This window comes from Donghicola sp., assembly GCF_025210255.1.
Lineage (GTDB): Bacteria > Pseudomonadota > Alphaproteobacteria > Rhodobacterales > Rhodobacteraceae > Donghicola > Donghicola eburneus.
The window spans coordinates 55,330-112,397 of the sequence record NZ_JAOARZ010000011.1; the positions used below are offsets into that span (position 1 = coordinate 55,330).

Genomic DNA, 57,068 nt, shown 5'->3' on the forward strand with positions numbered 1-57,068 from the left:
GTCCGCGTGCTCGCCGCCGTTGATGATGTTCATCATAGGAACGGGCAGGGTGCGCGCCGAGGTGCCGCCTACATAGCGGAACAGGGGCTGGCCGGTGTATTCGGCAGCCGCCTTGGCAACAGCGAGCGATACGCCGAGGATGGCGTTTGCGCCCAGACGGCCCTTGTTGTCGGTGCCGTCGAGTTCGATCATCGCTGCGTCGATGGCTTCTTGCTCGGTCGCGTCGAAACCAACGATGTTTTCTGCGATCTCGCCGTTTACAGCAGCAACGGCTTCCAGAACGCCCTTGCCCATGTAACGCGACTTGTCGCCGTCACGCTTTTCGACAGCCTCGTAGGCGCCGGTCGATGCGCCCGAGGGAACAGCCGCGCGGCCCATGGTGCCGTCTTCGAGGATGACGTCGACTTCGACGGTGGGGTTGCCACGGCTGTCGAGGATCTCGCGCGCGTGGATATCGATGATGGTGCTCATAAAAAGTCCCTCGGTGGATTTGGTTGGTTGCGTTCTAGCGGGTGCTGGACGCTGTGGAAAGACGTGTAAGCCTCTGTTTGCGCTCACGGAAAAGGGTATAAATGCCGGATGCGATAATAATGGCAGCGCCTAGGTATGTTAGCGCATCAGGTCGTTCGTCAAAGAAGGTCAGGCCGATGATCATTGCGAAAATCAGGCGTGTATAGCGGAAGGGCATGATCACCCCCATCTCGCCGAGTCGCATGGCAGCGGTCAGCGCGTAGTAGCCCATCAGGGCAAAAACGATGGCGGCTGAGACGGTCTTAACCTCGGCTCCGGTCATGGGAGTGACGGACTGGCCGGTTGCGACCATCAGCACAAATCCCGAGATGCCGATCGCCAAGAAGGCATAGGCCGACACTGCGAGTGTGGACAGACGTTTGGGGATCACGCGGGTGGCGACATCGCGGCCCGCCAGAGTGATCACGGTCAGCACGGCAAACAAGGACGCCGGTTCAAACGCCTCAGAGCCCGGACGAATGATCAGCATCACCCCGACGAAGCCGACAAAGATCGCTGTCCAGCGGCGCCAGCCTACGGGCTCTTTCAGGAAGACAGCCGCGCCCAAGGTCGTTGCCAGAGGAGCAGCCTGATAGATCGCGGTCGAGGTGCTGAGTGCACTGAGCGAAATCGCGGTGACAAATGACAGAGTGCCGATGATTTCGCAGATATTGCGGATCACCACGGTCTTGTGCAGGGCATCGGGATGGATCAGGCGGTGACCCATGGCGCGAGCGTAAATCGCAAAGAACACTGCGCCAACGATACCAAGAATACCAATGATCTGACCGGTGGGCAGGGTTTGGGAGGCCGTTTTGATAAACAGATCCTCGATCGCGAAGCTGGCCATCGCGAACACAAGCAACACAATACCGCGCAGATTATCCAAAGCGGCTCTCCCCCTCATTCGGGGGAAGACCTACGAAAATGTTAGCGCAAACGCAAGAAATAACACGAGACGTGTTCGATATATCAGGATTTCTTAATTGGAACACCATAGAGCTCGAGCTTGTGCCCCTTGAGCCGGTAGCCCAACCGCTTGGCGATCCGTTCCTGCAGCTCTTCGATTTCGGGATCGACGAACTCGATCACCTGTCCTGTGGTCATGTCGATCAGATGATCATGGTGCTCGCGCTCGGCGTCTTCGTAGCGGGCGCGGCCGTCGCCGAAATCCACGCGCTCCAGAATGCCGGACTCTTCGAACAGTTTGACCGTGCGGTAGACGGTCGCGAGAGAAATCTTGGGATCGCGCTCGTTCGCCATGGCGTACAGCTCTTCGACGTCGGGGTGGTCGATGGCGCTCTGCAGAACCTCTGCGATCAGGCGGCGCTGGCCAGTCATCCGAAGGCCCTTGGCTTCGCAGCGCGCGATGATGCTGTCAGTCGTCATAGAGATCCCAGTTGGTTACTGCTCTTTCGGGCGGGCCGAATAGCGCCGTAGGCCGCAGAGTGCCATAGGAAAGTCGCCAAGGAAAAGGTCAGATCTTTCCTTCGGAGGATAGAAGCACCGAAATCCAGCGCGTGGCTGGAAAGCCCGCAAGGATCAGCGTCACGATCGAGGTCATGGGAACCGCCAGAAATGCGCCCGGAATGCCCCATAGGCTACCCCAGACAACCAGCGAGACCAGAACGACAAACGGGCTCAGGTTCACAAGACGGCCCAAGAGGCGCGGCTCGACGATATTGCCCATCAGCATTTGTGCCAGCGTTAGGGTGATCGCGGTGGTCACGGTGGTCGCCATATCGCCAAATTGCACGACGCTCAGCAGCGTTGGGAACAGCACACCCATCAGACTGCCCACGTAAGGAATATAGTTCAGCAGCCCGATCACAACGGCCCAGAACATCGCAAAGTCCACGCCGATCAGCGCCATGATCACCCAAGAGATGAAGCCCAAACAAAGGTTGATCGCCGTCTTGGCCGCCAGATACTGGCCGATCTGCGCGTTGATCTGGTGAAAGATGTTGATGATCGCGTCAGACTGTTCGCGGGTTTCAAAGGCACGCGTGACCTTGGCACTCAGGCCCGCGCTTTCCAGCATCAGAAAGGCCGCCAGCAGCAGAACAAGGAACATGTTGGTACCAAAGCTGGCCAGCACGCCAAGCATTCGGCTGGTGATCTGGCCTAGGTTAATGTCCGTGCCCATCATGTTCCGCAGCGCCGTCCAAGACGGCTGCTCTTGCAAGTTCAGGCGCTCTGACACGTCGTTGATAAAGACATTCAGGCGCATCTCATATTCCGGCACCCGTTGGGCCAGCGCCTGCGCGTTTTCTGTCGTGATCGACGTCAGCAGGGTCAGGACCATCGCAAAGGCGAGGAGGGTAAAAATATGCCGCAGCCATGTGGGACTGCGGGTCAGACCGGGCACACGTCCGATGCCGCGCGCGCTTTCGAGCAGGATATAGCAGAGGATGATCGCAAACAGGATGGGAACCAAAATCTGTTTGCCGATGACCAAAAGGTACCCCGCCATCAAAGCCAGAGCCACACTATAGACCAATGTCACAAAGGGCCGGTCGGCCTGTCCCATATCATACTCTCTTGCAGAACGCGCGCGCCGTGATTGGCCCTGTCCTCATGGATGTATGACCCGCCCCCCAGAACGCAATGGAAAACCCGCGTCTGGGGGGAAGTATTTCGGGATGCGGCCGCCTTAGGTCCCGCAGAATGTGCGATGCACCACTTCGTCGTCCGTCGGCGGATGGGTCAGATCCTCGGCCCCGTCTTGCGGGGTAAAGGGCGTCGCCAGCACTTTCATCAACCGCTTGAAGGGCGCCAAATCGCCCTCGACCGCAGCCTCGATCATCTGTTCGATCCGGTGGTTGCGCGGGATGTAGACCGGATTGACCGAGGCCATCAGCGACTGCGGGTCCTCTTCGGAGGCGGTCCGCTTCTGCCACTCCGCATGCCACTCGTCGAACGCCTCTCGGTTGGTGAATTGGTCTCGTGCGGTCCCCTCGGCCAAAGCGCGGAAGGTGTTGGTAAAGTCCGCGCCATCATGGGCCATCAGATCGAGAAGCTTGTCGATCATGGCTTTGTCCTCGGGACGGGCGTCCGCGATGCCGACTTTGCGGCCCAGCAGGCGCAGCCATTCAGCATCTAGCGCTTCTGGCATGGCGTGAATGCGCTGGGTGTAATCCTCGACCACCGCGTCCTGCTCGGCCTCTGGTGCAAGCGCGACCAGTGCACTGGCCAATTGCGCAAGGTTCCAGATCACGATGTGCATCTGGTTCGAGAAGGCGTAGCGCCCCTGTTGGTCGATCGAGGAAAAGACCTTGTGCGGGTGGTAGTCGTCCATGAACGCGCAGGGACCGTAATCGATCGTCTCGCCCGAGATGGTGCTGTTGTCCGTGTTCATGACCCCATGAATAAAGCCCAAGGCCATCCATTGGGGGATCAACTTGACCTGCGCGTCGATCACCGATTGAAGCAGACCTGTCGGTCCTTTGGCCTGCGGATAATGGCGCTGGATCGCGTAATCGGTCAGGGTGCGCAGGGCGTCGATGTCATTGCGCACGGCGAAATACTGGAACGTCCCGATCCGCAAATGGCTGCGTGCCACGCGCGTTAGCACCGCGCCGGGCAGCATGGCCTGCCGCATCACGCTGTCGCCGGTCGCCACAGCCGCCAAGGCCCGCGTTGTGGGCACGCCCAAAGCGTGCATTGCCTCGGACACCACGTATTCGCGCAGAACCGGACCCAGCCATGCCTTGCCATCGCCGTTGCGACTAAAAGGCGTGCGGCCCGACCCTTTGAGTTGGATGTCATAGCGGGTGCCATTCGGGGCCAAAACCTCGCCGAGGAGCAGCGCGCGACCATCCCCGAGCTGCGGGGAAAATCCGCCGAACTGGTGTCCTGCATAGGCCTGCGCCAGCGGCTCGGCCCCGTCCGGCAGCGCGACACCTGAAAACGCAGCGGCCAGCGCATCGGGGTCTTCGTCAAAGCCGATCCCCAACTCCCGCGCGAGCCCCGCGTTGAACGCCAAAAGCTCTGGCGCGGTCGCGGGCGCGGCCCCTTGGCGGGCAAAGAAGCGGTCCGGCAGACGGGCGTAGCTGTTATCGAATGGAATGTGCAAGCTCATGACGGTGTCCTTTCGCTAGGACAGAACCTATGCACCGGACACCGATTTTGCCAGAGCAGCCCTGCAAAAGGGCTCTACAGCTTTCGTACCATCATCGACACGCTGGGGCGCGGCTGGAACAGCGCGCGGGCATAAACGCTCTGGCCGGTGCTATTGCTGGGATCAATCTCGATCCCCAAGGCACGCACACCGCCCGCACGGAGGGGGGCAACCAGCGCCGTCAGCGCCTCTGGCGCGATCCCGCGGCCACGTACGCCAGGGCGCACATAGATTTCACGGACCGAGGCCATGATGCCCCCGTAATCCAGCGACCACGTCAGGGTCATCACCAGAAACCCGATGGGCGCGCGGGTCGGCCCGATGATATAGACCGCCCCGAGCGGCGACCCTTCGAGCAAGGGCATGATGGCCGCCTCGCGGGCCACGGCATCGTGGGCAACCCCGATTTCGATGTCGAGCGCCTCCATCAAGGGGGCGAGACGGGGATAATCCTCGGAAACAGCAAGCGTGAGCTGCGCACTCATAGACGGGCCAACCTTTCTGTGAGCAGGTCGAAAAAGCCCTGCGCATCGATGTCGCCCATGAACATGGCATTCGGCGCGCGGTCTGTCACGCGCCACCAATCGGCAACGGTCATCCCGAGGGTCAGTTCGCTGCCGGTTTCGATCTCGACATTGATATGGCGTCCCGTAAACAGGTCGGGCCGGATCAAATAGGCCGTGACGCAAGGATCATGGAGCGGTGCGCCGGAGGATCCGTATTTCTCTTTGTCGAACCGTTCAAAGAAATCGGTCATCTGCGCGACGGCCACGCCCACCTTGGTGCCGAGCGCGCGGAAGGCGTCGTTGCGGTCTTTGGTGACCAGCGCTTTGTGGGTCACATCCAGCGGCATGACGGTGATCGGGCAGCCCGCACCAAAAACAATCTTGGCCGCTTCTGGGTCCACGTAGATGTTGAACTCGGCGGCCGGAGTGATGTTCCCCACCTCGAAATAGGCGCCGCCCATCAGGACGATTTCCTGCACCTTTTCAATGATGTCTGGCGCCTTGTTGAATGCCTGCGCTATGTTCGTCAGCGGTCCCAAGGGGCACAAGGTCACGGTGCCCGCAGGCTCTGCGCGCAGGGTGTCGATGATGAAATCCACCCCATGCCCCTCCGCCAGCGTTATGGTCGGATCGGGCAGGTCGGGGCCGTCCAAACCGGTTTTTCCGTGCACATGTTCAGCGGTGACCAGTGGGCGCTCCAGCGGGGCATCGCAGCCTGCATAGACCGGCACATCTGTCCGGCCCGCCAACTCACACACAATGCGCGCATTCTTTTCGGTCAAGTGCAGCGGCACATTGCCCGCCACAGCCGTGATCCCCAAAACCTCGATCTCTTCGGGGCTGGCCAGCGCCAGCAGGATCGCCACGGCATCATCCTGTCCGGGATCGGTATCAATGATGATTTTGCGCACAGACATAACACTTCCTTTGTTCTTACAGGGAATTCAGTGGCAGGAGCGACCGCTGCTTGCAAGCCCCGCTGGAAGCTGCAGCGCGCTTCCGCTTTCATCTTGGTGAAAATACCCCCCGCGGAGCGTCCCTTCGCCCGTCCAAAGGCGCTGGCGCTCTATTCGCGGCGCAAGGTCAGTCGCGCGACCAGCCCCTCGGCACCTTCTTCAAAGGTCAGCGATCCGTTGTGCTGGCGCGCCACGGTCTGCACGATGCTCAGCCCAAGGCCATTGCCCGCAGCGCGCCCCGCATTCGCGCCGCGGCGGAAAGGGGCGATCAATTCGCCTATCTCCAGCGCGGAAAGCCCTGATCCACCCGCATCCTCGACCAAGACCGAAACCTCGTCCGCGTGGCTTTCGATCCGAACCGTAGCGCGGCGCCCGTAGTTCAGGGCGTTTTCGACCAGATTGGTGATGGCCCGTTGCAATGCCAGCGGACGGGCGACGACCAGCACGCGCTGTGCCTCGCGCAGGCTGGTGCGGGGTTCGGGCAGGCCGGTGTCGCGGGGCGCGACCCCGAAGACGGAATGGCGCACCTCTGGCACCTCTGATTCCACCGGGGCCCAAGTCACACGGCGGCCCAAATCTTCGTAGTCGTCCACGATGGACTCCACCAGTGCGGTCAAGGAAATCTGTTGTGCCGCTTCGGCGTCTAACTCTGTGCGAGTGAACGACAAAACGCCTTCGACCATAGCGATCATCTGGTCGATGTCGCCCTCCATCTTCTGACGCAAGGTCGCGTCCCCGATCAAGGCAGTGCGCAATTTCAGACGCGCGGCAGGCGTGCCCAGATCGTGGCTGATGGCAGAGAGAACCTCGGCCCGTTTTTCCAGCGCCTCGCGCTCTTGGGCGATAGAAGCGTTCAGCGCGCCTGCGATTTCGTTCAGCTCTGACGGGCCTTCGGTGGGCAGCATGGCGGTCCCGCCTGCGCCATTGTTGGCAAAGATGCGCGCCAACCGGCCCAGACGGCCTGTGACTTCGGTGCTGCGGCTTAGCAATGTCACGATCAAAAGCAAAAACCCAAGGCCAAGGGGCAGGCGCAGGTCATTGGGCGCCGCCGCGCAGGACCAGATGTCTGGGGCGTTCACCCGTACCCAACTGCCGCCTTCGGCGCGGGCATAGAGGGTCGGGTCCCCGCACAGGCGCGCCATTTTACGGGTCATGGCACCAAGCTGTTGGGGCGGCAGGGAAAATGGCGGCAGATCGGTGAGCGTATAGCTCAGGTCAGGATCATGGACTTGGATCAACAAGCGCGCGCCGCCGAAATCCTCGTCCCACAGACTTTGCAGGATTGAGGCTTCGGTCACACGGCCCACACCGCGCGGCGGGGCTGTGACTTCGGTCAGGTAAACGCCAGCGGGCAGGGGCGCGCCATCGTTCAGCGCGCCATAGAGTTGCTGACCGGTGTAGTCTGCGCGGTCGAGATAGCGTTCCCACGCCTGCTGGCTGCCGTTCCACAGAGCGCCCGTGATCAGCCCTGCCAGAGTACCCGTCAAAATCCAGCTGACGGTCTTGGCCTGCAGGGACGGCAGCAGCTTCATTCCTGCGTGACCTCGCAGGCCAGCACGTAGCCGACGCCGCGTTCCGTGCGGATCAGCTTGGGGTCTTTGGGGTTGGCTTCCAGCTTGCCGCGTAGACGGCCCACCAGAACGTCGATAGCGCGGCCTTCGGCGGCGTCCATGACGCGCTGGGGATCGCGGTCGGGGTCCAAAGCCTCGGCGATTTCCTCGCGTTTCAACGGGATCATCGGGTTGGCGAGCAGGGCCTTGAGCAGGGCGCCCTCGCGGCGGGACAAGGACACCAGATAGCCACCGGGCGCGCGAACTTCGCCTGTGCGGGCGTCCAGAGACCAACCCTCGAACCGGTAGGTGCCAGCGGATCGGCGATAGGTGAGCGATGCCGCACGGTTCCCGCGCCGCAGGACCGCTTTGACGCGGGCGGCCAAGAGGTCTGGGTTGAAGGGCTTGGCCACGTAGTCATCGGCGCCTGCCGCGTAGCCCTGCATCCGCTGATTGTCCGAGGATAGCGCGGACACCATTATGATCGGCACGTCCTGTTCGGCGCGTAACTGAGTGCACAGTTCCAGACCGCTTTCATCCCCCAGCATGACGTCCAAGAGGATCAAGTCGATCCGGTAGCGTTCCATCGCCGCGCTGATTTCGGCACTCGTCGCGGCGGGGCACACGGCAAAGCCCTGTCCCTGAAAGTACTTGGTCAACATCTCTCGGAGTTCGGTGTCATCATCGACAACGAGCAAACGGGGTATCGTCATTTAAGGGCCTCTCCCTGCTTGGCTCGCGAAAATGGCGGGCGAATAGGGCCCTGTCTAGCGGAACCTGCAGGGCTGACGTAACGCTTTGTAACAAAATGGCGGTCTGTTGGGTAACAAACGGTAACAAAGGCTCTCGAAATGTCATGCAGCTACCGTGTGGCGGCCTTGCGCCTGATGCATAGGGGCGCAACAATTTGTGCACTTCACGCCCTACAATGATCTGGGGCGCCGATGGGAGGAAATCATGAAGTTTACAGTTTTTGCAGCCGCGACCGCGGCTCTTTGCGCACTCGCAACCACATCTGTCGCGGAGCCTCAGGCAGAAGTTCTGCACTGGTGGACCTCGGGCGGCGAAGCCAAGTCGGTTGCTGTTCTGCAGCAGGAATTCAAGGATAACGGCGGCACCTGGACCGACATGCCCGTTGCAGGCGGCGGCGGCGACGCGGCGATGACCGCGCTGCGTGCCCGTGTTCTGTCGGGCAACGCGCCCGCAGCGGTTCAGCTCAAGGGCCCCGCGATTCAGGAATGGTACGAAGAGGGCGTTCTGTCGGACATCTCGGCCGTTGCAGAGGAAAACGGTTGGGCTGACGTGCTGCCCGCAGCGATCGCAGAGCACATGAAGTGCGAAGGCACTTGGTGCGCCGCGCCCGTAAACGTCCACCGTGTTGACTGGATCTGGGCAAACGCTCAGGTGCTGGCGGACAATGGCATCGAAATGCCCACCACTTGGGAAGAGTTCAACGCAGCCGCAGACAAACTGCAGGCCGCTGGCATTACCCCGCTGGCACATGGTGGTCAGGCATGGCAAGACGCCACTGTCTTTGAAACCGTTGTTCTGGGTCTGGGTGGCCCCGAGTTCTTCCACAAAGCTCTGGTCGAGCTGGACCCGGAAGCACTGGGTTCGGACACCATGAAGGCCGTCTTTGACCAGATGCGCAAAATGCGCGGCTACGTCGATGCGAACTTCTCGGGCCGTGACTGGAACCTGGCAACCGCGATGGTCATGAACGGCGAAGCGGCGTTCCAGATCATGGGTGACTGGGCCAAAGGCGAATTCCTGGCAGCGGGCAAAACCCCCGGCGAGGACTTCCTCTGCGCGTCGACCCCCGGTGAAGGCTACCTCTACAACGTAGACAGCTTTGCGATGTTCGACGTGGACGGCGCGGACAAAGAAGAAGGTCAGGCGCTGCTGGCGAAACTGATCGTTGGTCCGTCCTTCCAGAAAGTCTTCAACCTGAACAAGGGCTCGATCCCTGTGCGCACCGACGTCTCGCTGGACGAGTTCGACATGTGCGCCCACACCTCGAGCGAAGAAATGGCTGCATCGAGCGAAAGCGGCTCGCTGCTTCCCAGCTACGCGCACGGCATGGCTCTGCGCGGCGCGCAATCGGGTGCGATCACCGACGTTGTGACCGCCCACTTCAACTCTGACATGTCGTCTGATGACGCAGTCGAAATGCTGGTCAACGCAGTCGCGGCTGTCCAGTAACCCCTGAACTACGGCCCTTCGCGCGCGCCAAAGCGCGGAGGGCCTTTTCGTCAGGAGCAATCCAAAATGACCCTCTGGCTTGAACGCCATGTACCCAAGCTGGTACTGGCCCCGACTTTTATTGCCATTCTGCTCTTTGTTTATGGCTTCATTGCCTGGACAGGATGGATCTCGCTGACCAAATCCCGCCTGATGCCGAAATACGACATCGAAGGCTTCCAGCAGTATGACCGTCTGTTCGCCGCGCCCCGTTGGGATGTCGCGATGAACAACCTCTATATTTTCGGCGCGCTGTTTATCGTGATTTCGATGGTGCTGGGTCTGCTTCTGGCGATCCTGCTGGACCAGAAGATCCGCACCGAAGGCGTGTTGCGCACCATCTATCTGTACCCCATGGCGCTGTCGATGATCGTGACCGGCACCGCGTGGAAATGGATCCTGAACCCCGGTCTGGGTCTGGAAAAAGTTGTTCAGGGCTGGGGCTTTGAAAACTTTACCTTCGACTGGCTGGTGAACCCTGATTACGCCATCTACACTATCGTGATCGCCGCTGTTTGGCAGGCCTCTGGTTTCGTGATGGCGCTGTTTCTTGCAGGTCTGCGCTCGGTCGATACCGAGATCATCAAAGCGGCCCAAGTGGACGGCATCCCGACCACCCGTATCTATACCGCGATCATCATCCCTTCGATGGCGCCGATCTTCCTGTCCGCGTTCATTGTTCTGTCGCACCTCGCGATCAAAAGCTTTGACCTCGTGATTGCGATGACCAATGGTGGCCCCGGTTACGCGACCGACCTGCCGGCGACCTACATGTACGCCATGGCGTTCTCGCGCGGGGATCTGGGGCAGGCGGCAAGCTCTGCCATGATCATGATGCTCGTCGTGTTCACCATCGTTGTTCCCTACCTCTATTCTGAACTGAGAACCCGCAATGACTGATCTGTCTGCAACCCAAGGCGCATCCCGCCCGTGGGGCAAGATCGCCCTGCGCTGGGGCCTGTATGTCCTGCTGGGACTGTTCGCCCTGTACTACCTTGTCCCGCTTTTCGTGATGGTCACCACATCGCTGAAAAGCCTAGATGAAATCCGCTCGGGTAGCCTGATTGCCCTGCCGCGCGAAGTGACCTTTGACGCGTGGGCCAAAGCATGGTCCGGCGCCTGTACCGGCATCCAGTGCGAGGGCCTGAAGCCCTATATGTGGAACTCGATCCTGCTGGCCATTCCGGCGGTTCTGATCTCCACTGTGATCGGCGCGATGAACGGCTATGTGGTCGCGCAGTGGCGCTTCCGCGGGGCGAACATCATCTTTGCTCTGCTGCTGTTCGGATGCTTCATCCCGTTCCAGGTGGTTCTGCTGCCCATGGCGAAGATGCTGGGTATCCTTGGCCTTGCAGGCTCGATCCCCGGTCTGATCCTGGTGCACGTGGTCTATGGCCTTGGCTTCACCACGCTGTTCTTCCGCAACTACTATGTGACCATTCCTGCTGAACTGGTCAAAGCGGCCAAGATCGACGGCGCGGGCTTCTTCCGGATCTTCTTCTCGATCTTCCTGCCTTTGTCGCTGCCCATCATCGTGGTTTCGGTCATCTGGCAGTTCACCCAAATTTGGAACGACTTCCTCTTTGGTGTGTCGTTCAGCCAGGCGGGCACCCAGCCCATCACCGTGGCTCTCAACAACATCGTCAACTCCACCACCGGCGTTAAGGAATACAACGTGGATATGGCTGCTGCGATCATCGCCGCTCTGCCCACGCTGCTCGTCTATGTCGTCGCCGGCAAGTACTTCATCCGCGGCCTCACCGCCGGTTCGGTGAAAGGATAACCCCCATGGCTCCTATTCTCGACATTCAAAACCTGTACAAATCCTACGGCCAGACCGAGATCCTCAAGGACATCAACGTGTCCATCGAAAAGGGTGACTTTCTGGTGCTGGTCGGCCCCTCGGGCTGCGGCAAGTCCACGCTGCTGAACTGTATCGCCGGTCTGGAACCGATCACTGGCGGTCAGCTGAACATTGCCGGACAGGACATGACCAATGTCAGCCCCAAAGACCGCAATATCGCGATGGTGTTCCAGAGCTATGCTCTGTACCCGACCATGTCGGTCGCCAAGAATATCACCTTTGGTATGAAAGTCCGCGGCGTCGACAAATCGGTGCAGGACCAGAAGCTGGCCGAAGTGGCGAAACAACTGCAAATCGAAAAGCTGCTGAACCGCAAGCCCAGCCAGCTTTCGGGCGGCCAGCGTCAGCGTGTGGCGATGGGCCGTGCGCTGGTCCGTGACCCCGCGCTGTTCCTGTTCGACGAACCTCTGTCGAACCTTGATGCGAAGCTGCGTGTGGAAATGCGTACTGAAATTAAGCGTCTGCATCAGGATATTCATGCGTCGATGGTCTATGTGACCCACGACCAGATCGAGGCGATGACCCTTGCCACCAAGATCGTGGTCATGAAGGACGGCATCATCCAGCAGATCGGAACGCCTGCGGAAATCTACCGCCAGCCTGCGAACCTGTTCGTGGCGGACTTCATGGGCAGCCCTGCGATGAACCTGATCCCCGCCAAGGTTTCGACCGACGGCAATGCGCGCCGCATCGAGATCGCCCGTGACGGCGAGGCGCCTTTGGTGCTGACCGATCGACGCGGTGTGGACCTGCCCAAAGACGTGATCATCGGCCTGCGCCCCGAAGACATCACCGATCCGGGCAGCCGTCAGGGTGACAATCTGGAACTGGCCGACGTGCATGTGGACGTGGTCGAACCTGCCGGTGCGGACACTTATGTGGTCTCGCGTTTGGGCGGCAAAGAGGTCACCGCGCGTCTGCAGGCCGAGACCGAAGTGCGCCCCGGCGCCCGCGCGCAATTCGCGTTCGATCTGGGTAAGGCGACGTACTTTGATCCTGCCAGCGGTGCCCGTCTGGTGTGATCCATTCTGCGGCTTGCGTTCCTGTTGCGCTGTTGAGCCGTGGGTATTTTGACCAAGATGAAGGGGGTGGCATGCGCTGCCCCCTTTGGCGTTTTGGAAAATGTACCTTTCAGGTGCGGTTTTCTGGCGCGTCTGCTGAATGCGGGCAGGCGGTTTGCTTGAAGATGGGGGGCTTGCGCCCTAATGTCCGCTCGAAACTTGGAGAAGTAGGTCCATGAGCGGAAAGCGCAGTATTTTCGAAGAGGTAGACAGCAAAGAGGCGGTGCAGACCAGCGCCGTCGGGTCCATTGACCGGACCCGCCGCGGCGCGCGGGGCGCCGTTCGGATCTGGCTGATGCTTTTGTTTGTCATGGTGATGGCGATGATCGCGGTGGGCGGCTTGACCCGTCTGACCGATAGCGGGCTGTCGATCACCGAATGGAAGCCCGTCACCGGTGCCTTGCCGCCCTTGGATGCGGCCACATGGGAGTCCGAATTCGCCAAGTACAAGGAAATCCCTGAATACCAGTTGCAGAACAAGGGCATGACCCTGTCCGAATTCAAAGCGATCTACTGGTGGGAATGGGGGCACCGGCAGCTGGGGCGGACCATCGGTCTGGTCTGGGCTTTGGGCTTCCTCGGCTTTGCTGCGACGCGCAGTATTCCTCCCGGTTGGACGGGACGGTTGCTGTTCGTTGGCGCGTTGGGCGGTGTGCAGGGCGCCATCGGCTGGTGGATGGTGGCCAGTGGTTTGACCGGCGAGATGCTGGATGTTGCCAGCTACCGTTTGGCAACGCACCTTGGTCTGGCGTTCGTGATCCTTGGGTTTATTGCGTGGTATGTGTTTGAGCTGGGGCGCGAGCCGCGCGATCTTCTGCAGGCGCGCCGCGGCGGTGAGAAGAAGCTGTTCGGGATGTCGACCGGTCTGCTGCACTTTGCTTTTCTGCAGATTTTGCTGGGGGCGTTGGTGGCTGGCATTGACGCGGGCCGGAACTACCCTGATTGGCCGATGATGGCCGGATCGTGGACCCCGCCGGATATGCTGAGCCTTGAGCCTGTGTGGCGGAACTTCTTTGAGAACGATGGCACTGTGCAGTTCATTCACCGCATGTCCGGGTACTTGCTGTTCATCTTTGGCGTCGTTGTCTTCCTGAAGGGACGCAAGAGCGCGTATCCCAAGACCCGCGGGGCCTTTACCGTCGTGTTCGCGATGCTGGTGCTGCAGATGCTGCTGGGGATTGTGACTGTGATGCACAGCTCGCCTTGGTATCTGGCGATCCTGCACCAAGTGGGCGCGGTGGCGCTGTGGGTACTGATCCTGCGGGCGCGGTTCATGTCGCGCTATCCTGTCTCCACCAGTGTGCGTGAGGGTCTGTGATGTCTGCATATGACGCGTTGATGGCGTTTCAGCGTCAGACCTCGGCTCTGGCCGAGGTCGCGGGGCGCACCGGATGGGACCAAGAGGTTCTGATGCCCGAAGGCGCTGCTGATCAGCGGGCCGAGGAAATGGCAGCGCTGGAATCCGTGCTCCATGCCCGTCGCTGCGATCCCCGCGTGGGCGAGTGGCTGGCTGCTGCCGAACCTGCGGATGATGTGCAAAAGGCAATGTTTCGTGAGGTCAAGCGCAGCTATGATCGGGCCACCAAGGTCCCCGGCGATCTGGCCGAGGCGTTGGCGCGGACTACGAGCCGCGCCCAAGGGATTTGGGCCAAAGCGCGGGCCAACGAGGATGTCTCGGCGTTCTTGCCGACGCTTGCCGAAGTGGTCGATCTGCGCCGCCAAGAGGCTGCGGCCTTGGGTGGAGAGATCGCCTATGACGCTCTGCTCGCGGATTACGAGCCAGGTACATCAAGTGCCGAGATCGCCGCGCTGTTTGACGCCATGCGGCCGCGTCTGGTGGCCCTGCGTGATCAAGTGCTGGCAAAGCCGCAGAGCGATCAGGTGAGCGGGTCCTTTGATCCTGCGATCCAGATGGCGCTGGCCGAAGAAGTCGCTGTCGCCTTTGGCTATGATCTGAACCACGGGCGCATCGATAAGGCGGTGCATCCGTTTAGCTCTGGCAGTGGTCTGGATGTGCGGATCACCACGCGGACGTCCGAAGATGATCCGTTCAACTGTCTGTATTCGACCATCCACGAGGTTGGTCATGCCTGCTACGAGCAGAACATCGACCGTGCATACCTGCTCAGCCCCTTGGGGCGCGGCGTGTCGATGGGCGTGCATGAAAGCCAGAGCCGGATTTACGAGAACCAGATCGGACGCGGGGAAGCCTTTACCGGTTGGCTCTATGGCCGGATGGTGGACCGGTTTGGGGATATCGGCGTCAGCGACGCGCAGGCTTTTTATCGGGCGGTGAACCGCGTTCATAACGGCTGTATCCGGACTGAATCGGACGAAGTGCAGTATAACCTGCACGTCATGTTGCGCTTTGATCTGGAGAGGGCGCTGTTCAGTGGCGATCTGCAGGTCAGCGAACTGGAAGCCGCTTGGAATGACCGGTTCGAGGCGGACTTTGGTTATGCAGTCGACAAACCCTCGAATGGGGTGCTGCAGGATGTGCACTGGTCCGTGGGGCTGTTCGGATATTTCCCGACCTACAGTCTGGGGAACGTATATGCGGGCTGTCTGAATGCAGCGATGCGCCGCGATGTGCCGGATCTGGATGCGGCGCTGGGGCAGGGGGATACCGCGCCCGCGAAGGCTTGGCTGAAGGAGAAGGTACAGCAGCATGGCGCGCTCTACGCCCCGCGCGAAGTGATCGAACGCGCCATTGGCGGTGACATCAGCCCCGAGCCCTTACTTTCCTATCTGGAAGATAAGTTTCTGGCGCTCTGACACGAAAGGGGGCCTATCACGGCCCCCTCCCATGCATGAGCGGCTGTCTTGGAATAAAGTAAACCACAAATACGCTATGCTGTTAAGATTTATTGCAACGGCAGGTTTTGCTTTGTTGCAAAAATCGAATGAAAACAGGCTATTTGCGTAAGTGGGTATGGAAAACCTTACGATTTCTTCCCGTCGTATTGCAGAAATGAATGAGCGAAATCGCTCCGCCGCGGCGCAGAATTCGGGGCATTCGTTAATTCTGTTTGGGTGAATTAGATGCCTGCGCCCACCAGACTCAGCAGGACAGTCGTCAGAAGACCTGCAAAGCCAAGGCCGTCGTCGCTATCACTGCCTTCGTCGCCACCATCGTTCTGATCGTCATCGTTCGCGTCGTCTTCGTCGATCTCGATCTTGGGCAGGGGATCCTCGCGGAAGATAAAGGTCGCTTCGGTGCCGTCGCTGTCGGTGCCATCCAGTTCGGTGCTGCCGCCCTTGTGCCATGCGTCGATCGCGTCCGCGCCTTCTTCGGTGCGGGCAAAGGTCAGGCGGATGATCTGTGCGGGCTGGGTGAAGTCCAGCTCGATTGCGCCGTTCTTGACCTCGGGGGCAAAGTTCTCGCGGATGCCCAAGGCATAGGTCTCTGCTTCGGGGGTCTGGTTGACGCCGGGCAGGTTGGGCACGTCGAACAGGTCTTTCCAGTTGTCCGGTGTTTCGCTGCGCAGGCTCTGGCCCCAGACTTCCTTGATCTCTCCCAGACCATCCAGTGCGATGTCTGCGGTGAACACGTCGCCTTCGAATTTCGAGGGCGCAACAATGAACATGACCAGCTTGTCCTCGCTGTCAAAACCAAAGGTGGTGACGGCGCTGTCAGACTTCAGGTCGTTGTCCTGATACCAATCCAGAACCTTGGTGTCTTCCAGAGCTTCGGCCATCATGTCCTGCATGGAGCCAGCGGTAAAGACATAGGTGTCGCCATCGGTGCCAACGTAGCTGGAGCGGCCCGCATGGGTCAGGTCCCAGCCGTAGACGCCTGCGGACGAGGTGCCAAGCGCTTGGTACTCCGAGAACATCTGCAGCAGATGCTCGCCCTGTTCCAGACCGTAGGGACGGTAGTCCAGCATGTCCTGATAGTGCTGTTCGAACGCCAGATGAGAGCGGCCGTCCAGATCCAGATCGTCGAAGTCGTACTTGCTGCCTTCGGCGGTCGAAAGGAAGCTGTGCGCTGCTTCGACACGCGACAGGGAGGCGGTGTTGTAGGCCGACAGGGACAGCGACGGACGATCAAGGCCCAATGCGTTCGCTTCTTCTTCCCATGCTTCGAGGCTGGCGGCGACATCGTCAACCGAGCTTTCCGAGGCGGACAGGGTGATCGCAAAGCGGTGGTGCACCACGGCGTCTGCCATGATGATCGAGTCCTCGCTCAGGTTCTCAAGGATCTCTTCGGTGTACTCAACCGAGCGGCCCAGCTGGACGTTCCAGTCCACCTTGCCAGCGACCTCGGGGTACTCGGCCTCTTTTTCCAGAACGACTTCGCTGTAGACGTTTACGATTTCTGCGTAGTTGGCGGACTTTTCCAGTTCATCCGCGCCGTCGAACACAGCGTAATATTCGTTGCCAACTTCAAAGATCAGAGTGTCGGGCAGGGCGCCGTGGGCACCCGAGTACAGATCGTCCAGAAAATCGCCAAGATGCGTACGCAGCAGATCGTGATCATCGGTGTAGCGCGCGGTTGGCAGAACAACTGTCAGGCCCAGACCCTTGTCCACGCAGTATTCCATCATTTCGTCGATGCCAGGCTTATTGCCCAGAGCGGCCGAGTTGTAGAGGCCGTCATGCTCAAAGCCGAACCGCTCGGGGTTCTTCTCTGCCATGGTGCCGCCGGGCCAAACGACCATACCTAGGTCGGTCTGGGACAGCGCGTCGTCGAATTGACCAAAACTGCGGAAGCTAACGTAGCGGGCACCAAAACTATCACTCGTGATCTCGAGAGCGTCTTCGCTGATTGAGCCTTTGGTTGTTAAACCTAGCGTCATCTCGGGGTCTCCACGGATGCGGTCCCGACTGGTGGGGCATCCGCTTAGTTAGTTGATCGTGACATCTTGTTCGATGCTTTGACGTTAGCGCGAAGGTAGAGCGCTGCTTACCGCAATGTTCGCAAACCGCTCTTTGCGTGGAGACACTTAAATACTTGAAAGATATGATAGTATATCCCAACAGGAGAGATACAGAGCCTACCCCAAGGGGGTGAAACAAGTACTAAAGTGTGTATAATACTAACGGATAGTTCCCGCTTGGGTTGTGGTGAAAATTACGTCCAACAGGGCGCATGGTGACCAAAGGGATTGGTCTCGCACCCCGTCGAGGAGGTCGGTTGATCATGGTGGGAGGGTAGGTACAGCACCAAGGTATTGGTTGCGACTACGTCCAAATCTGCGAATCAACATTCAGATTGCGACGGTCATCCTGTGCTGTAGATTTCTTTTGCGTCACAAGAGATGCCATCTGCGCAACAAAAAAACCCGCCGGAGCCGGCGGGTTTTTGTTTCTTGTGATTTTCGGTCTGTGATGCAGCGTTAGCTGCGCAGAAACTCTGTTGTCCGTTCCTTGAGCCATTCGCGCGCTGCCTTAAGGACAGGGTCGCTGCGACGGGTCTCGTGGTAGCATAGGTACAGGGGCACATCGTCGATCGCTGGCGCGTCTTCGATCGCCTCAAACGTCGGATCTTGGTCGCCAACAAATGTGGGCAGCACGGCAGACAAGCCGGTTTCTGCGCAGACACTGTGGATCGACTCGAAGTTATCGACGCGGATCATGGGCTCGCAGCCGAAGTATTCTTTGGCCACACTCATGGCAGAGTACTTGTCTGTTTCCAGCGGAAGACCGGCCCAGTCCTTGGTGTCAGAGGTGTTGTCGCGATGCTTGTACAGCTTGAACCGCATAACACCGCACTGAGACGAGATCAGACGGCCATGTTCGGGGCGCGCCGGTGTGATCAGGATGTCGTTGTCGTTCAAGTTCTCTTGCATCGAGTCCAGATTGAACGAAATGCGGATCTTGGGGTAGGTGGTCATGAATTCCGACAAGCGCGGATAGATCATGTACGTGCCGACCATGAAGGGCACGCAAATCCGTAGGTCACCGGCCAGATCGCCAGAGGCTTCTTCGGTTTCGCGGCGGATCGCAGAGATGAGCGCGCCGTCAAACTCCATCGCTTGATTGACGATGTTCTCGAGGCGCGGGTTCAGAACCCAACCTTCAGGACGCTTTTCAAAGGGCGGATAGCCCAAAGCTTCGCCCAAACGCGCCATACGGCGGGACACCGTGGCGGGGTTGGAGTCCAGACGCTGCGCGGCAGCTGCCATGTTCCCTGTGCGGTAAAAGGCGATCAGATAGCGAAGATCGTCCCAATTCTTAAAGCTCGGCATAAACCCTCTAAGGTAGAAATTTACATGTACGCTATTTATTAAACGTGTCGGGCGCAAACAAAGGTTCACGCCCGGTAAATTTTTTTCCGTTCTATTCGTATAGGTCGGCGTTATTCCTCCGACGCCGGGGCCTCTGCGCCGCCGTCATCTTCGACCTCGTCTGTTTGGTCGGCAATCCGTGCCACCGACACCACGTGTTCCCCGTTTGACGTGTTGAACACACGGACCCCGCCTGCGCTACGCGAGCGGAAAGAAATGCCATCGACAGGGACGCGGATGGACTGGCCTTTGGACGTTGCCAGCATGATCTGATCGTCACCCTCGACAGGGAACGAGGCCACGATTTCACCGCCGCGCATGGATTTCTCCCACGCGGTGACGCCAAGGCCGCCGCGACCCCGGATCGGGTAGTCGTGGCTCGACGATAGTTTGCCGACGCCATTGGCCGTGATGGTCAGGATCAGGTTTTCGGCGGCCGACATTTCTGCATAGCGTTCCTGCGGCAGCGGGGTGTCCGCATTGCCTTCTTCTTCGCTCGCGTCGTCTTCGGTCACACCGGCCATCAGGCGGCGCATCTTCAGATAGCTTGCACGCTCGTCGGACTCGGCTTCGAAGTGACGGATGATCGACATCGACACGACCTCGTCATCGCCCGACAGTTTCACACCGCGCACACCGGTCGAGGCGCGCGAGTTAAAGACACGCACTTCGGGGACGGGGAAGCGGATCGCACGGCCCGAGTTCGTGACCAACATCACGTCGTCATCTTCAGAACAGATGCGCGCGTTGATCAGGCGGGTGTTTTCGTCTTCGCCTTCGAACTTCATCGCGATCTTGCCGTTCGCCTTCACGTTGGTGAAGTCGGACAGACGGTTGCGACGGACAGAGCCCTTGGACGTTGCGAAGACGATCTGCAGGTCGTCCCAATCATCCTCGGGGCGGTCGACGGGCATGATCGCTGCGATCGAAACACCGACGGGGATGGGCAGAATGTTGACGATTGCTTTGCCTTTGGCGGTCCGACCACCAAGGGGCAGGCGCCAGCACTTCAGCTTGTAGGCCATGCCATCGGTGGTGAAGAACAAGAGTTGCGTGTGGGTGTTGGCCACGAACAGGGTGGTGACGACGTCATCATCCTTGGTCGCCATGCCCGACAGACCTTTGCCGCCACGCTTTTGCGCGCGGAAGTCAGCCAGCGCGGTGCGCTTGATGTAACCGGACTGGGTCACGGTCACGACCATGTCTTCGCGTTCGATCAGGTCTTCGTCTTCCATGTCACCGGACCAATCCACGATCTCGGTGCGGCGGTTGACGGCGAACTGTTCGCGAACCTCGTGCAGCTCATCAGCGATGATGCCCATGATCCGTTCGCGCGAGCCCAGAATTTCCAGATATTCGCGGATCGATTTGGCCAGTTCTTGCAGCTCGTCGGTGACTTCCTGAACGCCCAGCTGGGTCAGGCGCTGCAGACGCAGTTCGAGGATGGCACGGGCCTGTGCTTCGGACAGGTTATATGTGCCGTCTTCGTTGATGGTGTGGGTCGGGTCGTCCACCAGCTTGATGTATTCCGCGATGGATTGCGCGGGCCAGCGGCGGGTCATCAGCTTTTCGCGGGCTTCGGCGGCGTCAGCGGACGAGCGAATGGTCGCGACCACTTCGTCCACGTTGGTGACAGCCACGGCCAAGCCACACAGAATGTGTGCGCGATCACGAGCCTTGCGGAGCAGGTAGGCGGTGCGGCGCACCACGACATCTTCGCGGAAGTCGATAAAGCAGGTCAGGAACCGGCGTAGGGTCAGCTGCTCGGGGCGGCCGCCGTTCAGGGCCAGCATGTTGCAGCCGAACGAAGTCTGCATCGGGGTAAAGCGGAACAACTGGTTCAGCACGACCTCGGGGGTCGCGTCACGCTTCAGTTCCACCACAACGCGCACGCCGTTACGGTCCGATTCATCCTGTACGTGGGCAATGCCTTCGATCCGCTTGTCGCGGGCGGCTTCGGCGATCTTTTCGATCATCGAAGCCTTGTTCACCTGATAGGGAATCTCGGTGCAGACGATGGCGTAGCGGTCCTTGCGGATCTCTTCCACGTGAGTTTTCGAGCGGATGATGACGCTGCCGCGCCCCTCGAGATAGGCTTTGCGCGCACCCGAACGGCCCAGCAGAATGCCGCCCGTCGGGAAGTCGGGGCCGGGCACATACTGGATCAGCTGTTCGCTGGTCAGGTCCGGATCCTCGATCAGAGCGAGGGTTGCATCAACCACTTCGCCCAGGTTGTGGGGCGGAATATTGGTGGCCATACCCACCGCAATACCACCAGCGCCGTTGACCAGCATGTTGGGGAAGCGGGCGGGCAGAACTGTGGGTTCACGGTCCTTGCCATCATAGTTGTCTTGGAAATCGACGGTGTCTTTGTCGATGTCGGCCAGCAGCGCAGAGGCGGGCTTGTCCATGCGAACTTCGGTGTAGCGCATGGCCGCAGCGTTATCGCCGTCCATGGAGCCAAAGTTGCCCTGACCGTCCAGAAGCGGCAGCGACATCGAGAAGTCCTGCGCCATACGGACCAGCGCGTCATAGATCGCGCTGTCGCCGTGGGGGTGGTATTTACCCATGACGTCGCCGACAGGACGCGCGGACTTGCGGTAGGGCTTGTCGTGCGAATTGCCGGTCTCGTGCATCGCATAGAGGATGCGTCGGTGCACAGGTTTTAAGCCATCGCGAAGATCGGGAATGGCGCGGCTGACGATCACCGACATCGCGTAATCCAGATAGGATGTCTTCATCTCGTCCGCGATCGAAATCGTGGGTCCGTGATGGATCGCGCGCGGCTTCGGATTTTCTTCTGCGTTTTCAGGGGTTTCCGGAGTATCGGTCACTGTGTCGCCTGTCCCAGCCGTTGGTTCTATATATTGTTGAAAGGGTTATAGCAGAGCCAGCATATGGTGCGCAATGCCAGTGGACACCTGCGCTGGCAGCCCAAGGGGGTGGCTGCTAACACACTGTTTTTCTTGCCAGAAAAATCCGGTTGGCCTGTAATTTGAATCAGAGCAGAGAGAACAGGAGAACCGCAGATGGAAAAGAGCGAAACAGAACTGCTGTTAAAGGGCTACGGGCTGACCACCGCCGAGATGATTTACCGTATGCCTGATTACACGTCCGTGCTGAACACATTTGTCTGGCAGGAGTATGACTTGGCCCCCGACTATCCCAAGATGTTCGAGTTCATCGAATTCTGGGAGCGCGAGATTGAGGGCAAGCTACACACCGTCCGCTTTGCCCACCGAAAATTGCTGAGCCCGACGGACTGGCAGCAGATCGTGGGCGAATTCCGCATCCACTGAACATGCCAAAGGCGGCCTTGGGTGGGCCGCCTCTGTTGTCTCTATATAGTGAGTGTCAGTATTTGCTGCGCGCAGCAGCGATCCAGATCAGGACGAACAGCGCCGAGAAGATGGCGTTGTAGCCAGCCATGGAAATGCCGAACAGATCCCAGACGATCTCGTCGCACATGACGACGCCGGTCGGGCCATCAAGGCTGAGCAGGTCATTACCCGTCAGTCCAGACAGTGCATCGCCAGAGCCGGTGCAGCTAGTGGGCCCTTGCCACCATTTCTGCTCGACCCCTGTGTGATAGACGCCGAGGCCGCTGGTGATGGCCGCCGCCAATGCACCGAGCCATGCGATGAAAGACGCGGGAAACAGCACTCCCACCACGCCCATAGCAATCGCGGCCGCATGGGGCCAGCGCTGCCACAGGCACATGGCGCAGGGCGGGTAGCCTCCGATATACTGGAAGGCAAAAGCGCCGAGCAAAATGGCCAGCGAGCCGAAAGCTGCCAGAGCGATGAGAGAGCGTTGAGTCATAGGAACTTTACCACGTAGAAGCCGCCGATCAGCACGGCAAGAAACAGCGCGAACATAATGCCGAGCCGCTTCTCGATGAAATCACGGATTGGTGCGCCGAATTGCTTGAGCAGCGCGGCGACAAGGAAGAAGCGGATGCCGCGCGCCAAGAGAGAGCTGACCATAAAGGTCGCGAGCGGCATGCCGGTCCAGCCGGACATGATCGTAATGACCTTGTAAGGGAAGGGGGTCATGCCCGCGATCAGCACGGCCCAGAAGCCCATGTCATTGAAGCGGACGTTAAACGCCTCCATCGCGTCGGCTTTGCCAAGGGCCGCAAGAATGGGCTGGCCAACGGTTTCGAATGCGAAGGCCCCAATCGCATAGCCAAACAGACCGCCCAAGATCGAGCTGATCAGTGCAACGCCCGCGATCAGCCAGGCGCGGCTGGGGCGGGCAAGGATCATGGGGATCATGATGACGTCTGGGGGAATAGGGAAAAACGAACTTTCGACGAAAGAGACAATCGCCAGCGCCCAAAGTGCGCGAGGATGGTCGGCGAGTCCCATCGTCCAATCATAAAGTCGACGTATAATCGGTCTTACTCCTGCTGAAATCGCGTCAGACATTCCATGCTGCGGGGCGGCGGTCAATAATGCTGACGTGTCCTGCGTTTTTCATCACCTGATATGCGGGTTGGGTCTTGTCCCTGCCGAATGGTTGGGCTAGTCAGTCCCACACAGTGCCTGCCTGAGTGGCGGAATGGTAGACGCAGGGGATTCAAAATCCCCCGATGGCAACATCGTGTGGGTTCGAGTCCCACCTTAGGCACCACAGTTTCTCAATGACATTGATGACGCAGAGTTTGCAGGGATCACCCGCGCTCTTGCAGCTGTGTTCTGCATTTGCAGTGCCGCAGTGCGGCTTGCATTTTGAAACCCCATACTTTCGAGATTTAACTGCTTGAAACCGCGTGTGATTCGGAGCGGGCGGCGCGTCGATTGCCGATATAGCGGATGAAATTCCGCCAAAGCGCCAAAATATCCATACTAACGAATGTGGCCGAAAGTGGGCGTGACCGCCTGTGCATAAAGTTTTCACAAAAAAACTAAATTCATTCTGTACGGGAAACGTTCACGTTTCGATGATACTCCGTGAATTGATGCAATACCCAATAAATAAAAGCTAAAATCTGCTAATCGAGGTTTCTGCAGGTGCATCATTGGATCATTTTGCGAAACAAACGGGGCTCGATTTCGTGAATAAGGCGAAAAAAAGGCGGCTTTAAGGCCGAAAAAAGGGGTCAACCCGCTAACCATTTCGAATTTTCTCTTTGTCTTAAGGGTGGGTGGGATGTATCCCAAAGGAGTGCCCATCTGGGGGGATGGCGCTTTTGACTGAGTAACACGGGCTCGCAGGGCAACCTGCGTGGCAAGTGTGGAAGGCGTAAAGAGTTCTGCGACGTCCACCTATGGGCACCATAAACCGTCTGGTTTGTGAACGATCTCCTACACCTTTAAGTCAGAAGTGGCATTGTGGTTCTGTCGAACCTCTGTGGGCTCTTGTTGACGCCACGGCCTTTGCGCCGGACAGGAGTAAGAGAGATGACGTTTTATAAGTACAGCTCATGGATGGACTGGTACAAAAGCCACTCGTCCGACTATGACGGCTCTACCGCCATGAATTACACCGACGACTCGCAGGGCTTGATTGGCCTGTGGGATTTCCTGAACGGCACCGCAGACACCGGTCTCGAGGACGGCGTTGCCCAGAACGGCAAACTGTTCGGACATGCCAACGTCAAGGACGGACAGCTGCATCTCGACGGTCACGAAGATTACATGACCATCGAAGGCAACGATAACCCCTTCGATCTGGGTCAGGGCACCATTGAGGTCCAGTTCACCCAGAAAGAGCATGTGGGATATTCCGAGGACGTCATCATTTCGCGCGGCGAAATCGAAGACGCGTACGGTGGTGAGGTTAACACACCTGAGGGTTACTTCGAGATTGGCGTCACGAAGGACGGTCGGGTGTACGTCAAGCACATCGACGACGGCAATAAAGCGTTTCTGAAGACTGACGATCATTTCTTCAAAGAAGGTGACACGCTGAACGTCTCGTATTCCTGGGACGAAAACACCGGCGGTACTTTTGTTGTTCAGAACCTGACCGACAGCTCGGAAACCACTCTGACACACGATGTCAAAGGTCTCGATATGGAGATCGGTGACAACGATGGCGAAAGCTGGACTGTTGGCGCACGCGAAGACAGCGACTACGACGGCGACTACTCGCACTACTTCAAGGGCGCGATCGACTACGTCGCGATCTTTGACAACGCAGCGCCTCAGGGCGACGGCTATGTCGAAGGCACTGCTGGCGACGACCTGATCGACATCAATTACGATGGCGACCCCGAAGGCGACATGATCGACAACGAGGACGCGATCCTCGCAAACAGCGACCTGAACGACGACGTGGTTCTGGCAGGCGCAGGCGATGACACTGTCAAAGCTGGCGAAGGCAATGACATCGTTTATGGCGACAGCAAGCAGGGCTCTGCAGAATCCTCGCCTGTCACCATCAAGATCGACAGCGCGTCGGCCGAGTTCGCGAACAAGATCTACGCCTACACCATCGATCCTAAGACGGGCGAAATCTCGAACGTGAAGCTGCTTGAGGCAGATGCGCGTGACGGCGTTGGCAGCACATACGAGTACAACGCGGCTCAAGGCGCAGTTGTCGGTGTGGGTATCGTAAACGAGCACGGCCAGTTCCTGTCCTCGGGTTATGGCGACAACATCAACCTGAACAGCGATTGCAAAGTCCACACCAAGGGCATCCAGCAAGTTGATGAAACCACTGTCAAAATTGGTTTCGAAGACTGGTACAATCTGGGTGACAAGGACTTCAACGACGTCAAGATCACCGTTGATCTGGGCACTTCGGGTGCATCTTTCGACAACGCACACTACGAGACTTCGTCGGATGTGGGTTCGGCGATTGTCACCGAAGGCGCAGGCGACGACCAGATCCACGGCGAAGCGGGCGACGACACCCTGTACGGCGAAGGTGGTAACGACACCATCGACGGCGGCGCGGATGACGACCTGATCTATGCAGGCGACGGCAACGACTCTGTGATCGGCGGCGACGGAAACGACACCATCTTCTACGGTGCAGGCAACGACACCATCGAAGGCGGCGCAGGCGACGATCTGATCGACGACGCGGACAAAGTGATCCTTGACGGCGCAGACGTGATCGACGCGGGCGACGGCAATGATACGGTTTATTCGGGTCTCGGCGACGACACCATCGAAGGCGGCGCGGGTGCTGACCTGATCTTTGGCGAAGGCGGCGATGACAGCATCACCGGCGGGTCCGAGAACGACTCGATCTACGCAGGCGACGGTGCCGACAGTGTGCGCGCTGGAACGGGCGACGACTCCATCCGCGGCGAAGGTGGCAATGACACCCTGCGCGGCGAAGACGGCAATGACTTTGTCGATGGTGGCGACGGCAACGACAGCGTGTCTGGCGGTGCAGGCGATGACACCGTTCTGGGTGGCGCTGGCGACGACCTCGTTCGCGGTGGTTCGGGCAACGACTCCATGGAGGGCGGCGCAGGCAACGACTACATCGACAGTGGCTCGGGCGATGACACCATCGACGCAGGTGACGGCGACGACACCGTCGACGCGTACAACGGTTCGGACAGTGTTCTGGGTGGCACGGGCAACGACTCGATCATGGTTGGCTGGCAGGACACCGAAGCTCTGCCCGACCTGGGCTACCCCGGCCTGTTCGACGCGGACAGCGACCCCGAGAATGACCGTGACTTTGTCGATGCGGGCGAAGGCAACAACTACGTCTGGACCGGTGACGACCGCGACACCATCTACTCGGGCAGCGGCAATGACACCATTCTGGCGGGTATCGACGACGACTACGTTGACTCTGGCGCTGGCGACGACCTGATCGTAGGCGGCGAAGGGGCCGACACCATTCTGGCGGGTGATGGCAACGACACCGTGTACGCTGGCTTCGCGCCTGATCTGCCCGACGACCTGAACATCCCCGATGGCGAAGACCTCGTCACCAATAACGGCACCGACTATGTCGATGCGGGCGCGGGCAATGACCTTGTCTTTGGTTCCGATGATGCGGACACCATTCTGGGTGGCGACGGTGATGACACCATCGACGGTGGCATCGATGCAGACGATCTGTTCGGTGGCAAGGGCGATGACACCATCATCCTCGGCCTGCCGGGCGATGCACACGCTGACTATGCCGAAGGCGGCGACGACCGTGATACCTTCACCGGCGTGGGCGCAGGCGACACCGTTGACGGTGGCACCGGCGGCGACGACTGGGATACTCTGGATCTGACCGGTCTGGGTAAGTGGCGATTTAACGAAGTCAGCAACGACGCAGACGGCGACTCGACCAGCGGTGAGGTGAATTTCCTCGATAGCCTCGGAAACGTGACCGGTACTCTAAACTTCAAAGAGATCGAGAACATCATCCCGTGCTTCACCCCCGGCACCGTCATTGCGACCCCCATGGGCGAGCGTCTGGTCGAAGAGCTGCAGGTTGGCGATCGTGTGATCACCCGCGACAACGGCATCCAGCGCATCCGCTGGGTTGGCGCAAAGAACGTGACCTCTCTGGATCTGCAGCGTTCGACACATCTGCGTCCGATCATGATCAAGGCTGGCGCGCTGGGTAACGGCCTGCCGGAAACCGACATCATGGTCAGCCCAAACCACCGGATGCTGATCGCGAACGAGAAGACTTCGCTCTACTTCGAAGAGCCCGAAGTTCTGGCGGCGGCCAAGCACCTGCTGGGAACGGGCGGCATCTACGAAGTGAACGTGCCCTCGACCACCTACATCCACTTCATGTTCGACCGTCACGAGGTTGTCCTGTCGAACGGATGCTGGTCTGAAAGCTTCCAGCCCGGTGACTACTCGTTGAAGGGAATCGGCGAGGAGCAGCGGAACGAAATCTACGATCTGTTCCCCGAGCTGAAGAACCAGAAGGGTCTGGAGAATTTCGAAGCGGCGCGTCGCTCGCTGAAGAAGCACGAAGCGAAGCTGCTGGTGCACTAAAGCGCTATCAAAACCAATACTTTTGAAGAAGGGCGGTATCCGTGGGGTGCCGCCCTTTAACTTTTTAAGTAAGAAATACTCACATAACCGCCTGCAACAGGGCGCATTTGTGCCCTATTTTGATGTCAGAAATCTTGATTATGGACGCGTGTGTGTTCGTTGAGGGTGTGTGAGGGCAATGGATCAATCGGGTGGAAAAGTGGTGCAGATGCGATCGGGCTGGCAAAGGGCCAGCGGTCCCGTCGTTGCTCCTGATTTCTCGAACGATCCTTCTTTTGCGACGCCATTTAGCGTGCCTTGCTTTACGCCCGGAACACATATTGCGACACGCCAAGGCCCAAGAGCGGTCGAGGAATTGCGTACTGGCGACCAGCTGCTGACAAGAGACAACGGGTTTTGCCCCGTGCTCTGGGTTGGTCGGAGCCGCTACAAGCTCAGCAATGCCAATGGCGGCGCCCGTCTGCAGCCCGTACTGATCAAGGCCGGAGCGTTTGGCGATGGCGTTCCACAAAGTGACCTTCTTGTCTCTCCCGACCATCAATTGTTGCTCACGCGGCAGTTGGTGCGGGCGAATTTGCCGTCTGTCGAGCTATTGGTGCCTGCGCGGTGCTTCCTTGGTCGGGATGGGGTCGTTGTGGCGCCTCAGCGCGAGGTCGAGTTTGTGCATGTTCTGATGGAGCGGCACGAAATTCTGCTCGCGGATGGCGCTTGGACCGAAAGCTATCGTCCTGACTCGACCGTTGTCCGAGCACTGCCGGATGTGGTCCGCGAAGACTTGCTTGCGGCTCTGGCAGGCCGTGACCCCGTGCGGGGTCCGGTGTTCGAGGCGGCTCGTCAGTCCTGCGGGGCCGAGGTCTTTGATCCGCGCAAAGCGCCGGAATAATACGCCTCCCACGCTTCGGGCGTGTCCAGATCCAATGTCGCGCGTCGTCCTGCAAGTGGCACGGTCTTTAGTCGGTCCAGATTACGTTTGACCACCGGTTTGGCGCCGTCGTCTCCGGTCAGTTCTGATAGCGGAGGAAACAGGTCTCTCGGGAAAATGACGGGGTGTCCCATGGTGCCTTCGACGTCAGTTGCGCGCCATATCAGGTCCGGTGCAGTCCGGTGCAATTCGGCAAAGTGGACCAGATCGGCGGTCTGTATGTCGGGCATATCGGCGGGCAGGATCAAGGCTCCGGTCACGTGATCGGGCAGGGCGCTGATGCCGCCCCTTATCGAATGGCTCATGCCGTCTGCTGCGTCGGGGATCACCACCTGCGTGACTTTGAGTCCGTGCAATGCCTCGGTGCGTGCGGGGCGGTCGGGCGGCAGTGCCACGTAGACCGGCACCCCGGTCGCCAAGGCCCGCTCGGTGAGAACGCGCAGACATGGTCGTCCGGCAACATCCATTAGCAATTTATCTGCCCCGCGCATGCGCGAGGATGCTCCGGCAGCGAGAATGAGGATAGCGGGCGCGGGTGTCATGCCTGACTGTACCGCGCCGCGCGATGGGAGCAAGGGATCAGTATCCGCGCCAGATCCATCCACCACCCAGAATGCGGGTGCTGTCAGGGTCGTAGAAAACACAGGCCTGACCGGGGCTGATGCCCTCTTCGGCGGTCAGGAGTTCAACCTCTGCCTCGGTGTCGCTGATCGGGCGCAGGATTGCGGGCGCTGGCGGACGGGTGCTGCGGACTTTGACCGCGATTTCGCGCTCGGCCATGTCGGTGAACGGACCATCGCCAAGCCAATTGATCTCTCGCACCGGAACTTTGCGGGTGGCCAGCAGTTCTTTGGGACCAACGATGACCTGCTTCTGGTCCACGTCCAGCTTCACCACATACAGCGGTTCAGACAGTCCGCCGATCCCAAGGCCGCGGCGCTGGCCGATGGTGTAGTGGATCACGCCGTTATGCTCGCCCAAAACGCGGCCGTCAGCATGGACGATCTGGCCGGGCTCTGCCGCACCGGGGCGCAGCTTTTCAATCACGCTGGCGTAGTTGCCGTTCGGGACAAAGCAGATGTCCTGACTGTCGGGCTTGTCCGCCACGCTTAATCCATATTTCGCGGCTAGCTCGCGCGTCGCGTCCTTGGACGGTAAATGCCCCAAGGGGAAGCGCAGATAGGACAACTGTTCCGGCGTGGTCGAGAACAGGAAATAGCTCTGGTCGCGGTTTGCATCGGCGGCGCAGTGCAGCTCGGGGCCGTTTGCACCGTCTTTGCGTTGAATATAGTGGCCGGTCGCCATGCAGTCTGCGTCCAGATCCCGCGCGGTTTCCAGCAGGTCTTTGAATTTGACACGCTCGTTGCAACGGATGCAGGGCACTGGGGTCGCGCCAGCCAGATAGCTGTCGGCGAACTCGTCGATCACCGCATCCTTAAAAATGTTCTCATAATCCAGAACGTAATGGGGGAAGCCCATCTTCTCGGCCACGCGGCGCGCATCGTGGATGTCGATGCCCGCGCAGCACGCGCCCTTTTTCGCCAGCGCTGCACCGTGATCGTACAGCTGCAAGGTGACGCCGACCACGTCATAGCCTTCTTCGGCAAGCTGCGCGGCCACGACCGAGCTGTCCACGCCTCCGGACATCGCGACGACCACGCGGGTCTCCGACGGGGGCTTGGCGAAACCAAGGGAATTGAGCGGGGTGCCGTTGTCCAGCGCCATGGGGCATACTCCTGCGGGTTTGGAACCTGCGGAATATATGAAAATCCTCAGTACTCTCAAGAGCCGGTTTCAGGTCCTGTTAAGTCCCTTGGCCGATTTTCCCTGTGTGGGAAGCAAAAAGGGGACTGATATGTTTCTAAAACGTGTAGAGGGCGTGCGCACTGTGGCGCTGCCCGATGGTCGAGTGCTCAGCCATGCGGACCTGCCGCCGACCAATACCCTGCGCTGGGTCGCCTCGCGTAAGGAATCGGTGGTGCTGGCCGTGCGTCATGGATTGCTGAGTCGTAAATCTGCCTTAGAGAGGTATGGCCTCTCGGACGAAGAGCTCGATAGCTGGGATTCCGCACTTAACTCTTATGGATCAAGGGCTTTGAAGGCGACACAGATACAAAATTATAGACAACCTAGAGAGGATAATGAAAGATTGGGTTAATTGGTAACGTGCAGTTAACCCTTTTTAGGCAGTCTGTACGCAAGATGGTTCAAGAGTTTTGGGAATCTTATAAATGCGTATTTTGCTGATTGAGGATGATCCGGCGACAACCAAGAGCATCGAGTTGATGCTGGGTCATGCTAACCTGAATGTGTATTCGACTGCCTTTGGTGAAGAAGGGATCGAGCTGGCCAAGCTTTATGACTACGATTTGATCCTCTTGGATCTGTCGTTGCCGGACATGAGCGGTCATGAAGTGTTGCGCCAGGTCCGTTTGGCGCGGGTTGAAACGCCCGCGCTGATCCTGTCGGGGGCAGATGACACCGAGAGCAAGCTCAAGGGGTTCGGGTTTGGCGCTGACGATTACCTGACCAAGCCGTTCCACCGTGACGAATTGGTCGCCCGCATTCACGCGATCATTCGCCGGTCCAAGGGGCATTCGCAGTCTATGATCCGCACAGGCCGCATTTGTGTGAACCTTGATGCCAAGACAGTGGATATCGAAGGCGATCCCGTACACCTGACCGGCAAGGAATATCAGATGCTGGAACTCCTGAGCCTGCGCAAAGGGACCACGCTGACCAAAGAGATGTTTCTGAACCATCTTTACGGCGGGATGGATGAACCGGAACTCAAGATCATCGACGTTTTTATCTGCAAGCTTCGGAAAAAGCTGGCAAAAGCGACTGGCGGTGAAACTCATATCGAAACCGTTTGGGGGCGCGGCTACGTGATGCGCGATCCTTCGGATGCAGCAGGCGCGACCAACAAACAGATCGCTGTCGGCGGCTGAGGCGACTGGACGACCGGCACGCACCGTCCTAAACCATCAGGCACACGGAATAGCGTTTGGGGTGCCTCATGAGCCAGGATTTTCACGACACGCCGGTCGAGGCATTGGACGAAACCGGAGCGCGTGCAGAGCTGGGGCGTCTGGCTGGCCTGTTGGGCGCGGCTAATGCGGCCTATCACCAAAAAGATGCGCCCGAGATTTCGGACGCTGAATACGATGCGCTGAAGGCGCGCAATGCGGCAATCGAGTCGCGATTCCCCGAACTGAAGCGCGAAGACAGCCCGTCAGAGCAAGTCGGTGCTGCGCCCGTCGAGGGCTTTGGCAAAATTCAGCACCGCGTGCGGATGATGTCGCTGTCGAATGCGTTCGATGATGAGGATGTCACGGATTTTGTGGATGGCATCGCGCGCTACCTTGGCATGTCTGCGGGTGATCTGGCCTTTACAGCAGAGCCAAAGATTGACGGCCTTTCCCTGAGCTTGCGCTATGAAAAGGGCAAATTGATCTACGCCGCAACGCGCGGCGATGGGGCCGAGGGCGAAGATGTCACGGCGAATGCCCGCACCATCAAAGACATCCCGCAAACACTGACGGACGTGCCCGATGTTCTGGAGGTCCGCGGCGAAGTCTACATGTCGCACGAGGATTTCGAGGCCCTCAATACCCGCCATCAAGAACGCGGTGGCAAAGTTTTCGCCAACCCGCGCAACGCTGCTGCAGGCTCCCTGCGTCAGCTTGATGCTAAAATTACCGAAGCGCGCCCGCTGCGGTTCTTTGCCTATGCGTGGGGCGAACTGTCGGCGCCCTTGGCCGACACCCAGATGGGAGCGATTGAGCGGCTGGCACATCTTGGATTTCAGACCAATCCGCTGACCGCGATTTGCAACGGGCCGGACGATATGATCGCCCATTACGGTATGATTGAACAGAAGCGGGCAACCTTGGGCTATGACATCGACGGCGTGGTCTACAAGGTGAACACCCTTGGCTTGCAAGAGCGTCTGGGCTTCCGCAGCACAACGCCGCGTTGGGCCATCGCCCATAAATTCCCCGCTGAACTGGCGTGGACGCGGCTCGAGGCGATTGACATTCAGGTTGGCCGCACGGGCGCGCTAAGCCCCGTAGCGCGTTTGACCCCTGTGACGGTTGGCGGTGTGGTTGTGTCCAATGCAACGCTGCACAACGAGGACTACATCGAAGGCCGCGACAACGCGGGCAACCCGATCCGCGAAGGGCGTGACATTCGCGTGGGCGATTGGGTGCAGGTGTATCGCGCGGGTGACGTGATCCCCAAGATTGCGGATGTGGACTTGAATAAGCGCCCCGAAGGCTCTGAAAAATATGAATTTCCGACGGTGTGCCCAGAGTGCGGATCAGAGGCGATCCGCGAAGAAGGCGACAGTGTGCGCCGGTGCTCTGGCGGAATGATCTGCCCCGCGCAGGCGGTCGAGAAGTTGAAGCATCTTGTCAGCCGCGCAGCATTTGACATCGATGGCATGGGCGCCAAGCAGGTCGAGCAGTTCTACAAAGACGAGTGGATCAAAGAACCCGCCGACATCTTTAAACTGCGCGAGCGGTACGGCAGCGGTATGCAGCAACTGAAGAACCGCGAAGGTTGGGGTGCTAAAAGCGCGAAGAAACTCTTTGATGCCATTGATGAAAGACGGCAAATCGGTCTGGATCGTGTACTGTTCGGGCTTGGCATTCGCCATGTCGGCGAACAGGTCAGCCGGGTGCTCGCCCGCCACTATGGCAGCTGGGATGCGCTGACCACAGCGCTCGACGCCGCCCACGATGAAAGCAGCGAGGCGTGGGCCGACTTGTTGTCCGTGGATGGCGTGGGCACGGTACTGGCGCGGTCGATCGTGACCGCCTTTGCCCAAGAGGCCGAGCGCGCCAGCATTGATCGTTTGATCGCAGAGCTCGAGGTCCAAGATGTGGCCGCGCCGTCCACCGATGGCAGCCCTGTCGCCGGTAAAACCGTGGTCTTTACGGGGACCCTCGAAAAGATGACACGGGCCGAGGCTAAAGCCCGCGCCGAGGCGCTGGGGGCCAAGGTGTCTGGCTCGGTCAGTGCCAAGACGGACATTCTGGTCGCCGGTCCCGGTGCGGGCTCCAAGGCGAAAAAGGCCGCAGAGCTGGGGATCGAGACCTTGGACGAGGACGGCTGGCTCGAACTGATCGGGCAGGCCTGATCCATGAGCCGTCCCGAAATTCTGTTCCCGCTGTTTGGGGGGCTGGAAACCCTAAACGGGATCGGCCCAAAGACCGCCGAAGCGATGGAAAACCTGCGGATCACCCGTCCGCGGGACCTGCTTTTCCACTTGCCCTATAGCGGGATCAGCCGTGCACGGCGCGAGACGGTCCAAGGGGCAACAACGGGCGAAGTTGTCACCGTCGCGGCGCGCGTCTTGCGCCATACGCCGCCAACGGGCCGTGGCCGCCCGTACCGCGTGATGGTCGAGGATGCGCAGGTCAGTTTTCCCTTGGTGTTTTTCCACGCGCGGGACCGCTACTTGCAGCAAATTCTGCCAGAGGGCGAAGAGCGGATCATCTCGGGCAAGGTTGAATTTTTCGATGGCATCCCCCAGATCGCGCACCCAGATCATGTGGTTCCGATGGAAGAAGAGGCGTCAATCCCGCCCTTTGAACCGACCTATGCGCTGACCTCTGGCGTGACGGCCAAACAGGTGATCAAGGGCGTGGCCAGCGCGCTGGACATGGCGCCGGATCTGCCTGAATGGATCGACCCGTCCTTGATGAAGCAAAAGGGCTGGCCCACGTGGCGCGAGGCTTTGACCGCCGCCCATACCCCCGGAAACGGGGGGGATTTGGCAGCCGAGGCGCCAGCGCGCACCCGTCTCGCTTATGATGAATTCTTTGCGCACCAGCTGACCTTGGGGCTGGCCCGCGCGTCGCGCCGCGAAAAGCCCGGTTTGCCATCGGTTGCCTCGGGTCGGCTGCAACGGCGGGTGCTGGCGGCGCTGCCATATCGCCCCACGGGCGCGCAAGAGCGGGCCATTCGCGAAATCAGTGATGATCTGGCGCGGCCCGTGCGGATGAACCGGCTGCTGCAGGGCGACGTGGGTGCCGGGAAAACCTTGGTCGCGCTGATGTCACTGCTGGTCGCGGTCGAGGCAGGCGGGCAGGGCGTGATGATGGCCCCGACCGAGATCCTCGCGCGTCAGCACATGGAGGGACTGCAGCCCTTGGCCGAAAGCGCAGGCGTGGTGATCGAGCTCCTCACGGGGCGCGACAAGGGCAAAGAGCGCAAGGCCAAGCTGGAGGCGTTGGCCAAGGGAAATATCCACATTTTGGTCGGCACGCATGCGGTCTTTCAAAAGGATGTCGAATTCCACGATTTGCGCCTTGCGGTGATCGACGAACAGCATCGATTTGGCGTTTCGCAGCGGCTGGAGCTGGGGCGCAAGGGGCGCGCGGTCGATGTACTGGTCATGACCGCGACACCGATCCCGCGCAGCCTTGCGCTGACCCAATTCGGGGATATGGATGTCTCGATCCTCGACGAAAAGCCGCCCGGACGCACACCAGTGAAAACCGCGCTCATCTCGAACGAGCGCATGGACGAAGTGACAGAGCATCTGCGCCACGCGATTGCGCAGGGGCGTCAGGCCTATTGGGTCTGTCCGCTGGTCGAAGAGAGCGAGGTGTCTGACCTGACCTCTGCCCAAGAGCGGTTCGAACGCCTGCGCGCAGCACTCGGAGAAGGCGTGGTCGATCTGGTCCACGGCCAGATGCCCCCCGATCAAAAAGACACCGCGATGGCGCGGTTCCAGTCGGGCGAGACCAAGGTGCTGGTCGCGACCACAGTGATCGAGGTGGGGGTCAATGTGCCCAATGCCTCGATCATGGTCATCGAACGGGCCGAGATTTTCGGCCTTGCGCAGCTTCACCAGTTGCGCGGACGGGTGGGGCGCGGCGCGGCGGCTTCGACGTGCCTGCTTATGTACCAACCCCCGTTGTCCGAGACCGGCCAGCGCCGCCTGACCACGTTGCGCGATACCGAGGACGGTTTTCGCATCAGTGAGGTAGATCTGCAAATGCGCGGGGCAGGTGACCTGATCGGGACCGCGCAATCAGGCCTGCCACGATTCCGGATCGCCGATATGGAGCGACAGGCGGACTTGATGGCGACGGCCCAAACCGACGCTCGCGCGCTGCTGACGACGGACCCGCACCTGACATCCGAGCGTGGTAAGTCTGCTAGAACGCTTCTTTGGCTCATGGAGCAGGATCAAGCGATCCGTTTGATTTCAGTGGGTTAAGCGCTTCTCGCACCCGGTGTTCTAAAATGTTCGCGTTTGTTCTCAAAAAGTTCTTTACCGAATCGTTAAGCTATGAGAACAAAGAGGCAACAGGAACATTGAGCGAACGGAGCGTACATAATGGCCCGCCAGATCAAACTGACCCTCGCGCGTAACGCAGACACTTTCATTCCCGATATGATCGGTGCGGCCTCGTTGATGGTCATGCTGGTCGGGGCGCTTCACTTGCCGATGTTCTTCTGACTGCCCATCCCGCGGTTCTCTGCCGACCGGACTTGCCGCCATGTCCCAATTTGCGGCCTGACTGCCCGTCTTGTTCTGCCAGCGCCTACTGGTTGAACCTCAGTCCGGTATGAACCGTCCTCTCCGCCGCCATCCTTGCTAGGATGCGCGGCGGTTTTTTTATGCGCACGTAGGCCAAGGCGCGCATGCTTTCACTTTGGAAAAAATACTCTCGGGGGTGAATTAGTGCGCAAGCACCAAGAGGGGGCAGACAGCCCCCTTTTTCCTCCTCCACCGATTGTCCAAACAGTTAGACGGTCTGCGCCGCCTCTGCCTCAGCCACCGCTTCACTCAGCGCGTCCAAGGTCAGCATAATGGACGCATGGCGGTTTTTGTATTCCCGCGCAGGCAGCAGCGCCTCAAGCCCATCAAACGGTGCCGAGGGCGCATCGGCGCCATCGCGCAGCATCGCCTTCAACTCGTCACGGGCTTTGTTGATCTCAGCGCTCGTCCGGCCAATCGCGGCAGACCCGACAACACTGGCCGACGCTTGCCCCAAGGCGCAGGCTTTGACGTCTGCGGCGTAGCGGCTGACTTTACCGTCCTCGACATCCACATCCACGGTGACGGTGGACCCGCAGAGCGGCGAGCGTTTCTTGACGCTGGCCTGAGGCGCTTCGAGCCGGCCTGTATGGGGAATCTCGGCTGCCAGCGCGAGAATACGCTGGGAATAGAGCTTCATCAGGTCGTTCTCGTTCGACATGCGTCCTCCGAGGCTTTCTCTTGGGGTTAGTTCCGCATAGATAGGCCTTGCACGACCGAAGCAAAAGGATTTTCCACATGACCTCCGCGGCATTTGATCCGGCAAGTTTGAAATACGACGACAAGGGGTTGATCCCCGCCATCGCACAGGATGCCGAGACCCATGAGGTTCTGATGATGGCGTGGATGAATGCGGAGTCGGTGGCCAAGACACTGGAGACCGGCAAAGTGACCTACTGGTCGCGGTCCCGTCAGGCGTTCTGGGTCAAGGGCGAGACCAGTGGGCATCTGCAGACGTTGGTCGATTTCCGGTATGACTGCGATCAGGACTGCATTCTGGTAATGGTGCGTCAGGAAGGGCCGGCGTGTCACACTAATCGTCGCAGCTGTTTCTACAGAGCGGTGCGTGGGGGCGAGACTGTCGAGCTGATGGAACCGATGGTTTAAGGGGGCGCTGCCCCCTCTGGTGCGGCGGCGCCGCACCTTCACCCCCGGAGTATTTTTACAAAGGTGAAAGCAGAGGCGTGCCGATGAGGTCGGCGACGTCTTTGGGTGTTTTGCCTTCGGCGCGGTAGAGGGCGATGGCACGGGCGTCATCGCGTTTGGCAAGGCGTTTGCCTTGGTCGTCGCGGATCAGGTCGTGGTGGTGGTAGGCCGGGACGGTTTTGTTCAAGAGGGCCTGTAGGATCACGTGGATCTGGGTGGCCTCAAACAGGTCAGCGCCCCGAGTGATGTGGGTGATGCCTTGGTCCGAGTCGTCGATGACGACTGACAGATGATAGGACGTGCCCATGTCGCGGCGGGCGAGGACAATGTCGCCGAGGGTTTGATGGGCTTTGCTCGGATCAACGATGTGGGTGCCCGTGTGGACGGGGCCGATTTCGGTGAAGGTCAGAGTTTCGGTGCCGATGGTCGCGACGGCCTTGGCCATGTCGAGGCGAAGGGTTTCGCCATCGGGCATCTGATCCGGTTTTGGTTTGGTGCGGCAGGTGCCTGGATAGATCAGGCCGTCGGGGCCGTGGGTGGGAACGCCCTCTTGGGGGGCGGACATCGCGGCCTCAATGTCTCGGCGCTTGCAGGTGCAGGGATAGAGCAGGTCCATGTCCCACAGGGTTTGCAGGGCGGCGCGGTAGGCGGGCATGCGGTCTGACTGGCGCAAGACGGGCGTGGGCCATGTGAGGCCGAGCCATGTCAGGTCCTCGTAAATTTGCGCTTCCCATTCGGGGCGGGCGCGGGATTGGTCGATGTCTTCGATCCGCAGCAGGAATTCGCCGCCCATCGATCTAGCGAGATGCGCCGCCGTCAGGGCCGAAAAGGCGTGCCCCAGATGCAGGGGCCCTGTGGGCGACGGCGCAAATCGTGTTCGCATTAGCTTTGGCTGGTAAGCCATTGTTGCCACATCTCTTTGGCGCGGTCGGTGTAGCCTTTGTACCGGACTTTGCGGCCCTTGCGGCCACCGCGCACGTCTTCCAGAGGCTGGAAGAGGCCAAAGTTCACGTTCATTGGCTGGAAGGTTTTCGCATCCGCGCCGCCGGTGATGTGGTTCACGAGGCTACCCATCGCGGTTTCCAGCGGGACTTCGGGGATGTCATGACCGAGGATCTCGGCGGCGGCGAAACGGCCGGCCAGCAGGCCCATGGCTGCGGATTCAACGTAGCCTTCGACGCCAGTGATCTGGCCTGCGAAGCGGACGTTCGGGCGCGACTTCATCCGCAGGCGGCTGTCCAGCAGCGTGGGCGAGTTGATAAAGGTGTTCCGGTGGATACCGCCAAGGCGGGCAAAGCTGGCGTTCTCCAAACCGGGGATCATGCGGAAGACCTCGGTCTGCGCGCCGTATTTCATCTTGGTCTGGAAGCCGACGATGTTAAAGAGCGTGCCCAACGCATTGTCGCGGCGCAGCTGGACAACGGCGTAGGCTTTTTCCTCGGGCTTGTGCGGGTTGGTCAAGCCGACGGGCTTCATCGGGCCGTGGCGCAGGGTCTCGCGGCCGCGTTCTGCCATCACCTCGATCGGCAGGCAGCCGTCGAAGTAACCTGCGGTCTCGCCCTCGTGAAATTCGGTTTTGTCGGCGGCCAGAAGGGCGTCGATAAAGGCCTCGTACTGCTCTTTGTTCATAGGGCAGTTGAGGTAGGCGGTGCGCTCTTCTTCGGTCTCGCCTTTGTCATAGCGGGACTGCATCCACGCTTGGGACATATCAATGCTGTCCGCGTAGACGATGGGCGCGATCGCATCGAAGAAGGCCAGATGGTCCTGCGCAGTCGCGTCCTGAATAGATTTCCCAAGCGCGGTGCTGGTCAGGGGCCCGGTCGCGATGATCCAATTTCCCTCGGTCGGGAGGTCCGTGATCTCTTCTTCGGAGACGCTGACATTGGGCAGGGCGCGCAGGGTTTGCGTGACCGTCTCGGCAAAGGGATCGCGGTCCACGGCCAGTGCGCCACCTGCAGGAATGCGGTGCTTGTCGGCGGTGGTCATGATGATCCCGTTCGCCGCGCGCATTTCCCAATGCAGCAGGCCCACGGCGTTCTGTTCGTCATCGTCTGAACGGAAGGAGTTCGAGCACACCATCTCGGCCAGATTGCCGGTCTGGTGGGCAAAGGTTTCGACCTTGGGGCGCATCTCGTGGATGACCACGTCAACGCCCATGTTCGCGGCCTGCCAGGCGGCCTCGGAGCCGGCCATTCCGCCGCCGATGATATGCAATGTCTTGTCCATGACGCGCGATCTAGGGCTTTCGCGCGCATTTGGAAAGGGGAAAGGCGGATCGGAAAATGCCCGAACGTAACTTCTGGCAGGGCTTGCTGTTTGGGTTTCGCGCGCCATTGTGGGATGCGCAAGACGGGAGGGGCATATGGAACTGAAGATGGATGTGGCCGAGTTGGAGGCCTTTCTGGCGCGAGACTTTCCGCAGGTGGGCGACATGTTCACCATTCTGGAGGTCGGCGCGGGCACTCTAAAGGTGCGCTTGAACGTCAAAGAAGAGCATCTGCGGCCCGGTGGCACGGTGTCTGGACCCACCATGTTCGCGCTGGCGGATGTGGGTATCTATCTAGCGGTTCTGGCGGTGATCGGGCCGGTCGGCCTGGCGGTGACGACCAACTGCTCGATCGATTTCATGCGCAAACCGGTAGCGGGTGTCGATCTGGTGGCGGAATGCCGCATTTTGAAGCTGGGGCGCGTGTTGGCGGTGGGCGACGTTCTGATCTATTCCGAAGGAGATGCACGGCCCGTGGCACGGGCGAGCATGACCTATTCCATCCCGCCGAGTGGCTGAACATTGGATTTTGAGTATTTGGCGCAAAAGAAGCCCGAGGATGGCGTGAAAATGTGGGGTATTTTAATACCTATTTTGTAAGTCTTTGTTTTGTCGTGGTTTTGGTCGACTAAGGGCGCTTGACTGGGGTTCGAAGGGCTGTATAAGACGCCAATCCGAATTCGGGTGAGGCTGCGGCCACACTCGGCTCGACCTTAATTGAATGAAACCCAGGATATCCTGACCATGAAAACCTTCTCTGCAAAGCCTGCAGACATCGAGAAGAAATGGATCCTGATCGACGCTGAAGGCGTCGTTCTGGGCCGTCTTGCGTCGATCGTCGCAACGCGTCTGCGCGGCAAGCACAAGCCGTCCTTCACGCCTCACATGGATTGCGGTGACAACGTCATCATCATCAATGCTGAGAAAATCCAGATGACCGGCAAGAAGCGCGAAGAGCGTTTCTACTGGCACACTGGCCACCCCGGCGGCATCAAGTCGCGCACCAAGCAGGAAATCCTGGACGGCGCGCACCCCGAGCGTGTGGTTCAGAAAGCTGTTCAGCGTATGCTGCCCGGCAACCGTCTGTCGCGCCAGCTGATGACCAACCTGCGCGTTTACGCGGGTACTGAACACCCCCACGAAGCTCAGGCACCTGAAGTCGTTGACGTCAAAGTGCTGAACTCCAAGAACACGAGGACTGCGAAATAATGGCCGATCAAGTCAACTCGCTCGAAGAACTCGGCGCCGTTGCAGGTGACGTCGCAGCAATCGAGATCGACGCACCCCGTGAGCCCGTCCGTGACGATCTGGGTCGTTCCTACGCCACCGGCAAGCGTAAAGACGCTGTTGCCCGTGTTTGGATCAAGCCCGGTTCCGGTAAGGTTACCGTCAACGGTCGCGAACTGAACGTATACTTCGCTCGTCCCGTTCTGCAGATGATCCTGCGCCAGCCTTTCGAGGTTGCCGGCGTTGAAGATCAGTTTGACGTTTACGCCACCGTCAAAGGCGGCGGTCTGTCGGGTCAAGCTGGTGCGGTCAAGCACGGCATCTCCAAAGCTCTGCAGCTGTACGATCCCTCGCTGCGTGGCGCTCTGAAAGCCGCTGGCTTCCTGACCCGCGACAGCCGCGTTGTTGAACGTAAGAAGTTCGGCCGTCGTAAGGCACGTCGTAGCTTCCAGTTCTCGAAGCGCTAATTTCCGCTCTTCGGACGACACAAGATTTTGGCAAGCGCATGTGGAAACATGCGCTTGTTGTCGTTTTGAGGCGGCTTCGATACCGGATCGTTGGTGGCCTCGACGAGCGCGGTGGCGACACATGCCACTGAGAAGCGCGCGGAGGCGCAGGAAGCGTTTCTTGTATGCATTTCTGGCTGACCGCCGGGGTGTTTGAGCAGGCTGAGAGGCGTCTATTCCGTGCTTGCAAGTCCGTTGAGGCAGCAGGCGCGTGCCGTGCTGCGCGCGGTCATACCGCCGCTGTGAGGCGGCGTTGAATCAGCCTGCGCACGGGGCGGTTGGACCCACTAAGATCAATCCGAGATTTCTATGAAGATGGGGAAGAGCGACCACATTCTGCAGCGCTCGAGGGCTTTGCAATTATAGGCTCGCACTAACATGTAAGCGCAAATTGCATTGCAATTATGGCAATCGGGTATCCCCGCGCCAACTCTCATATCGCAATAAAAAAGGTGCTCTCTGGCAGACGAGAGCACCTTGATAGCATCTGCATTCTGGGCCAAATGCGCCCTGCAGGACTGGCCGTGCGCCGTTAGTGGGCAGTGGCCAGACGGTAAAGACCGGTCTTGCGCTGGGGGGCGTGTTCGATAAAGCCCTGATCCAGAAGGCGCTTGAGCGTACGGTGGTAAGTCGCATGCTTCATGGCGCGTACGGTATTGTGCGACCGGATGGATTCCGAATGCACATCGCACTCGGCCTTGGACTCGGCGAGCATGTGAAAGGCGTAGAGAATGTCCTTCTCGTTTTGGGACATATCATCCAAACCCATGTCTTGCTCGAGTTGGTAAAGAAGTTCGCGCATCGCTGCGAGCTGCTTGTATCCACTATGCATCAGAATACCCTTAGACTTAAAACACGAAAGAAATGGCGTGTTTTCAATCTAGGAGAAGCTTTTGCCTTCTGTCCAGCCACATTCTCGCCACATTGCGACCACACTTGCCCAGATTGGGCCCATTTTTGACACAATATGTAAGTTGAGATTACTTGATGGATCCGTAGCCAAAACGGCTGTGGCGAGTAATTGTTGCGGTTTGAATCTGCTTAACCCTGCTGAAAAGGTCATTTTTCGCGGGTTGTCCTAGCATATGACACAATCATCCTAAGGTTGTTCCCGAGCTTTTCTAGAACAGCCAAGAATGGTTAAAATATCGTAAACGGAATTCCGGTTAGTCCCGTTATCAGATCGATTTCGCGAAAAAAATTTTCTGAAATGCTATCTTTTTGGCCTTCTTTGCAAGGAAAAGCCGGACTCAGTCGTTTCCGATGAGTCCAAGGCCACGCAAATAGATACCGATTCCCGCCTCGAGCAGATCTTCGGGAGAATAGGGCGAGCGTGTGCCGGGGGTGCCACGGGCGAACAATTCGACGACGCCGTGGCTCATGGCCCAGATATGTGCCGAGAACATGCTGGCTGGCGGACGGCGATCCGCAGGGATGCGTTCGCTCAGGGCGGTGGCGGCCTGCTCGAGGATACGCTTGGCTTTGGATGCTGCGTCTGCAAGCTCTGGCGAGCGATTAACCGAGATGCCAGATTCAAACATGGCCACATAGTGACCGGGGTATTTTTGGGCAAAGGCAAGATAGGCGCGGCCTGTGGCCTCGAACGCGGCGAGCGCGCTGGGTTGGCCGTCGTTATAAGCAAAGGCCATGACATCCGAGAAGATGATGTAGCCTTGGCGTGCGGCCTCTGCGATCAGGTCTTCGCGCCCTTGGAAATGGCGGTAGACAGCCGCAGGGGTTACACCAGCGAGCTTTGCTGCCTCGGAAAGCGTAAACCCCGTGGGGCCTTTGTCGCGCACCAATTCGAGCGCGGCATCGACCAAAGCCTGCCGCAGGTTGCCGTGATGGTATCCGCGTTTAGACATGGAGCAGGTCCGGTCCACCGACAATGTTCGGATCAGGGGATGCGACCACGTCATGGTCTTTGCGGTCGTATTCCAATCCTGACAGAAGCAGGCGGATCACTTCGATACGGGCGCGGCGCTTGTCATCGCTGCGCACCACATTCCAAGGGCTCAGTTTGGCATGGCTGCGCAGCAGTGTCTCTTGGATCGCCTCGGAATAAGCATCCCAGCGTTTCAAACCTTCGACGTCGATCCAGCTAAGCTTCCACTGCTTCAGGGGGTCCTGTTCGCGGTCAAGGAAGCGGCGAAGCTGCTCGGCGCGCCCGACGTTCAGCCAGACCTTGATGACGTGGACACCTTCGTCGACCAACATTTCCTCAAACGGCAGCACCTGACGGAAGAAATGCTCGCGCTGCACCTCGTCGCAAAAGCCAAAGACCTTTTCCACCACGCCGCGGTTGTACCAACTGCGGTCGAACAGAACGATTTCTCCGCCCGAGGGCAGTTGTTCAATATAGCGCTGAAAGTACCACTGGGTCGCCTCGGTCTCGGACGGTTTTGACAGAGCGACCACGCGGCAGCCGCGCGGGTTCAGGTTTTCGCGGATGCGCTTGATGGTGCCACCCTTGCCAGCCGCATCGCGCCCTTCGAAGACAATGGCGATCCGGGCGCCTGTGTCCTTGACCCAGTGCTGCAACTTGACCAGTTCGACCTGCAGGGCGTGGAGCGTGTCCTCGTAGGTGCTTTTGTCGAGTCGGCTGTCATAGGGGTAGGCGCCAAGGATGTCCTTCTTGCCCGCGTCTTCGATCATGGCGCGCAGATCGGCTGCAGCCTCGGATTCATAGAATTCGGTAATCGCACCGTCGAAGGGCAAGTTCATAGGGGCACCTCTTTTTCCACCTTTATGGGCGGTTAGCGCGTTGGGCGCAATCCGGCGCGGGTTGCGGCGCGGTCAATCGCGGCTTCGACGTCATCTTGGGCGACGTGGTGGGGCATGTGACCGATACCGGGCAAGAGCACCAGATTGGCGTTCGGGATCTGACTGGAGAGCGGGATCGCGTGGATCGTGGGCGGGACAGTGTCGTCTGCCTCGCCATGCAGGATTTCCACGGGCATGGGGAGATCGGGATAGAGCGGGACCATCTGAGCCAGTTGCGGCTTCAGGCTACTGACCTGACGGGCATTGGCGCGCAGACTGTCGCGGCGCAGGGCCAGATCAGCGCCAAGGTATTCTGCATAGCCCGCAGGCGCGGATTGGGGCGCGAACACGCCGTCCACCATAGAATTCAGAGTTTTGGTGCTAAGAAGCGCCGAGACCAGAGGCACCGCGATCCGCCCACCAAGGCTGCTGTTCGGGACGGAATAGCTAACGCCAAGGCCACCGGGCCAGGGGTTCGACGCGCCCGACAGGACGACCAATGCGGCTGTGTCCTGTGGCCGTTCCAGCGCCCAAGCCAGCGCGACGGCACCGCCAAAGCTGTGACCGAGGACAACAGGATCGGTGACACCCAACTGGTCAGCCGCCAGTTGCAGCATCCGCGCCTGTTCGCGGACGGGCTCGGACCCATTGTTGCCGGGGGTGTCGTAGCTGGGATCGGCGCGGTCGGTGTAACCCATGCCGGGGCGGTCAAACGCGATCACACGGTAGCGGTCAGTCAGACGATCCACGAGGCTAAAGGTGAAATCCCGCAGGTTGCCGCTGGCGCCGTGGATCAGGACCAGATCGGGGCCGGTCCCCTCGACAAAGGCGTGGACGCGGCGGCCATCTGCCAGTTCGACAAACTCGCCGATCGGGGGCGTATTCGCTTCGGCCACAGCTTCGCGTTCGGTCGCGCGGCGATCAATCACCGCGCAGCCGGTGGCTGCCGTCAGTCCGGCAAGGGCAATAACCTTAAAGGCCAATTTTCTCCAGCTCATATGGGGTCGTCTGATAAATTTCGTTTATCCAGTTCCCATATAGAAGGTGCGCGTGACTTCTCCAGCGATTGAGCGGTTTTTTCGACGGATCGTCATCGGGATAGTAGTTTTCCGGCACATTGATCGGCTTGCCCGCTTCGACGTCGCGGTCGTATTCCTCTTTCAACGTGTTGTCGTCGTATTCAAAGTGGTTGAACACGTAGAGCGCACGGTGGGCCGCATCCTCGACAAGACAGGGGCCGGATTTGTCGCTAGAGATCAGCGTTTTCAGCCCATCATGTTTGTCCAGATCGTCTTGGTGGATTTCCGTCCAGCGGCTGACCGGCACCAGCACATCATCCGAGAACCCGCGCAAGTAGGGCGAGGCGGGCGCCAGATTGCGATGACGGAAGCAGCCAAAGGATTTCGCGTCCAACAGATGCTTGGGCACGCCATGGAAGTAATTGATCATCGCCATGCCGCCCCAGCACACGCCAAAGGTCGAGTGCACGTGGCCTTGGGTCCAGTCGAAAACCTCGCAAAGCTCTTGCCAGTAGGTGACGTCCTGAAACTCCAGATGCTCGATCGGGGCACCGGTGATGATCAGGCCATCAAATTTCTCGCCGCTGGCCTTCACCTCTTCGAAGGGGCGGTAGAAGCTTTCCATATGCTCGGCGGCGGTGTTCTTGGTCTGATGCTCGCTCATGCGGATGAGCGTGAATTCGATCTGCAGAGGGGTCGCGCCGATCAGTCGGGCGAACTGGTTCTCTGTCTGGATCTTCTTTGGCATCAGGTTCAGAAGCGCGATCTTGATCGGGCGGATGTCCTGACGGGCTGCCTGATCGTCTGCCATGACCATAACACCCTCTTTGGAGAGGACATCATAGGCGGGCAGGTCGGAGGGCAGCTTGATAGGCATTGGAGGATTTCCGCTTTATTGGATAGGCATCCTAGATAGTCTTAAGTAACGGCAGACTCAAGCCTGCCGTTGAATCGCTTTTGCAATCAGAGCATCGAAATCTGCAGGGGTTCTGACCTGCATGACTTCCTCGGCTTTGATGGTGACGCCCCATTTGGCCATCGCCGCATAGCGCGGCTGTCGGTGCGCCAGCGCCTGCGCATACGTCCAGCGGACAAAGGCGTCGGGGTTCATCTGCTCCTGCGTCTGGCCGTTCGTTTCCAGATATTCGGTCCATTTCGCAGTTAGGAACTCGGGCATGTAGTACATCGGCTTTGGCGCGCGGTCGAAGCGGCGGCAGAGCTCTGCGGTGTGGGCGTCGCTGCCTTCGATCCAGATCAGCAGAGTCTCTTCGGACAGGGCCTTCATCACCGGATCGTCGGGATCGTTGGGATCGACCACCTCGCAAATAGAGCCACCGCTGTCACAAATGAAGTTGTCGTAGCCGTAGAGCCCTTTGGCCCGCTCGCAGAAATACGGCGTGTCTAGCAGGGCCGCGATCTCGGCGGTGCGGTGCTGGTCCTGACGGCGGCGATATTCGGCAAAGGGCAGGCCGCCTTGGTCCGAGTTGCCCGGTTTGCCCAAGTAGGTGGACAGCGGCGCCAGATTTTCAAAGGTGATGTTCGAGCCGATAAAGATGGAGTCCGACATCAGAAGTTCGCGCAGGGTCGGGTGCTGCATCGCCAGACGTTTGTATTCGTCGGTGATGTATTCGCCCATGTACCGCGTGCCGATCCGGTAATCGATCGAGTAGTGAAACCAGCCCGCATCGTGCCGCAGCATATTGGCCAGAAAGGTTTTTCCCAAACCGGACATTCCGAACAGGGTGATGCGTTTGGAGGCGGCGGTCAGCCAGCTGTCGGCGGTGGGATATAACATGGAAAAGGCTCGGTCTAAGGGCGTTTATGCTGTGTTATCGCCCCCTTAGGGTGCGGTCAAATGCACCGTGGCGATCCAGCAAAAAGAAACGCCCCGCACGGGGTGTGCAGGGCGCTCTGTCTGATCTGGTGGGCAGATCAGAAGGTGTAGGACAGCTTGATGCCTGCGCCGAAGACGGTGTTCCCGTCAAAGGTCGCACGGGTCGCGTTGCGGGCGTAGCCTTTGGCATCGCCGACCTGACGCCAGCTTGCGCCGCCCGACAGCTCGAAGCCATTGTCAAAGGTGTATGCGCCGCCAAGGGTCACAGACGTGTATCCGTTGGTTGGGGCCAAGGGTGACACCTCGTCATCTCCGCCTGCCTCGTACGAGATCGCGGCCAGTGCCGAGAAGTTCGGCGAGAAGCGACGGCCAACACCCAGAGTATAGGTGTACGTATCTTCTAGGCTGACCAGCTCAGACGAGAGCAGATCCGCATAAACGCCAAACACCGAATGCTCGACCCAGCGGACGGAGCCAAAGACCAGCGTGTCTTCTGCCACGCCAGATTGGAATTCGAGGTTCCAAGACTTGGGTGTCTTAACGTCCTGGCTGCCGTTTTGGGTGACTTCCGTTGTCGCCACGGTCCCGCCGCCCGGTGCGAGCACAACGTTCGCAGGCAGCGTTTCCTTGGTGTCCATCTTGTGAGTGATTTCCGAGTTGAAGCTCAGAGCGACGCGCAGCGCGATGTCAGGAATTTCATAGGCCGCGCCAACTGTGTAGCCGGTGCCTACGGTGTCCTGAAGTTCAATGTTATAGCCAGAGGCACCAGCAGCAACAGGGGTGCCAGTGGGCAGGACCTGCAGCGTGCCGCCATAAGTGGTTCCGTCCAGCGTGATATCGCCGGAGGCTTTCTGACGGCGCAGCCCGCCAAAGACGCTTGCGTTCTCGTTGACCTGATACTTCAGCAAAAAGGTCTGCGCTTCGACTTCGGCAAACGCTTTGGTGCCACCAAGTTCGGTCGTTGCAGAATTTCCGCCGTATTCGATATCAGCACCGAACGGTTGGTCCAGAATGATGCCGAACGACAAACGGTCGTTAATGTCGATCTTGGCGCGGAATTCTTTCTGCGAGAAATCATTCGCGACATCGTCGTAATCGTAACCGGTCGTTTCACCTTCGCCACTGACGCTCGGGCGCACAGTGCCAAGACCCAGCTCGACATAGTTGCCCTTTTTGAACAGGACGGAATTGGTTTGGTTGGTGCGTTCAATGCCGCCTGCAGCCACCGTGGTGCCCAGAACAGCAAGCATTGCACTACTTACTAGTGTCTTATTCATGGATCCTCATCCCTGTTTCCTTCTCCCCAAGGTAATCCGAGCCTACGGGTCCCCTTGGCGAGCGGTCAATCTTTGCCCTTACGTTAACGTGATCACTGTGGCCGTAACGTAACTTCGTCAGCTTTTCCGCGTCTCTATTCGGATGTTTGCATAGTTTGCGGTAATAATGATTAGAGCACCTAACGCAACGTAAACATCAAGGACTTCGGAATACATCAATGCTCCTATTGCAGCAATAAGGGGTAGCCGAAGGAAATCTATGGGCATCACAATGGATGCTGGCGCGAGGGAAAGCGCGGTGGTCAGGCAGAAATGCGCGGTCACGCCGCAAATCGCGATGACCGTGACCAGCGGCAAGTTTGCGGCCGTCGGCAGGGCGATATCCAAATCGATCCCCGCACAAATCAGACCGAAAACGAACTGCATGCCAGTGAGCCAGAACATGATGGACGTGATTCTCTCGGTCCGAGTCAGCAAGCGGGTGGTGACCGCTGACGCTGCAAAGCCGATGGCGGCCAGCGCAGGGGTCAGCTGGGCCCAGCCAATCGCGTTCACTCCGGGGCGGGTGATGACCAGAATACCGACAAAGCCCGCGATGCCCGCAATCACTCGGTTCTTGGTGAGCCGTTCGTTCAGAATGATCGCCGACATCAGCAAGGCCCAAAGCGGCGCACTAAATTCAATCGCGAAGACCTGCGCCAAAGGAACCACCGTGATCGCAAAGAACCACAGGTTTTGCGCGGTGAAGTGGCAGAGGTTCCGGATCAGATGCAGGGGCAGGCGGTCGGTTTTAATGTCGCCGCGGGTGCCCGCAAGGCTCGCCACTGCCAAGACAATCAGGAAGCCGATCAGGCTGCGGTAGAGCATGATCTCGAACGTATCGAGGTTTGTGCTGACTTCGCGGCCGGCGATCGCCATGGCGCTAAAGGACAGGATGGCGCCGCTCATCCAGAGGCAACCGCGCAGAACCGGTGACACGTGCAAGTGCTCCTATAAGTTGGGGCAGGGTGTCCGGCATCTTTGCGCGCGGAGCGCGAAAGTAAAGTGTTGTGTGTGGGGGTTAGTGCAAGAACGCTCCGCCCAATTGTGGTGTCGCGCCAATCAGATCGGCCGCGCTCCAGACTGTGGCGCGGCCCAGATTGAACCAAAAAGCCAACGCCTCTCGAACCACGAGGCGGGCGCTCATCTCGACACCGTCGGGGCGGAGGGTGCTGCTTTTGCAGACGCCTTCAACCGGCACGCCAGCCCAAGCAAAGCTTAGCGCCGCACGCCACAGGTGATAGCCATCGCTGACGAGGAGGACGTCTTCGCTGTCCTGAATGAAAGGTGCAGAGTTGCGCGCGTTCTGAAGGGTCGAACGGGAATTATCCTCGACCGTGATGGCGCTGGCGGGGACGCCTGCAGCCTCTGCCCGTGCGGCCATCTGGATCGCGGCAGCTGTGTGCACGCGGTTTTCGCTGACCCCGCCCGTCATGTGGAGATGGGGCGCGAGCCCCCGTTCGAACAGATCGATGGCCGCGTCCGTGCGCATTGCCGTATCGGGTCCCAGTGCACCATGATCGCCAAGGCTCCCGCTGAGCACAACGATGGTGTCGTAGCGTGTGCTGCCATCCAGCGCAAAGCAATCCCGGCTGAGCAGGGCAGACCCAAGCGAAACGCCTAGCCCGATCAGAGCGCAATAGGTGAACAGGCTAAAAAGTCGTCGCAGCATAGGGTGTTCAAAATCAAGGTGACCAATATCCGGATATCTCTAACCGGAGAATGGATCAGTATTGTGACCAAATTCTTGCCAATCACGGCATGAAAAAGCCCGCCCCGAATGGCTCGGGACGGGTTCTGGATATCTAAGAGCGGGAGCGCCCCAGCGTAAAGCGATAAATGGTCGGCGCCTTACTGGTTTGCGGCCGCCGTGGTCTGGGTTCCGCCACACATTTGGACCACATCGTCGCGGATCATTCTGCTGAATTTCACCGAGCCCTGGTCGTTGAAGTGGCCGTTGTCTGCGAAATCCTCGTCCGAGAAGGCGTCGATATCGGGATAAATGAATCCCGCTCCGACGTCAGACGCCAAACTGCCAACGAACTTATTAAAGCGATCCTGCAGCTGCCACGTATCCCCGTCATAGACAAAGGGCAGCCAGCCGTAGATCCGTGTGGGATCTGTCAGGCGGGCTCGGTTCAACATCTGCGCCACGAACACCGTCTTGATGCCCCGCGACTCGTTGATGGCGGCAATGCTGCGCACGTTGCGTTCTGCCACGCGGAACAGATCGTCATCGGCGGTCACGTCCTTGCCCACGGTGCCCTGAGCCTGCGGGAACGGTAGTTCGTTGCGCATGAAGTACGCGGCCAACAGGTTTAGCGTCGGAGAGGGCGAGCCCAGACTGAAGCGGATTTTCTGCGCCCCGTATTGGGACAACAGGTGAAAGTCAGCATAGCCGTTGTCCAGCTTGTCAAAGCCATAGTCGCGGATGTCGTTCCAGCCCATGTAGTAGACAGCACAGAACGGCTCGGTCCCCGCGCGATCTTCGTAGAAGGTCGTTTGAACCACATGCTCGCTGCTGGAATAGCCCGGGACGCCGTTATTCGAGACCGAATATTCTGGGATCAGGGTGTCCAGTTGGCTGACCCATGTCGCGGCATCGCTGCTGACGCCAAGGTCATAGGTCGAAGACCCGCCGAACACAGCGACGTGTGGTTTTGCCGGATCAAATGGCAGCTCGTTATTCCGCAGATGGTTCGCATTATGCGACACGGTCGGCGCGCTGTAATTCGCCACGGGCAAAGAGGCCAGAAGCGGGTGGAACTGATACCGGTCGCCTTCTTCGACAGGGAAGGTGGTCTCCATCCTTGTGGGGACGCCAGCCATCGCCAAGGCAAGAGGAATGTACCCCACAGCCAGTTCGACAAACAGGAACATCGACAGAACGGCGGACACCATGTGCCAGCTTTTGAACGAAGCCAGCAGAGCGAGCCCTGCCAGCACCATCAGGTAGACCTGCGCGTAGAACAGAACCTGCTCTCCGATTCCGACAAGTCGGAACAGCATCATCACCAGAACAACAAAAGCGAGCATCAAAGCGATGAAGGAGCCGATGAACCCTTTGTATTGGTTCTCTTTCTCGCTCCCCCAAGTCTTCTCAATCCAGCTCATAACGCTCCTCGTAGTTCTCTTTGAGCGCGGGGTCCTGTTCATCCTTCACGAGGAAGTAGTTGCCGACCGCCAGAACGTCGAGCTCTGTTCCCATGAAGCATTTGAACGCATCGGTGGGGGTACAGATGATAGGCTCTCCGCGGACGTTGAACGATGTGTTCACCACCAAAGGGCAGCCGGTCTTGTCATAGAACTTCGAAATCACCGCGTGGTAGCGCGGGTTCGTGTCCTCGTGGACAGTCTGGATGCGGGCCGAATAGTCGACGTGGGTGATCGCCGGAACCGACGAACGGGGCACGTTCAGCTTTTCGATCCCGAAAAGCGCGTCCTCTTCTTCGGTCATCTTGCGACGCTTGCTCTCCTGAACATCGGCGACGAGCAGCATGTAAGGGCTGTCGCTGTCGTGTTCGAACCACTCGTTCACATGCTCTCGCAGAACACTGGGGGCAAAGGGGCGGAAGCTTTCGCGATACTTCACTTTCAGGTTCAGCTGCTTTTGCATAACCGGCGAGCGCGGGTCCGCGATGATGCTGCGACCGCCCAAAGCACGGGGGCCGAACTCCATTCGGCCTTGCATCCAGCCAATCGCCTTTTCGTCCGCAAGCGCGCTGGCAACGCTGTCGATCAGGCCGTCGTCGTCCATCTTGTGGAACTTGGCACCGCAGGCCAGAAGCTCGTTCTCGATCTCGGCGTCTTCGTAGACCGGACCCAGATAGGCACCTTGCATCGCATCGCGGTCGTTCGACAGCGTGCGCTCTTTGGCATAGTCCTGATACCAGACCGCCAGCGCCGCCCCAAGGGCACCGCCCGCGTCGCCTGCGGCAGGCTGAATCCAGATATTTTCAAAGATGTTTTCGCGTAGCAGAATGCCATTCGCCACACAGTTCAAAGCCACACCGCCTGCAAGGCAGAGGTTCTTTTCGCCGGTGTCCTTGGCAATGCCGCGCGCAATCTCGAGAACGATGTCTTCGGTGACTTTTTGCACCGAAGCTGCCAGATCCATTTCCCGCTGGGTCAGTTCAGTTTCCGAGGTCCGCGCAGGGCCCCCGAACAGATCGTCGAACTTCTTGTTGGTCATGGTCAGACCGGTCGCGTAGTCGAAATAGCTCATGTCCAGCTGGAAGCTGCCATCTTCGGCCACATGGATCAGATGTTCGCGGATCTTACCGGCATAGACCGGCTCGCCATAAGGAGCGAGGCCCATCACCTTGTACTCACCGGAGTTCACCTTGAAACCCGTGTAGTAGGTGAACGCCGAATAGAGCAGACCCAAAGAATGCGGGAAGTGCAGTTCCTTGAGCACTTCCAGGTCCTTGCCCTTGCCGATTGCCAGCGACGTCGTGGTCCACTCGCCCACACCATCCAGCGTCAGCACGGCTGCGCTGTCAAAGGGCGAGGGGTAGAACGCACTCGCCGCGTGGGACAGGTGATGTTCGGAGAACAGGATCCTGTCACGCCATTTGACGTCCTTGCCCAACGTTGCCTCGAGCTCTTTGGTCAGCATCGACTTCTGGAACAGTTTTTCCTTGATCCACAGGGGCATCGAGGTCCGGAAGCTTTTGAAGCCCTTGGGCGCGAAGGCCAAATAGGTCTCCAGCAGGCGTTCAAATTTCACAAAAGGCTTCTCGTAGAAGACGACTTTGTCCACGTCTGCGGCCGAAATCCCAGCTTCGGCGATGCAATACTGCACCGCCTTATGGGGGAATCCCGGATCGTGTTTCTTGCGTGTGAAACGTTCTTCCTGTGCTGCTGCGATGATCACGCCATCCTTCAGCAGGCAGGCCGCGCTATCATGGTAAAACGCGGAAATACCCAAAATGTACATTGTAAGATCAGACCGAACTTAAAACAGGGTGTAAATAAACGGTGCCACAACCGAGCCCTGCGCCAGAATAAGCAGGCCGCCGAGAATGAACATCACAGTAATAATGGGAAGAAGCCAAAGTTTCTTTTTGGCCCCTAAAAAGGAATAGAGCTCGCCGATAAATTCCATAAAACTTCCCTCACTCCAAAAGTAATACTTGTTGATTAGAATTGATTTTTGAAAGATCCCTGTGCCGCATCGTCCGCGCGCACTTTCCAGTGGGATCCGCTGGTCTGCACTTTCAGACCCAGTTCGTCTCGGCCCATCGCCCGCATGATCATGCTGATCGGGGTGAAAAGACCGAAGTAAATTACGCCGAGGACAATCGGGCTGACGATCATCCCAAGCAACAGCCCGAGCCCCATCCATGCTTTGTTTAAAGGCAGCAGGATTTCTGCTTTGACAAAAGAGATGATGAAAAATGCAATCGCCGCAATGACGGATATAATTGCAAAGGCTGTCGCATCATGAGCGAAAAACCGCCATGCGACTACGATAAATACAAACGCGAAAAACAGGCCAAACTTTTTGTTTGACGGTAAATCAGTGTCAGGCAGTTTCATTGGCTTCCCTGAGATAGTGCTTTGCAAAATTGAATCTTGCGCAGCTGCCAGTTAATTATTTCACTTTGATATAATTCGATCCAATGGATCATGTTTCAAATTCGTGCATCCAGATTATTGATCTTTTGAATTGCGGATTCAATCAGATTTAATGCCGCGGCTCATTTGCTGGGGGTCTGGAACCCCTGTAAAATAAAGTTTGCCTGCGCGATCATCTTTCAAAACGGCTACCTTTCCGGCTTGAATGAATTCTCACGGACGCGTGAACAGACTGCTGATTTTGCTTGAATAGATGGGATAGGCCGCCACTGGGTCGCGTAAGCAGACCTGCATAAGCTGTAGCAGCAGGTATCGCCAAAGACTCCGATTGTCAGAGTGCCGCAGAGCAACACGTCCTGAAAACTTTATCGGGGCGATGCTCAGAAATGCAGGATCATGCGCTGGCGAACCCCCCTCAGATCGGCGGAGTGATTCCTACGATGCGAGACACGCAAGCAGACGTCTGCCGACTCGAGGGATCAGTTTGAGCCTGCACCCCACACTGCCGTGGTGAGCACGCTGTTGTGCGCCGACGTATAAGATATTCGGGCGGACTTTTTTGTCGGTTGATTCCGGGCAGACGCCAAAGAAAAAGCCGCCCGTTTCGGGGCGGCTTTGACTTGGATTATTCCCACTCGATGGTGCCCGGAGGCTTCGAGGTGATGTCGTAGGTGCAGCGGTTGATGCCCTTGACCTCGTTGATGATCCGCGTCGCGGTTTCGCCAAGGAACTCGTGGGTGAAGGGGTAGTAATCCGCCGTCATGCCATCGACCGAAGTCACGGCGCGCAGGGCGCAGGCGTAGTCGTAAGTCCGGCCATCGCCCATAACGCCAACGGTGCGGACAGGAAGGATCGCCACGAATGCCTGCCAGATGTCATCGTACAGGCCGTGCTTGCGGATCTGGTCGATGTAGACAGCATCGGCCTTGCGCAGGATCTCCAGCTTCTCGCGGGTGATCTCGCCGGGGCAACGGATCGCAAGACCCGGCCCAGGGAAGGGGTGACGACCGATAAAGCTGGCGGGCAGACCCAGTTCGCGGCCAAGGGCGCGGACTTCGTCCTTGAACAACTCGCGCAGGGGCTCGACCAGTTTCAGGCCCATCTTCTCCGGCAGACCGCCCACGTTGTGGTGCGACTTGATGGTGACCGAAGGACCGCCCGAGAACGAGACCGACTCGATCACGTCGGGATACAGGGTACCTTGAGCCAGGAATTCGGCACCTTCGATGGTGTCGGCGTGCTTCTGGAACACGTCGATGAAGAGCTTGCCGATGGTCTTGCGCTTGACCTCGGGGTCAGACACGCCTTCGAGCGCGCCGATAAACAGGTCAGCTTCGTCCGCGTGAATCAGCTTGATGTTGTAGTTGTCGCGGAACATCGCCACGACTTCTTCTGCTTCGTTCAGACGCAGCAAGCCGTGATCCACAAACACACAAGTTAGCTGGTCGCCGATCGCTTCGTGCAGCAGGATCGCGGTGACCGAGCTGTCAACGCCGCCCGACAGACCGCAGATGACTTGCTTGTCGCCAACCTGCTCGCGGATCGCCTTGATGGCTTCTTCGCGGTAGGCGGCCATTGTCCAGTCACCGGTGAAACCCGCTTTGCGAACAAAGTTCTCAAGCATGATTTTGCCGTTCGGGGTGTGGTGCACCTCTGGGTGGAATTGCACAGCGTAGAACTGGCGATCCTCGTCGGCGATCATGGCATACGGCGCGTTGGGCGAGGTTGCGACAATCTCAAAACCGGGGGCGATCTTGGTAACGCGGTCGCCGTGGCTCATCCAGACCTGTTCCTTGTTCTCTTCGGTGAAGAGACCGGCAAAGATACCGTCCAGTTTGTGGCCTTCGGCGGGGGTCACAAAGGCGCGGCCATATTCGGCGTGGTGGCCGCCTTCGACCTTGCCACCCAGCTGCTCCATCATGACCTGCTGGCCATAGCAGATACCAAAGATGGGCAGGCCCATCTCGAACAGTTCCTGAGGGGCGCGGGGGCTGCCGTCACGGGTGACGCTGTCAGGGCCGCCGGACAGGATGACGGCCTTGGGTGCGAGCTCGCGGATGCTGTCCGCGGTCACGTTCTGGTAGGGGCGAATTTCGCAGTAGACGTTCAGCTCGCGCAGGCGGCGCGCAATCAGCTGCGTGACCTGAGAGCCAAAGTCGATGATGAGGAGGGCTTCATGCTGTGTCATGGCCACCCCTTAGGGCGAGATCACATTTTAGGCAAGGGGAAGCAGGGCGGGTTGTGATAGTGTTTTGGCAGGTTCACGATCCCCAAATGTCGCTTTCGCGACGGAGAGGACGCAAACCTTAAATACCAGCGGCGGTGACGCAGGGTATATACTGGTCCAAACATGCGCAGTTGCGCACGAATTGGAGGTTCCACGAATGACCGAGACAGCGACCCGCAAACGCGCACGTGGGGGTGGCGGCGCAGCCCGCCGGGCAGAACGCACCGCAGTCCGTATCGAAAGCGCCAAATTTATCGAACGCAATATCCCGCTGTTCGAGGTGCTGAACGAGGAAGCACTGGAAGTCATCGAGTATAACGCCGAGACCCTGCTCGAAGAGGTCGGCGTAAACTTCCCCGAGAACCCCAAAGCGCTGCAGCGCTGGCGCGATGCCGGTGCCGACGTTCAAGGCGACCGTGTGCGCATTCCCCGTGGTCTGGCCCGCAAGCTGTGCGAAACCGCACCGTCAAGCTACACCCAGCACGCTCGTAATCCTGAGCGGAACGTAGAAATCGGTGGCAAAAGCCTGGTTCTGGCGCCCGTCTACGGACCTCCCTTCGTGCGCGATCTCGAAGGCGGCCGCCGCTACGCGACCATGGAAGACTTCCGCAACTTTGTGAAACTTGGCTACATGTCCAAGTGGTTGCACCACTCGGGCGGCACCGTGTGCGAACCCACCGATGTGCCGGTGAACAAGCGTCACCTCGACATGCTGATGGCGCACATGACCCTGTCGGACAAG

Annotated in this window: 52 protein-coding genes and 1 tRNA gene (2 of these 53 only partly in view); 20 read left to right on the forward strand and 33 right to left on the reverse strand. The window is 59.0% G+C overall.

Features of this window, described 5'->3' with window-relative positions; genetic code table 11:
- From eno to N4A58_RS02890, 9 genes are all read right to left on the reverse strand, one after another.
- Nucleotides 1-471, reverse strand: the 5' end (the start) of a protein-coding gene (eno, locus tag N4A58_RS02850; protein ID WP_293707645.1) for a phosphopyruvate hydratase. 807 nt of this gene lie to the left of the window's left edge; the window shows 471 of its 1,278 coding nt (coding positions 1-471); the start codon lies at nt 469-471; the stop codon falls past the left edge of the window.
- Between the two features lie 34 nt (nt 472-505).
- Nucleotides 506-1,399 carry a DMT family transporter gene (locus N4A58_RS02855; RefSeq protein ID WP_293707647.1) on the reverse strand — a complete coding sequence of 298 codons (894 nt, stop codon included), beginning with the start codon at nt 1,397-1,399 and terminating at the stop codon, nt 506-508.
- Nucleotides 1,400-1,482: 83 nt separating this feature from the next.
- Complete coding sequence (locus N4A58_RS02860; RefSeq protein ID WP_072706556.1) at nt 1,483-1,899, reverse strand: Fur family transcriptional regulator; 417 nt, start codon at nt 1,897-1,899, stop codon at nt 1,483-1,485.
- Between the two features lie 88 nt (nt 1,900-1,987).
- A complete protein-coding gene (locus N4A58_RS02865) occupies nt 1,988-3,040 on the reverse strand; it encodes an AI-2E family transporter (protein WP_072706555.1) in 1,053 nt (350 codons plus the stop codon).
- A 123-nt stretch (nt 3,041-3,163) separates the two neighbouring features.
- Nucleotides 3,164-4,591 carry a YdiU family protein gene (locus N4A58_RS02870; protein WP_092464384.1) on the reverse strand — a complete coding sequence of 476 codons (1,428 nt, stop codon included), beginning with the start codon at nt 4,589-4,591 and terminating at the stop codon, nt 3,164-3,166.
- Between the two features lie 74 nt (nt 4,592-4,665).
- The gene (locus N4A58_RS02875) at nt 4,666-5,115 is read right to left on the reverse strand and encodes an N-acetyltransferase (RefSeq protein ID WP_072706553.1); all 450 of its coding nucleotides are present in this window, start codon (nt 5,113-5,115) and stop codon (nt 4,666-4,668) included.
- On the reverse strand, nt 5,112-6,053 hold the full coding sequence (locus N4A58_RS02880; protein ID WP_072706552.1) for a nucleoside hydrolase: 942 nt from the start codon (nt 6,051-6,053) through the stop codon (nt 5,112-5,114). The genes N4A58_RS02875 and N4A58_RS02880 overlap by 4 nt, the downstream gene beginning before the upstream one ends.
- A 149-nt stretch (nt 6,054-6,202) precedes the next feature.
- On the reverse strand, nt 6,203-7,624 hold the full coding sequence (locus N4A58_RS02885; RefSeq protein WP_293707656.1) for a HAMP domain-containing sensor histidine kinase: 1,422 nt from the start codon (nt 7,622-7,624) through the stop codon (nt 6,203-6,205).
- A complete protein-coding gene (locus N4A58_RS02890; protein ID WP_293707658.1) occupies nt 7,621-8,355 on the reverse strand; it encodes a response regulator transcription factor in 735 nt (244 codons plus the stop codon). Before N4A58_RS02890 ends, N4A58_RS02885 begins: the two co-directional genes overlap by 4 nt.
- Before the next feature lie 244 nt (nt 8,356-8,599).
- Between N4A58_RS02890 and N4A58_RS02895 the strand changes: the two genes are divergently transcribed.
- The 6 genes from N4A58_RS02895 to N4A58_RS02920 all read left to right on the forward strand — a co-directional run bounded on the left by N4A58_RS02895 (nt 8,600) and on the right by N4A58_RS02920 (nt 15,583).
- Entirely contained in the window at nt 8,600-9,844 is a 1,245-nt protein-coding gene (locus N4A58_RS02895) for an ABC transporter substrate-binding protein (protein ID WP_293707660.1), read from the forward strand.
- A 66-nt stretch (nt 9,845-9,910) separates the two neighbouring features.
- Nucleotides 9,911-10,783 carry a carbohydrate ABC transporter permease gene (locus tag N4A58_RS02900; protein ID WP_072706548.1) on the forward strand — a complete coding sequence of 291 codons (873 nt, stop codon included), beginning with the start codon at nt 9,911-9,913 and terminating at the stop codon, nt 10,781-10,783.
- The gene (locus N4A58_RS02905) at nt 10,776-11,666 is read left to right on the forward strand and encodes a carbohydrate ABC transporter permease (protein WP_293707663.1); all 891 of its coding nucleotides are present in this window, start codon (nt 10,776-10,778) and stop codon (nt 11,664-11,666) included. The genes N4A58_RS02900 and N4A58_RS02905 overlap by 8 nt, the downstream gene beginning before the upstream one ends.
- 5 nt (nt 11,667-11,671) lie before the next feature.
- The gene (locus N4A58_RS02910) at nt 11,672-12,769 is read left to right on the forward strand and encodes an ABC transporter ATP-binding protein (RefSeq protein ID WP_293707666.1); all 1,098 of its coding nucleotides are present in this window, start codon (nt 11,672-11,674) and stop codon (nt 12,767-12,769) included.
- Nucleotides 12,770-12,983: 214 nt separating this feature from the next.
- Nucleotides 12,984-14,126 carry a heme A synthase gene (ctaA, locus tag N4A58_RS02915; RefSeq protein ID WP_293707669.1) on the forward strand — a complete coding sequence of 381 codons (1,143 nt, stop codon included), beginning with the start codon at nt 12,984-12,986 and terminating at the stop codon, nt 14,124-14,126.
- Complete coding sequence (locus tag N4A58_RS02920; protein ID WP_293707672.1) at nt 14,126-15,583, forward strand: carboxypeptidase M32; 1,458 nt, start codon at nt 14,126-14,128, stop codon at nt 15,581-15,583. Before ctaA ends, N4A58_RS02920 begins: the two co-directional genes overlap by 1 nt.
- Before the next feature lie 263 nt (nt 15,584-15,846).
- Here N4A58_RS02920 and N4A58_RS02925 read toward each other — a convergent pair whose 3' ends face one another.
- The 3 genes from N4A58_RS02925 to gyrA form a co-directional block, all read right to left on the reverse strand.
- Nucleotides 15,847-17,607 (reverse strand): hypothetical protein, encoded by a 1,761-nt coding sequence (locus N4A58_RS02925; RefSeq protein ID WP_293707674.1) that lies wholly within the window; start codon nt 17,605-17,607, stop codon nt 15,847-15,849.
- Nucleotides 17,608-18,147: 540 nt separating this feature from the next.
- Nucleotides 18,148-18,999: a LysR family transcriptional regulator gene (locus tag N4A58_RS02930; RefSeq protein WP_293707677.1), complete on the reverse strand. Its 852-nt coding sequence runs from the start codon at nt 18,997-18,999 to the stop codon at nt 18,148-18,150.
- Nucleotides 19,000-19,109: 110 nt separating this feature from the next.
- The gene (gene gyrA / locus N4A58_RS02935; RefSeq protein WP_293707679.1) at nt 19,110-21,872 is read right to left on the reverse strand and encodes a DNA gyrase subunit A; all 2,763 of its coding nucleotides are present in this window, start codon (nt 21,870-21,872) and stop codon (nt 19,110-19,112) included.
- A gap of 195 nt (nt 21,873-22,067) precedes the next feature.
- Here gyrA and N4A58_RS02940 point away from each other — a divergent pair, with 195 nt between their 5' ends.
- Nucleotides 22,068-22,337 carry an usg protein gene (locus N4A58_RS02940; protein WP_072706540.1) on the forward strand — a complete coding sequence of 90 codons (270 nt, stop codon included), beginning with the start codon at nt 22,068-22,070 and terminating at the stop codon, nt 22,335-22,337.
- A 55-nt stretch (nt 22,338-22,392) separates the two neighbouring features.
- On the opposite strand, the gene N4A58_RS02945 is transcribed toward N4A58_RS02940, so the two are convergent.
- Entirely contained in the window at nt 22,393-22,860 is a 468-nt protein-coding gene (locus tag N4A58_RS02945) for a disulfide bond formation protein B (protein WP_293707683.1), read from the reverse strand.
- A complete protein-coding gene (locus N4A58_RS02950; protein WP_072706709.1) occupies nt 22,857-23,435 on the reverse strand; it encodes a YqaA family protein in 579 nt (192 codons plus the stop codon). The genes N4A58_RS02945 and N4A58_RS02950 overlap by 4 nt, the downstream gene beginning before the upstream one ends.
- 152 nt (nt 23,436-23,587) lie before the next feature.
- Between N4A58_RS02950 and N4A58_RS02955 the strand changes: the two genes are divergently transcribed.
- From N4A58_RS02955 to N4A58_RS02965, 3 genes are all read left to right on the forward strand, one after another.
- Nucleotides 23,588-23,673: transfer RNA gene (locus N4A58_RS02955), tRNA-Leu, on the forward strand.
- Nucleotides 23,674-24,443: 770 nt separating this feature from the next.
- Nucleotides 24,444-27,959, forward strand: a complete 3,516-nt coding sequence (locus N4A58_RS02960) for a Hint domain-containing protein (protein ID WP_293707685.1) — start codon at nt 24,444-24,446, stop codon at nt 27,957-27,959.
- A 208-nt stretch (nt 27,960-28,167) separates the two neighbouring features.
- A complete protein-coding gene (locus N4A58_RS02965; RefSeq protein WP_293707911.1) occupies nt 28,168-28,842 on the forward strand; it encodes a Hint domain-containing protein in 675 nt (224 codons plus the stop codon).
- Here N4A58_RS02965 and N4A58_RS02970 read toward each other — a convergent pair.
- On the reverse strand, nt 28,794-29,423 hold the full coding sequence (locus N4A58_RS02970; protein WP_293707688.1) for a nucleotidyltransferase family protein: 630 nt from the start codon (nt 29,421-29,423) through the stop codon (nt 28,794-28,796). The two genes, N4A58_RS02965 and N4A58_RS02970, sit on opposite strands and share 49 nt — an antisense overlap.
- Before the next feature lie 37 nt (nt 29,424-29,460).
- Complete coding sequence (gene mnmA / locus N4A58_RS02975; protein WP_293707691.1) at nt 29,461-30,606, reverse strand: tRNA 2-thiouridine(34) synthase MnmA; 1,146 nt, start codon at nt 30,604-30,606, stop codon at nt 29,461-29,463.
- A gap of 130 nt (nt 30,607-30,736) precedes the next feature.
- On the opposite strand from mnmA, the gene N4A58_RS02980 reads away from it, so the two are divergent.
- The 5 genes from N4A58_RS02980 (at nt 30,737) to N4A58_RS03000 (ending at nt 36,361) form a co-directional block, all read left to right on the forward strand.
- Nucleotides 30,737-31,039: a DUF1153 domain-containing protein gene (locus N4A58_RS02980; RefSeq protein WP_293707693.1), complete on the forward strand. Its 303-nt coding sequence runs from the start codon at nt 30,737-30,739 to the stop codon at nt 31,037-31,039.
- Between the two features lie 73 nt (nt 31,040-31,112).
- A complete protein-coding gene (gene ctrA / locus N4A58_RS02985) occupies nt 31,113-31,832 on the forward strand; it encodes a response regulator transcription factor CtrA (RefSeq protein ID WP_072706535.1) in 720 nt (239 codons plus the stop codon).
- Nucleotides 31,833-31,900: 68 nt separating this feature from the next.
- A complete protein-coding gene (gene ligA, locus N4A58_RS02990) occupies nt 31,901-34,027 on the forward strand; it encodes an NAD-dependent DNA ligase LigA (protein WP_293707695.1) in 2,127 nt (708 codons plus the stop codon).
- 3 nt (nt 34,028-34,030) lie between these two features.
- Nucleotides 34,031-36,118, forward strand: coding sequence for an ATP-dependent DNA helicase RecG (gene recG / locus N4A58_RS02995; RefSeq protein ID WP_293707697.1), 2,088 nt, complete (start codon nt 34,031-34,033; stop codon nt 36,116-36,118).
- 120 nt (nt 36,119-36,238) lie between these two features.
- The gene (locus N4A58_RS03000) at nt 36,239-36,361 is read left to right on the forward strand and encodes a hypothetical protein (protein ID WP_276326945.1); all 123 of its coding nucleotides are present in this window, start codon (nt 36,239-36,241) and stop codon (nt 36,359-36,361) included.
- 289 nt (nt 36,362-36,650) lie between these two features.
- Here N4A58_RS03000 and N4A58_RS03005 read toward each other — a convergent pair whose 3' ends face one another.
- Nucleotides 36,651-37,103: an iron-sulfur cluster assembly scaffold protein gene (locus N4A58_RS03005; protein ID WP_293707705.1), complete on the reverse strand. Its 453-nt coding sequence runs from the start codon at nt 37,101-37,103 to the stop codon at nt 36,651-36,653.
- 77 nt (nt 37,104-37,180) lie between these two features.
- On the opposite strand from N4A58_RS03005, the gene hisI reads away from it, so the two are divergent.
- Nucleotides 37,181-37,549 (forward strand): phosphoribosyl-AMP cyclohydrolase, encoded by a 369-nt coding sequence (gene hisI / locus N4A58_RS03010; RefSeq protein WP_293707708.1) that lies wholly within the window; start codon nt 37,181-37,183, stop codon nt 37,547-37,549.
- 55 nt (nt 37,550-37,604) lie between these two features.
- Here the strand turns inward: hisI and gluQRS are convergent, their stop codons facing one another.
- Both gluQRS and trmFO read right to left on the reverse strand, forming a co-directional pair.
- Nucleotides 37,605-38,471: a tRNA glutamyl-Q(34) synthetase GluQRS gene (gene gluQRS / locus N4A58_RS03015; RefSeq protein WP_293707710.1), complete on the reverse strand. Its 867-nt coding sequence runs from the start codon at nt 38,469-38,471 to the stop codon at nt 37,605-37,607.
- The gene (gene trmFO / locus N4A58_RS03020) at nt 38,471-39,814 is read right to left on the reverse strand and encodes a methylenetetrahydrofolate--tRNA-(uracil(54)-C(5))-methyltransferase (FADH(2)-oxidizing) TrmFO (RefSeq protein ID WP_293707712.1); all 1,344 of its coding nucleotides are present in this window, start codon (nt 39,812-39,814) and stop codon (nt 38,471-38,473) included. Before trmFO ends, gluQRS begins: the two co-directional genes overlap by 1 nt.
- A gap of 136 nt (nt 39,815-39,950) precedes the next feature.
- Between trmFO and N4A58_RS03025 the strand changes: the two genes are divergently transcribed.
- The 3 genes from N4A58_RS03025 (at nt 39,951) to rpsI (ending at nt 41,548) form a co-directional block, all read left to right on the forward strand.
- Nucleotides 39,951-40,373 carry a PaaI family thioesterase gene (locus tag N4A58_RS03025; RefSeq protein WP_072706528.1) on the forward strand — a complete coding sequence of 141 codons (423 nt, stop codon included), beginning with the start codon at nt 39,951-39,953 and terminating at the stop codon, nt 40,371-40,373.
- Between the two features lie 225 nt (nt 40,374-40,598).
- Nucleotides 40,599-41,063: a 50S ribosomal protein L13 gene (gene rplM / locus N4A58_RS03030; RefSeq protein ID WP_293707716.1), complete on the forward strand. Its 465-nt coding sequence runs from the start codon at nt 40,599-40,601 to the stop codon at nt 41,061-41,063.
- A complete protein-coding gene (gene rpsI / locus N4A58_RS03035) occupies nt 41,063-41,548 on the forward strand; it encodes a 30S ribosomal protein S9 (RefSeq protein WP_293707718.1) in 486 nt (161 codons plus the stop codon). Before rplM ends, rpsI begins: the two co-directional genes overlap by 1 nt.
- A gap of 571 nt (nt 41,549-42,119) precedes the next feature.
- Here the strand turns inward: rpsI and N4A58_RS03040 are convergent.
- The 14 genes from N4A58_RS03040 to guaA form a co-directional block, all read right to left on the reverse strand.
- A complete protein-coding gene (locus N4A58_RS03040) occupies nt 42,120-42,419 on the reverse strand; it encodes a hypothetical protein (protein ID WP_072706524.1) in 300 nt (99 codons plus the stop codon).
- Between the two features lie 418 nt (nt 42,420-42,837).
- The gene (locus N4A58_RS03045) at nt 42,838-43,452 is read right to left on the reverse strand and encodes a TetR/AcrR family transcriptional regulator (RefSeq protein WP_072706523.1); all 615 of its coding nucleotides are present in this window, start codon (nt 43,450-43,452) and stop codon (nt 42,838-42,840) included.
- Nucleotides 43,445-44,311, reverse strand: coding sequence for a polyphosphate kinase 2 (gene ppk2, locus N4A58_RS03050; RefSeq protein ID WP_293707722.1), 867 nt, complete (start codon nt 44,309-44,311; stop codon nt 43,445-43,447). The genes N4A58_RS03045 and ppk2 overlap by 8 nt, the downstream gene beginning before the upstream one ends.
- A gap of 32 nt (nt 44,312-44,343) precedes the next feature.
- On the reverse strand, nt 44,344-45,348 hold the full coding sequence (locus N4A58_RS03055; protein ID WP_293707724.1) for an alpha/beta fold hydrolase: 1,005 nt from the start codon (nt 45,346-45,348) through the stop codon (nt 44,344-44,346).
- Complete coding sequence (gene metA / locus N4A58_RS03060) at nt 45,323-46,246, reverse strand: homoserine O-succinyltransferase (protein WP_293707726.1); 924 nt, start codon at nt 46,244-46,246, stop codon at nt 45,323-45,325. Before metA ends, N4A58_RS03055 begins: the two co-directional genes overlap by 26 nt.
- A 57-nt stretch (nt 46,247-46,303) precedes the next feature.
- A complete protein-coding gene (locus N4A58_RS03065; RefSeq protein WP_293707728.1) occupies nt 46,304-47,164 on the reverse strand; it encodes an ATPase in 861 nt (286 codons plus the stop codon).
- A gap of 137 nt (nt 47,165-47,301) precedes the next feature.
- On the reverse strand, nt 47,302-48,480 hold the full coding sequence (locus N4A58_RS03070) for an OmpP1/FadL family transporter (RefSeq protein ID WP_293707730.1): 1,179 nt from the start codon (nt 48,478-48,480) through the stop codon (nt 47,302-47,304).
- Nucleotides 48,481-48,597: 117 nt separating this feature from the next.
- On the reverse strand, nt 48,598-49,458 hold the full coding sequence (locus tag N4A58_RS03075) for a DMT family transporter (RefSeq protein WP_293707732.1): 861 nt from the start codon (nt 49,456-49,458) through the stop codon (nt 48,598-48,600).
- Nucleotides 49,459-49,540: 82 nt separating this feature from the next.
- The gene (locus N4A58_RS03080; RefSeq protein WP_293707734.1) at nt 49,541-50,191 is read right to left on the reverse strand and encodes a YdcF family protein; all 651 of its coding nucleotides are present in this window, start codon (nt 50,189-50,191) and stop codon (nt 49,541-49,543) included.
- A 179-nt stretch (nt 50,192-50,370) separates the two neighbouring features.
- Nucleotides 50,371-51,633 carry a hypothetical protein gene (locus tag N4A58_RS03085; protein ID WP_293707736.1) on the reverse strand — a complete coding sequence of 421 codons (1,263 nt, stop codon included), beginning with the start codon at nt 51,631-51,633 and terminating at the stop codon, nt 50,371-50,373.
- A complete protein-coding gene (locus N4A58_RS03090) occupies nt 51,620-53,458 on the reverse strand; it encodes a carbamoyltransferase (RefSeq protein WP_293707738.1) in 1,839 nt (612 codons plus the stop codon). Before N4A58_RS03090 ends, N4A58_RS03085 begins: the two co-directional genes overlap by 14 nt.
- 18 nt (nt 53,459-53,476) lie before the next feature.
- Nucleotides 53,477-53,626 (reverse strand): DUF5989 family protein, encoded by a 150-nt coding sequence (locus N4A58_RS03095; protein ID WP_092464421.1) that lies wholly within the window; start codon nt 53,624-53,626, stop codon nt 53,477-53,479.
- 35 nt (nt 53,627-53,661) lie between these two features.
- Nucleotides 53,662-54,060, reverse strand: a complete 399-nt coding sequence (locus tag N4A58_RS03100) for an SxtJ family membrane protein (RefSeq protein WP_293707741.1) — start codon at nt 54,058-54,060, stop codon at nt 53,662-53,664.
- Between the two features lie 664 nt (nt 54,061-54,724).
- A complete protein-coding gene (gene guaA, locus N4A58_RS03105; protein WP_293707743.1) occupies nt 54,725-56,287 on the reverse strand; it encodes a glutamine-hydrolyzing GMP synthase in 1,563 nt (520 codons plus the stop codon).
- 196 nt (nt 56,288-56,483) lie between these two features.
- Between guaA and N4A58_RS03110 the strand changes: the two genes are divergently transcribed.
- Nucleotides 56,484-57,068, forward strand: partial view of a trimethylamine methyltransferase family protein gene (locus N4A58_RS03110; protein WP_293707745.1) — the 5' portion only. It continues 960 nt past the right edge of the window; only the first 585 of its 1,545 coding nucleotides appear in the window; it begins with the start codon at nt 56,484-56,486; its stop codon lies beyond the right edge, outside the window.

What these genes read in the sequence shown, in the direction of transcription:
- N4A58_RS02870 (WP_092464384.1), bottom strand. Translation starts at nt 4,591, where the DNA reads ATGAGCTTGCACATTCCATTCGATAACAGCTACGCCCGTCTGCCGGAC.
- N4A58_RS02875 (WP_072706553.1), bottom strand. Translation starts at nt 5,115, where the DNA reads ATGAGTGCGCAGCTCACGCTTGCTGTTTCCGAGGATTATCCCCGTCTC.
- N4A58_RS03095 (WP_092464421.1), bottom strand. Translation starts at nt 53,626, where the DNA reads ATGGAATTTATCGGCGAGCTCTATTCCTTTTTAGGGGCCAAAAAGAAA.
- N4A58_RS03000 (WP_276326945.1), top strand. Translation starts at nt 36,239, where the DNA reads ATGGCCCGCCAGATCAAACTGACCCTCGCGCGTAACGCAGACACTTTC.
- N4A58_RS02905 (WP_293707663.1), top strand. Translation starts at nt 10,776, where the DNA reads ATGACTGATCTGTCTGCAACCCAAGGCGCATCCCGCCCGTGGGGCAAG.
- N4A58_RS02860 (WP_072706556.1), bottom strand. Translation starts at nt 1,899, where the DNA reads ATGACGACTGACAGCATCATCGCGCGCTGCGAAGCCAAGGGCCTTCGG.
- N4A58_RS03085 (WP_293707736.1), bottom strand. Translation starts at nt 51,633, where the DNA reads ATGAGCTGGATTGAGAAGACTTGGGGGAGCGAGAAAGAGAACCAATAC.
- N4A58_RS03055 (WP_293707724.1), bottom strand. Translation starts at nt 45,348, where the DNA reads ATGAGCTGGAGAAAATTGGCCTTTAAGGTTATTGCCCTTGCCGGACTG.
- metA (WP_293707726.1), bottom strand. Translation starts at nt 46,246, where the DNA reads ATGCCTATCAAGCTGCCCTCCGACCTGCCCGCCTATGATGTCCTCTCC.
- rpsI (WP_293707718.1), top strand. Translation starts at nt 41,063, where the DNA reads ATGGCCGATCAAGTCAACTCGCTCGAAGAACTCGGCGCCGTTGCAGGT.
- N4A58_RS02970 (WP_293707688.1), bottom strand. Translation starts at nt 29,423, where the DNA reads ATGACACCCGCGCCCGCTATCCTCATTCTCGCTGCCGGAGCATCCTCG.
- ppk2 (WP_293707722.1), bottom strand. Translation starts at nt 44,311, where the DNA reads ATGAACTTGCCCTTCGACGGTGCGATTACCGAATTCTATGAATCCGAG.
- N4A58_RS03045 (WP_072706523.1), bottom strand. Translation starts at nt 43,452, where the DNA reads ATGTCTAAACGCGGATACCATCACGGCAACCTGCGGCAGGCTTTGGTC.
- N4A58_RS02900 (WP_072706548.1), top strand. Translation starts at nt 9,911, where the DNA reads ATGACCCTCTGGCTTGAACGCCATGTACCCAAGCTGGTACTGGCCCCG.
- rplM (WP_293707716.1), top strand. Translation starts at nt 40,599, where the DNA reads ATGAAAACCTTCTCTGCAAAGCCTGCAGACATCGAGAAGAAATGGATC.
- recG (WP_293707697.1), top strand. Translation starts at nt 34,031, where the DNA reads ATGAGCCGTCCCGAAATTCTGTTCCCGCTGTTTGGGGGGCTGGAAACC.
- N4A58_RS03080 (WP_293707734.1), bottom strand. Translation starts at nt 50,191, where the DNA reads ATGCTGCGACGACTTTTTAGCCTGTTCACCTATTGCGCTCTGATCGGG.
- N4A58_RS02880 (WP_072706552.1), bottom strand. Translation starts at nt 6,053, where the DNA reads ATGTCTGTGCGCAAAATCATCATTGATACCGATCCCGGACAGGATGAT.
- N4A58_RS02930 (WP_293707677.1), bottom strand. Translation starts at nt 18,999, where the DNA reads ATGCCGAGCTTTAAGAATTGGGACGATCTTCGCTATCTGATCGCCTTT.
- N4A58_RS03070 (WP_293707730.1), bottom strand. Translation starts at nt 48,480, where the DNA reads ATGAATAAGACACTAGTAAGTAGTGCAATGCTTGCTGTTCTGGGCACC.
- N4A58_RS02925 (WP_293707674.1), bottom strand. Translation starts at nt 17,607, where the DNA reads ATGACGCTAGGTTTAACAACCAAAGGCTCAATCAGCGAAGACGCTCTC.
- N4A58_RS02865 (WP_072706555.1), bottom strand. Translation starts at nt 3,040, where the DNA reads ATGGGACAGGCCGACCGGCCCTTTGTGACATTGGTCTATAGTGTGGCT.
- gluQRS (WP_293707710.1), bottom strand. Translation starts at nt 38,471, where the DNA reads ATGCGAACACGATTTGCGCCGTCGCCCACAGGGCCCCTGCATCTGGGG.
- N4A58_RS02960 (WP_293707685.1), top strand. Translation starts at nt 24,444, where the DNA reads ATGACGTTTTATAAGTACAGCTCATGGATGGACTGGTACAAAAGCCAC.
- hisI (WP_293707708.1), top strand. Translation starts at nt 37,181, where the DNA reads ATGACCTCCGCGGCATTTGATCCGGCAAGTTTGAAATACGACGACAAG.
- N4A58_RS03065 (WP_293707728.1), bottom strand. Translation starts at nt 47,164, where the DNA reads ATGTTATATCCCACCGCCGACAGCTGGCTGACCGCCGCCTCCAAACGC.
- guaA (WP_293707743.1), bottom strand. Translation starts at nt 56,287, where the DNA reads ATGACACAGCATGAAGCCCTCCTCATCATCGACTTTGGCTCTCAGGTC.
- N4A58_RS02895 (WP_293707660.1), top strand. Translation starts at nt 8,600, where the DNA reads ATGAAGTTTACAGTTTTTGCAGCCGCGACCGCGGCTCTTTGCGCACTC.
- trmFO (WP_293707712.1), bottom strand. Translation starts at nt 39,814, where the DNA reads ATGGACAAGACATTGCATATCATCGGCGGCGGAATGGCCGGCTCCGAG.
- N4A58_RS03005 (WP_293707705.1), bottom strand. Translation starts at nt 37,103, where the DNA reads ATGTCGAACGAGAACGACCTGATGAAGCTCTATTCCCAGCGTATTCTC.
- N4A58_RS03025 (WP_072706528.1), top strand. Translation starts at nt 39,951, where the DNA reads ATGGAACTGAAGATGGATGTGGCCGAGTTGGAGGCCTTTCTGGCGCGA.
- N4A58_RS02920 (WP_293707672.1), top strand. Translation starts at nt 14,126, where the DNA reads ATGTCTGCATATGACGCGTTGATGGCGTTTCAGCGTCAGACCTCGGCT.
- N4A58_RS03040 (WP_072706524.1), bottom strand. Translation starts at nt 42,419, where the DNA reads ATGCATAGTGGATACAAGCAGCTCGCAGCGATGCGCGAACTTCTTTAC.
- N4A58_RS02890 (WP_293707658.1), bottom strand. Translation starts at nt 8,355, where the DNA reads ATGACGATACCCCGTTTGCTCGTTGTCGATGATGACACCGAACTCCGA.
- ctrA (WP_072706535.1), top strand. Translation starts at nt 31,113, where the DNA reads ATGCGTATTTTGCTGATTGAGGATGATCCGGCGACAACCAAGAGCATC.
- N4A58_RS02885 (WP_293707656.1), bottom strand. Translation starts at nt 7,624, where the DNA reads ATGAAGCTGCTGCCGTCCCTGCAGGCCAAGACCGTCAGCTGGATTTTG.
- N4A58_RS02910 (WP_293707666.1), top strand. Translation starts at nt 11,672, where the DNA reads ATGGCTCCTATTCTCGACATTCAAAACCTGTACAAATCCTACGGCCAG.
- N4A58_RS03090 (WP_293707738.1), bottom strand. Translation starts at nt 53,458, where the DNA reads ATGTACATTTTGGGTATTTCCGCGTTTTACCATGATAGCGCGGCCTGC.
- N4A58_RS03100 (WP_293707741.1), bottom strand. Translation starts at nt 54,060, where the DNA reads ATGAAACTGCCTGACACTGATTTACCGTCAAACAAAAAGTTTGGCCTG.
- N4A58_RS02945 (WP_293707683.1), bottom strand. Translation starts at nt 22,860, where the DNA reads ATGACTCAACGCTCTCTCATCGCTCTGGCAGCTTTCGGCTCGCTGGCC.
- N4A58_RS02965 (WP_293707911.1), top strand. Translation starts at nt 28,168, where the DNA reads ATGCGATCGGGCTGGCAAAGGGCCAGCGGTCCCGTCGTTGCTCCTGAT.
- N4A58_RS02980 (WP_293707693.1), top strand. Translation starts at nt 30,737, where the DNA reads ATGTTTCTAAAACGTGTAGAGGGCGTGCGCACTGTGGCGCTGCCCGAT.
- ligA (WP_293707695.1), top strand. Translation starts at nt 31,901, where the DNA reads ATGAGCCAGGATTTTCACGACACGCCGGTCGAGGCATTGGACGAAACC.
- mnmA (WP_293707691.1), bottom strand. Translation starts at nt 30,606, where the DNA reads ATGGCGCTGGACAACGGCACCCCGCTCAATTCCCTTGGTTTCGCCAAG.
- ctaA (WP_293707669.1), top strand. Translation starts at nt 12,984, where the DNA reads ATGAGCGGAAAGCGCAGTATTTTCGAAGAGGTAGACAGCAAAGAGGCG.
- N4A58_RS02940 (WP_072706540.1), top strand. Translation starts at nt 22,068, where the DNA reads ATGGAAAAGAGCGAAACAGAACTGCTGTTAAAGGGCTACGGGCTGACC.